54 protein-coding genes, 3 rRNA genes and 1 other annotated feature (1 of these 58 cut by a window edge) are annotated in these 57,671 nt (G+C 39.1%); of the genes, 55 read left to right on the top strand and 2 right to left on the bottom strand.

Annotated features, from left to right (window positions below):
* From G6Q10_RS05595 to G6Q10_RS05535, 13 genes are all read left to right on the top strand, one after another.
* Positions 1 to 726, top strand: partial view of a YicC/YloC family endoribonuclease gene (locus G6Q10_RS05595; RefSeq protein ID WP_163653932.1) — the 3' portion only. It extends 153 nt beyond the left edge of the window; the window shows 726 of its 879 coding nt (coding positions 154–879); its start codon lies off the left edge, out of view; it ends in the stop codon at positions 724 to 726.
* A 19-nt stretch (positions 727 to 745) separates the two neighbouring features.
* Positions 746 to 1,363 (top strand): guanylate kinase, encoded by a 618-nt coding sequence (gene gmk, locus G6Q10_RS05590; RefSeq protein WP_163653929.1) that lies wholly within the window; start codon positions 746 to 748, stop codon positions 1,361 to 1,363.
* Positions 1,363 to 1,566, top strand: coding sequence for a DNA-directed RNA polymerase subunit omega (rpoZ, locus tag G6Q10_RS05585; RefSeq protein ID WP_163653926.1), 204 nt, complete (start codon positions 1,363 to 1,365; stop codon positions 1,564 to 1,566). The genes gmk and rpoZ overlap by 1 nt, the downstream gene beginning before the upstream one ends.
* Before the next feature lie 232 nt (positions 1,567 to 1,798).
* The gene (gene coaBC / locus G6Q10_RS05580; RefSeq protein ID WP_163653924.1) at positions 1,799 to 3,001 is read left to right on the top strand and encodes a bifunctional phosphopantothenoylcysteine decarboxylase/phosphopantothenate--cysteine ligase CoaBC; all 1,203 of its coding nucleotides are present in this window, start codon (positions 1,799 to 1,801) and stop codon (positions 2,999 to 3,001) included.
* Entirely contained in the window at positions 3,002 to 5,401 is a 2,400-nt protein-coding gene (gene priA, locus G6Q10_RS05575; protein ID WP_163653921.1) for a primosomal protein N', read from the top strand.
* Between the two features lie 11 nt (positions 5,402 to 5,412).
* Positions 5,413 to 6,354 (top strand): methionyl-tRNA formyltransferase, encoded by a 942-nt coding sequence (fmt, locus tag G6Q10_RS05570; protein ID WP_163653918.1) that lies wholly within the window; start codon positions 5,413 to 5,415, stop codon positions 6,352 to 6,354.
* Positions 6,355 to 7,677: a 16S rRNA (cytosine(967)-C(5))-methyltransferase RsmB gene (gene rsmB, locus G6Q10_RS05565; RefSeq protein WP_163653916.1), complete on the top strand. Its 1,323-nt coding sequence runs from the start codon at positions 6,355 to 6,357 to the stop codon at positions 7,675 to 7,677.
* 23 nt (positions 7,678 to 7,700) lie between these two features.
* The gene (locus tag G6Q10_RS05560; RefSeq protein WP_163653914.1) at positions 7,701 to 8,459 is read left to right on the top strand and encodes a Stp1/IreP family PP2C-type Ser/Thr phosphatase; all 759 of its coding nucleotides are present in this window, start codon (positions 7,701 to 7,703) and stop codon (positions 8,457 to 8,459) included.
* Positions 8,456 to 10,408: a Stk1 family PASTA domain-containing Ser/Thr kinase gene (pknB, locus tag G6Q10_RS05555; RefSeq protein WP_163653912.1), complete on the top strand. Its 1,953-nt coding sequence runs from the start codon at positions 8,456 to 8,458 to the stop codon at positions 10,406 to 10,408. Before G6Q10_RS05560 ends, pknB begins: the two co-directional genes overlap by 4 nt.
* A gap of 12 nt (positions 10,409 to 10,420) precedes the next feature.
* Entirely contained in the window at positions 10,421 to 11,293 is an 873-nt protein-coding gene (gene rsgA, locus G6Q10_RS05550; protein WP_163655769.1) for a ribosome small subunit-dependent GTPase A, read from the top strand.
* 2 nt (positions 11,294 to 11,295) lie between these two features.
* The gene (gene rpe, locus G6Q10_RS05545; RefSeq protein ID WP_163653910.1) at positions 11,296 to 11,952 is read left to right on the top strand and encodes a ribulose-phosphate 3-epimerase; all 657 of its coding nucleotides are present in this window, start codon (positions 11,296 to 11,298) and stop codon (positions 11,950 to 11,952) included.
* Positions 11,953 to 11,954: 2 nt separating this feature from the next.
* A complete protein-coding gene (locus tag G6Q10_RS05540; RefSeq protein WP_163653909.1) occupies positions 11,955 to 12,602 on the top strand; it encodes a thiamine diphosphokinase in 648 nt (215 codons plus the stop codon).
* Positions 12,603 to 12,617: 15 nt separating this feature from the next.
* Positions 12,618 to 12,944 carry a hypothetical protein gene (locus G6Q10_RS05535; protein ID WP_163653907.1) on the top strand — a complete coding sequence of 109 codons (327 nt, stop codon included), beginning with the start codon at positions 12,618 to 12,620 and terminating at the stop codon, positions 12,942 to 12,944.
* A gap of 154 nt (positions 12,945 to 13,098) precedes the next feature.
* Here the strand turns inward: G6Q10_RS05535 and rpmB are convergent, their stop codons facing one another.
* Entirely contained in the window at positions 13,099 to 13,287 is a 189-nt protein-coding gene (gene rpmB, locus G6Q10_RS05530) for a 50S ribosomal protein L28 (protein ID WP_163653905.1), read from the bottom strand.
* Positions 13,288 to 13,554: 267 nt separating this feature from the next.
* Here rpmB and G6Q10_RS05525 point away from each other — a divergent pair, with 267 nt between their 5' ends.
* The 33 genes from G6Q10_RS05525 to rrf all read left to right on the top strand — a co-directional run bounded on the left by G6Q10_RS05525 (position 13,555) and on the right by rrf (position 44,471).
* A complete protein-coding gene (locus tag G6Q10_RS05525; protein WP_163653902.1) occupies positions 13,555 to 13,920 on the top strand; it encodes an Asp23/Gls24 family envelope stress response protein in 366 nt (121 codons plus the stop codon).
* Between the two features lie 15 nt (positions 13,921 to 13,935).
* The gene (locus G6Q10_RS05520; RefSeq protein ID WP_163653899.1) at positions 13,936 to 15,588 is read left to right on the top strand and encodes a DAK2 domain-containing protein; all 1,653 of its coding nucleotides are present in this window, start codon (positions 13,936 to 13,938) and stop codon (positions 15,586 to 15,588) included.
* A 27-nt stretch (positions 15,589 to 15,615) separates the two neighbouring features.
* Positions 15,616 to 16,278, top strand: a complete 663-nt coding sequence (gene sdaAB / locus G6Q10_RS05515; protein WP_163653896.1) for an L-serine ammonia-lyase, iron-sulfur-dependent subunit beta — start codon at positions 15,616 to 15,618, stop codon at positions 16,276 to 16,278.
* Between the two features lie 22 nt (positions 16,279 to 16,300).
* Entirely contained in the window at positions 16,301 to 17,191 is an 891-nt protein-coding gene (gene sdaAA / locus G6Q10_RS05510; protein ID WP_163653893.1) for an L-serine ammonia-lyase, iron-sulfur-dependent, subunit alpha, read from the top strand.
* Positions 17,184 to 19,232 (top strand): ATP-dependent DNA helicase RecG, encoded by a 2,049-nt coding sequence (gene recG, locus G6Q10_RS05505; RefSeq protein ID WP_232057792.1) that lies wholly within the window; start codon positions 17,184 to 17,186, stop codon positions 19,230 to 19,232. The genes sdaAA and recG overlap by 8 nt, the downstream gene beginning before the upstream one ends.
* A gap of 171 nt (positions 19,233 to 19,403) precedes the next feature.
* Positions 19,404 to 19,976, top strand: a complete 573-nt coding sequence (gene fapR, locus G6Q10_RS05500; RefSeq protein WP_163653890.1) for a transcription factor FapR — start codon at positions 19,404 to 19,406, stop codon at positions 19,974 to 19,976.
* 15 nt (positions 19,977 to 19,991) lie between these two features.
* Positions 19,992 to 21,005, top strand: coding sequence for a phosphate acyltransferase PlsX (plsX, locus tag G6Q10_RS05495; RefSeq protein WP_163653887.1), 1,014 nt, complete (start codon positions 19,992 to 19,994; stop codon positions 21,003 to 21,005).
* Positions 20,998 to 21,942 (top strand): ACP S-malonyltransferase, encoded by a 945-nt coding sequence (fabD, locus tag G6Q10_RS05490; RefSeq protein ID WP_163653884.1) that lies wholly within the window; start codon positions 20,998 to 21,000, stop codon positions 21,940 to 21,942. The genes plsX and fabD overlap by 8 nt, the downstream gene beginning before the upstream one ends.
* A complete protein-coding gene (fabG, locus tag G6Q10_RS05485) occupies positions 21,943 to 22,689 on the top strand; it encodes a 3-oxoacyl-[acyl-carrier-protein] reductase (RefSeq protein ID WP_163653881.1) in 747 nt (248 codons plus the stop codon). It begins immediately after the preceding gene.
* A 69-nt stretch (positions 22,690 to 22,758) separates the two neighbouring features.
* Positions 22,759 to 22,992, top strand: a complete 234-nt coding sequence (acpP, locus tag G6Q10_RS05480) for an acyl carrier protein (protein WP_163653878.1) — start codon at positions 22,759 to 22,761, stop codon at positions 22,990 to 22,992.
* 403 nt (positions 22,993 to 23,395) lie between these two features.
* Positions 23,396 to 24,082 carry a ribonuclease III gene (gene rnc / locus G6Q10_RS05475; protein ID WP_163653875.1) on the top strand — a complete coding sequence of 229 codons (687 nt, stop codon included), beginning with the start codon at positions 23,396 to 23,398 and terminating at the stop codon, positions 24,080 to 24,082.
* A gap of 27 nt (positions 24,083 to 24,109) precedes the next feature.
* A complete protein-coding gene (gene smc / locus G6Q10_RS05470) occupies positions 24,110 to 27,667 on the top strand; it encodes a chromosome segregation protein SMC (protein WP_163653872.1) in 3,558 nt (1,185 codons plus the stop codon).
* Between the two features lie 16 nt (positions 27,668 to 27,683).
* Entirely contained in the window at positions 27,684 to 28,682 is a 999-nt protein-coding gene (ftsY, locus tag G6Q10_RS05465) for a signal recognition particle-docking protein FtsY (protein ID WP_163653869.1), read from the top strand.
* A gap of 109 nt (positions 28,683 to 28,791) precedes the next feature.
* The gene (locus G6Q10_RS05460) at positions 28,792 to 29,124 is read left to right on the top strand and encodes a putative DNA-binding protein (RefSeq protein ID WP_197914082.1); all 333 of its coding nucleotides are present in this window, start codon (positions 28,792 to 28,794) and stop codon (positions 29,122 to 29,124) included.
* An 11-nt stretch (positions 29,125 to 29,135) separates the two neighbouring features.
* A complete protein-coding gene (gene ffh, locus G6Q10_RS05455) occupies positions 29,136 to 30,494 on the top strand; it encodes a signal recognition particle protein (protein WP_163653866.1) in 1,359 nt (452 codons plus the stop codon).
* 317 nt (positions 30,495 to 30,811) lie between these two features.
* The gene (locus tag G6Q10_RS05450) at positions 30,812 to 31,282 is read left to right on the top strand and encodes a hypothetical protein (RefSeq protein ID WP_163653863.1); all 471 of its coding nucleotides are present in this window, start codon (positions 30,812 to 30,814) and stop codon (positions 31,280 to 31,282) included.
* Positions 31,275 to 31,514: a hypothetical protein gene (locus G6Q10_RS05445; RefSeq protein WP_163653860.1), complete on the top strand. Its 240-nt coding sequence runs from the start codon at positions 31,275 to 31,277 to the stop codon at positions 31,512 to 31,514. Before G6Q10_RS05450 ends, G6Q10_RS05445 begins: the two co-directional genes overlap by 8 nt.
* 129 nt (positions 31,515 to 31,643) lie before the next feature.
* Positions 31,644 to 31,916 (top strand): 30S ribosomal protein S16, encoded by a 273-nt coding sequence (gene rpsP / locus G6Q10_RS05440; protein WP_163653857.1) that lies wholly within the window; start codon positions 31,644 to 31,646, stop codon positions 31,914 to 31,916.
* A 13-nt stretch (positions 31,917 to 31,929) separates the two neighbouring features.
* Positions 31,930 to 32,160 carry a KH domain-containing protein gene (locus tag G6Q10_RS05435; protein ID WP_163653854.1) on the top strand — a complete coding sequence of 77 codons (231 nt, stop codon included), beginning with the start codon at positions 31,930 to 31,932 and terminating at the stop codon, positions 32,158 to 32,160.
* Positions 32,161 to 32,268: 108 nt separating this feature from the next.
* Positions 32,269 to 33,003 (top strand): gamma-glutamyl-gamma-aminobutyrate hydrolase family protein, encoded by a 735-nt coding sequence (locus tag G6Q10_RS05430; RefSeq protein WP_163653851.1) that lies wholly within the window; start codon positions 32,269 to 32,271, stop codon positions 33,001 to 33,003.
* 90 nt (positions 33,004 to 33,093) lie between these two features.
* A complete protein-coding gene (locus G6Q10_RS05425; protein WP_163653848.1) occupies positions 33,094 to 33,663 on the top strand; it encodes a YdcF family protein in 570 nt (189 codons plus the stop codon).
* A 77-nt stretch (positions 33,664 to 33,740) separates the two neighbouring features.
* On the top strand, positions 33,741 to 34,127 hold the full coding sequence (locus G6Q10_RS05420) for a YlqD family protein (RefSeq protein WP_163653846.1): 387 nt from the start codon (positions 33,741 to 33,743) through the stop codon (positions 34,125 to 34,127).
* Positions 34,128 to 34,136: 9 nt separating this feature from the next.
* Complete coding sequence (gene rimM, locus G6Q10_RS05415) at positions 34,137 to 34,655, top strand: ribosome maturation factor RimM (RefSeq protein WP_163653844.1); 519 nt, start codon at positions 34,137 to 34,139, stop codon at positions 34,653 to 34,655.
* Complete coding sequence (trmD, locus tag G6Q10_RS05410; protein WP_163653841.1) at positions 34,655 to 35,389, top strand: tRNA (guanosine(37)-N1)-methyltransferase TrmD; 735 nt, start codon at positions 34,655 to 34,657, stop codon at positions 35,387 to 35,389. Before rimM ends, trmD begins: the two co-directional genes overlap by 1 nt.
* Before the next feature lie 132 nt (positions 35,390 to 35,521).
* Entirely contained in the window at positions 35,522 to 35,866 is a 345-nt protein-coding gene (gene rplS / locus G6Q10_RS05405; RefSeq protein ID WP_163653838.1) for a 50S ribosomal protein L19, read from the top strand.
* A 95-nt stretch (positions 35,867 to 35,961) separates the two neighbouring features.
* Positions 35,962 to 36,101: a sequence feature (ribosomal protein L20 leader region), on the top strand.
* A 67-nt stretch (positions 36,102 to 36,168) separates the two neighbouring features.
* The gene (infC, locus tag G6Q10_RS05400) at positions 36,169 to 36,684 is read left to right on the top strand and encodes a translation initiation factor IF-3 (protein WP_163655763.1); all 516 of its coding nucleotides are present in this window, start codon (positions 36,169 to 36,171) and stop codon (positions 36,682 to 36,684) included.
* Between the two features lie 21 nt (positions 36,685 to 36,705).
* Positions 36,706 to 36,906, top strand: a complete 201-nt coding sequence (gene rpmI, locus G6Q10_RS05395) for a 50S ribosomal protein L35 (protein ID WP_163653835.1) — start codon at positions 36,706 to 36,708, stop codon at positions 36,904 to 36,906.
* A gap of 34 nt (positions 36,907 to 36,940) precedes the next feature.
* Positions 36,941 to 37,300: a 50S ribosomal protein L20 gene (rplT, locus tag G6Q10_RS05390; RefSeq protein WP_163653832.1), complete on the top strand. Its 360-nt coding sequence runs from the start codon at positions 36,941 to 36,943 to the stop codon at positions 37,298 to 37,300.
* Positions 37,301 to 37,362: 62 nt separating this feature from the next.
* Positions 37,363 to 37,881: a DUF1697 domain-containing protein gene (locus G6Q10_RS05385; RefSeq protein WP_163653829.1), complete on the top strand. Its 519-nt coding sequence runs from the start codon at positions 37,363 to 37,365 to the stop codon at positions 37,879 to 37,881.
* Positions 37,882 to 37,928: 47 nt separating this feature from the next.
* Positions 37,929 to 39,161 (top strand): peptidase T, encoded by a 1,233-nt coding sequence (gene pepT / locus G6Q10_RS05380; RefSeq protein WP_163653826.1) that lies wholly within the window; start codon positions 37,929 to 37,931, stop codon positions 39,159 to 39,161.
* Between the two features lie 406 nt (positions 39,162 to 39,567).
* Positions 39,568 to 41,120 (top strand): 16S ribosomal RNA (locus G6Q10_RS05375).
* Between the two features lie 226 nt (positions 41,121 to 41,346).
* Positions 41,347 to 44,280 (top strand): 23S ribosomal RNA (locus tag G6Q10_RS05370).
* A gap of 75 nt (positions 44,281 to 44,355) precedes the next feature.
* Positions 44,356 to 44,471, top strand: a 5S ribosomal RNA gene (gene rrf, locus G6Q10_RS05365).
* Together the 16S, 23S and 5S rRNA genes form the textbook arrangement of a ribosomal RNA operon.
* Before the next feature lie 163 nt (positions 44,472 to 44,634).
* On the opposite strand, the gene G6Q10_RS05360 is transcribed toward rrf, so the two are convergent.
* The gene (locus tag G6Q10_RS05360) at positions 44,635 to 45,276 is read right to left on the bottom strand and encodes a helix-turn-helix transcriptional regulator (protein ID WP_163653825.1); all 642 of its coding nucleotides are present in this window, start codon (positions 45,274 to 45,276) and stop codon (positions 44,635 to 44,637) included.
* Positions 45,277 to 45,514: 238 nt separating this feature from the next.
* Here G6Q10_RS05360 and ssnA point away from each other — a divergent pair, with 238 nt between their 5' ends.
* From ssnA to G6Q10_RS05315, 9 genes are all read left to right on the top strand, one after another.
* A complete protein-coding gene (gene ssnA / locus G6Q10_RS05355) occupies positions 45,515 to 46,849 on the top strand; it encodes a putative aminohydrolase SsnA (protein ID WP_163653822.1) in 1,335 nt (444 codons plus the stop codon).
* 16 nt (positions 46,850 to 46,865) lie between these two features.
* A complete protein-coding gene (ygfK, locus tag G6Q10_RS05350) occupies positions 46,866 to 49,865 on the top strand; it encodes a putative selenate reductase subunit YgfK (RefSeq protein ID WP_163653819.1) in 3,000 nt (999 codons plus the stop codon).
* 32 nt (positions 49,866 to 49,897) lie between these two features.
* Positions 49,898 to 51,286, top strand: coding sequence for a dihydropyrimidinase (gene hydA / locus G6Q10_RS05345; protein ID WP_163653817.1), 1,389 nt, complete (start codon positions 49,898 to 49,900; stop codon positions 51,284 to 51,286).
* A 3-nt stretch (positions 51,287 to 51,289) separates the two neighbouring features.
* A complete protein-coding gene (gene dpaL / locus G6Q10_RS05340; protein WP_163653814.1) occupies positions 51,290 to 52,471 on the top strand; it encodes a diaminopropionate ammonia-lyase in 1,182 nt (393 codons plus the stop codon).
* A gap of 4 nt (positions 52,472 to 52,475) precedes the next feature.
* The gene (locus G6Q10_RS05335; RefSeq protein WP_163653811.1) at positions 52,476 to 53,789 is read left to right on the top strand and encodes a YgeY family selenium metabolism-linked hydrolase; all 1,314 of its coding nucleotides are present in this window, start codon (positions 52,476 to 52,478) and stop codon (positions 53,787 to 53,789) included.
* 16 nt (positions 53,790 to 53,805) lie between these two features.
* Positions 53,806 to 54,996, top strand: a complete 1,191-nt coding sequence (gene ygeW, locus G6Q10_RS05330; protein ID WP_163653808.1) for a knotted carbamoyltransferase YgeW — start codon at positions 53,806 to 53,808, stop codon at positions 54,994 to 54,996.
* Positions 54,997 to 55,117: 121 nt separating this feature from the next.
* On the top strand, positions 55,118 to 56,062 hold the full coding sequence (arcC, locus tag G6Q10_RS05325) for a carbamate kinase (RefSeq protein WP_197914102.1): 945 nt from the start codon (positions 55,118 to 55,120) through the stop codon (positions 56,060 to 56,062).
* Positions 56,062 to 56,439 (top strand): RidA family protein, encoded by a 378-nt coding sequence (locus tag G6Q10_RS05320; RefSeq protein ID WP_163653801.1) that lies wholly within the window; start codon positions 56,062 to 56,064, stop codon positions 56,437 to 56,439. The genes arcC and G6Q10_RS05320 overlap by 1 nt, the downstream gene beginning before the upstream one ends.
* 166 nt (positions 56,440 to 56,605) lie before the next feature.
* Positions 56,606 to 57,646 carry an XdhC family protein gene (locus tag G6Q10_RS05315; RefSeq protein ID WP_163653798.1) on the top strand — a complete coding sequence of 347 codons (1,041 nt, stop codon included), beginning with the start codon at positions 56,606 to 56,608 and terminating at the stop codon, positions 57,644 to 57,646.
* The last annotated feature ends 25 nt before the right edge of the window (positions 57,647 to 57,671 follow it).

Below are 57,671 nucleotides of genomic sequence, written 5' to 3'. Positions count from 1 at the left end.
ACGATCAACCAAAAACTAAGACGCGGTCGCATCGAATGCTTTTTTGTGGTGGAAGGCGGCACTTTTATTGAGCAAGGGCTTGTTGTAGATTGGGAGCTAGCTGATCATTATTACCGCTTTTTAAAACAGGCGGGGAATCATTATCAGTTGGATGAACAAATCACACTTCGTCACTTGCTTGCTGGTCAGACTCATTTTTTAGAAGTAAAAGAAGGCACTGGTGTTCATCCAGAACTTGAGGCACTTCTTTTAGAGGCTTTTAACAAAGCGATCGATCGACTTGATGAAATGAGGAGTATGGAAGGAAATGAACTTTCGCTTCATTTTAAAAATCGGTTAGAGAACCTTATGGGAAGTTTAAAAGAAATTGAAGAAGCGATCCCAGAGGTCGAAAAAAACTATCAAGAGAAGTTAACGGCACGCCTCGAACAATTTGTTGGGGAAGAATTTGATCAAAATACGGTTTTAACTGAGCTAGCACTATTTCTTGAAAAAGCAGATATTCGTGAAGAGATCGAACGACTTCATAGCCATGTAAAGCAATTTTTCCAGATTTTACAAGAAGACGGGGCAATTGGTAGAAAACTAGATTTTTTAATCCAGGAAATGAATCGTGAAGTCAATACAATTGGTTCAAAAGCAGGATCACTTAAAGTAACTGAAAACGTTGTTGAAATGAAAACAACGCTTGAACAAATCCGTGAACAAGTACAAAATGTTGAATGAGAAGGCAGGAGGAAAATGAATGGCTGACCGTGGTTTATTAATCGTTTTATCTGGACCATCTGGCGTTGGAAAAGGTACTGTTCGTGAGGCGATTTTTAAAGATCCAGAAACGCGTTTTGAATATTCGATTTCAATGACGACAAGACGCCCGCGTGATGGTGAAAAAGATGGCATCGATTATTATTTTCGTTCGCGCGCTGAGTTTGAAGAGGCAATCCGTGAAGGAAAAATGCTTGAGTACGCTGAGTACGTAGGGAATTATTACGGAACCCCCCTTGAATATGTAGAAGAAAAACTAGCAAGTGGGATTGATATTTTTTTAGAAATTGAAGTACAAGGCGCTTTACAAGTAAAAGAAAAGATGCCAGAAGGTGTATTTGTCTTTTTAACGCCACCTGATTTAGCTGAACTTAAAAATCGCATTATTGGAAGAGGGACTGAATCCCTTGATATTGTGGATGAGCGAATGGAAACAGCACGCAAAGAAATCGAACTTATGAGCTCTTATGATTATGCTGTTGTCAACGATCTAGTTCCTGAAGCTGTTCGCAAAATTAAAGCCATCATTGAAACTGAACACTTAAAAACCAAGCGAGTCATTCATCACTATAAAAAAATGTTAGAGGGGTTAAAATAATGTTAAATCCATCAATTGATAATTTATTGTTAAAAATCAACTCAAAGTATTCGCTAGTTACTATTTCAGCAAAACGTGCACGTGAGCTTCAAGCAACCGGTAAAAAAGGCGTGCTTCCAAGCTATGAATCGCATAAATTCGTTGGAAAAGCACTAGAAGAAATCCATGCCGGCAAGCTTGTTCTTGTTGATCAAGAAGATTAATTAAATGAAGAAAAACTCTGGGTCCAAGAGTTTAGGACATAAATTGGTTTAGCCATAAAATACACATGAAAAAGTATGGCAGAGGATAAACCAAGCGAATCACTTGTCACCGATTGATTTCGTTTATGTCCTAGGCTTTAGACTACAGAGTTTTTTTGTCTTTCTAATGAAGTAAAGTCTTCATTATTGTATAATAGAGAAGACGAAATAATAATTTGATGAGGTGAAAAACATGCAAGGAAAAAATATTTTACTTGCCGTATCAGGTGGGATTGCTGTTTATAAAGCCGTTTCTTTAACAAGCAAGTTAACACAAGCAGGCGCAAATGTAAAAGTGATGATGACGCCTCATTCAACTGAATTCGTACCTCCGTTATCATTTCAAGTATTATCACGAAATGATGTTTATACTGATACATTTGTTGAAAAAAATGCAAGTGTTGTAGCGCATATCGATTTAGCGGATTGGGCAGATCTTGTGATTGTAGCCCCTGCAACTGCTAATCTTATAGCAAAGATGGCAAATGGAATAGCGGATGATATGGTTTCAACAACACTCCTTGCTACGGAAGCTCCAATTTGGCTTGCTCCAGCGATGAATGTACACATGATTAACCATCCTGCCGTTAAACGCAATTTAGATCAGCTTTATAAAGATGGTGTTCGCTTTATTGAGCCAGAAGAAGGTTATCTTGCTTGTGGTTACATTGGTCGAGGCCGTTTAGAAGAACCTGAAAAAATTATAGCGCGTATTCGTGAGCATTTTGAACAAGAAAGTAGTCGCTTGCTTGGGAAAAAGGTTTTAGTTACAGCTGGCGGCACGCGTGAAAATCTTGATCCTGTACGCTACTTGACTAATCGCTCAAGTGGTAAAATGGGTTCTCGTATAGCAGAAGAAGCGATGTTAAGAGGCGCTCTTGTTACCCTTGTTACAACGATACGTGAACTTCCTGTCAATGAAAAAATTGACGTTCGTTATGTTGATTCAGCAGACGAAATGTATCAAGTTGTGATCGCTGAACAAAAGAAACAAGATGCATTTATCATGGCTGCTGCTGTTGCCGACTATACGCCTATTGAAGTATCCGAGCATAAAATCAAAAAACAAGGCGACGAATTTGTTGTTAAAATGAAACGCACGAAAGACATTTTAGCTGAAGTTGGTCAAACAAAAACAAATGAACAAGTTGTTATCGGTTTTGCCGCAGAAACAAGAGACGTTGAAGCAGGAGCAAAACAAAAATTAGCTACAAAAAAAGCGGACTTGATTGTAGCAAATAATGTTTTAACAGAAGGAGCTGGCTTTGGGACAGATACCAATGTTGTTACCTTTTATTTCGCCAATGGAAAGCAAATGGAGCTTCCTCTCCAAGATAAACGCGATGTGGCAAAAAAATTAATCGATGAAATTGAAACGCTTTTGGGGTTAAATTAAATGGCAAAAATTGCTAAAGTTATTGTCGATGTACCAGCTATGCAAGTAGACCGTCCGTTTGATTATATCGTCAAAGAATCTTTACAGGACCTTATTCAAGTAGGCATGCGTGTGTCTGTTCCATTTGGACCGCGGAAGGTGCAAGGCTTTGTCGTTCAATTAATAGAGGGAGAAGCAAGTGGCTTAAAAGAGGTTCAAGAAGTGATGGATTTAATGCCTGTTCTGAATAAAGAATTGCTGGAGTTAGGTGATTTTATTGCATCTGAAACCCTTGCTTTTCGTATTTCCGTTTATCAAGCTATGCTTCCAGCAATACTTCGAGCGAAATACGAAAAATATTTTATTCGTCTAGATGAAACAGATGACAGGCTAGCGCAACTATTTGAAGGGCATGAAACATTGGATTGGAAAATAGCTGAAGAAAGAAAGCTACTACCTAGCCTAAAGAAATTTGTTGAAGCAGGAACACTTCAAGTTGAGTATCAAGTAAAAAGTAAGATTACGCAAAAGCAGGCCCGCTTCGTTCGGACAGAACTCACATTCAATGAACTCAGCGATCGTTTGGCAGAGCTTCCTAAAAATGCCAAAGCGCAACAAAAAGTATTATCTTTTTTCCAAATGAATGACATCAAAGAAATCCAAGCAAGTACGCTAACAAAAGAATTAGCCATTACAGATGCTGCGTTAAAAAAATTAAGCGAACAAGGTTCGATCGAGATAGTCACAAAAGCGATTCATCGGGATCCCTATCAAAACCATATTTTTGAAAAAAGCTTTCCTCATGCCCTATCAGACGGACAAAAAACAGCTGCAGAACAAATCATTCAAGCAACGAACGAAAACCGGGCCGAAACATTTTTGCTCCATGGGGTCACAGGTAGTGGTAAAACGGAGATTTATCTACAAACGATTGAAGCGGTTCTTGCTAAAGGAAAAGAAGCCATTGTTCTTGTCCCAGAAATTTCGCTCACACCGCAAATGGTCGAGCGTTTTAAAAGTAGATTTGGCAGTAATGTTGCTGTCCTTCATAGTGCCCTTTCCGCTGGCGAAAAATATGATGAGTGGCGGCGTATAGAAAAACATGAAGCCCATGTTGTAGTTGGTGCTCGTTCTGCTATTTTTGCACCATTTGAAAATATTGGCATGATTATCATGGATGAAGAACATGAAGCAAGTTACAAGCAGGAAGATAATCCCAAATATCATGCTCGTGATGTGGCTATTTGGCGAGCGGCTTTTTACAAGTGTCCAGTTGTGCTAGGGAGTGCTACCCCCTCGCTTGAATCTTATGCACGGGCAACTAAAAATGTCTACACATTGCTTGAGCTTCCAGAACGCATTAACAAGCAAGACATGCCTGAGGTTGAAGTGGTTGATATGCGCGAAGAATTACGTCAAGGTAATCGAACGGAATTTTCCATGGCTCTTCTTGAAAAAATAAAAGATCGTTTAAACAAAGGAGAACAAACCGTACTACTTTTAAATAAGCGCGGTTATGCTTCATTTGTGATGTGTCGCGACTGTGGTTATGTTGCGGAATGCCCTAACTGCGATATTTCATTAACGTATCATCAAGTGTCTCAGCAATTAAAATGCCATTATTGTAATCACATAGAACAGATGCCAATGCATTGCCCAAATTGCGAAAGTGAGCATATTCGCTACTTTGGAACGGGTACACAAAGAATCGAAGAAAGCCTAAATAAATTGATTCCAGAAGCACGCGTTATCCGCATGGATGTCGATACAACGAGAACCAAAGGAGCGCATGAAAAACTATTAACCCGTTTTCGCCATCATGAAGCAGATATTTTACTTGGCACACAAATGATTGCTAAAGGGCTAGATTTTCCAGATATTACATTGGTAGGCGTTTTAAATGCTGATACAATGTTATTTTTACCAGATTTTCGAGCTTCTGAGCGCACATTCCAATTATTAACACAAGTAAGTGGCCGAGCGGGGCGTCATGTTGCAAAAGGAGAAGTTGTCGTTCAAAGTTATGCCCCTGAACATTACAGCATTCAATTTGCGAAACAACATGATTATCTAGGCTTTTATGAATATGAAATGAAGATTCGGCATCAAGCAGCTTATCCGCCGTATTATTTCTTAGTCATGATTAATGTAAGCCATGAAAATGAAATGAAAACGATTAAAACAATGCAAAATATGGTTCACTATTTAAAGTCAACATTAAGCAATCAAGCACAGATTCTTGGTCCTGCACCAAGTGTGATTAGTCGCATCAAGAATAAGTTTCGCTATCAATGTATTATTAAATATAAAAAAGAACCAACACTTTATCTAGAGCTAAAACAGCTTTTAGAAAGTTATCAAAAAGAACAGGCCAAAGGATTAACGATCACAATTGATACAAGACCATATGTCTTGATGTAAAGGAGCAGACAATGAAAAAAATTATTTTTATGGGGACGCCAGAATTTGCTGTCCCTGTCTTAGAACAAATCGCAGCTGAATATGAAGTCATAGCGGTCGTCACGCAACCCGATCGACCTGTAGGAAGAAAACGCATCTTAACACCACCACCTGTAAAAGAAGCAGCTGAAAAATTAGGATTTCCTGTTTATCAACCAGAAAAATTACGGACATCTACTGAACTTACGGAACTCATTCAACTAGATAGTGATTTATTAATTACTGCAGCTTACGGACAAATTTTACCAAAAAGCTTACTTGAAGCGCCTCGTTTTGGGGCGATTAATGTCCATGCTTCTCTTCTTCCAGAATATCGCGGCGGAGCTCCTGTTCATTATGCAGTGATGGACGGAAAAAAAGAGACGGGTGTTACCATTATGTATATGGTAGAAAAGCTAGACGCAGGAGATATGATTGCTAAGGAAAGCCTTCCTATCACAGATCAAGATGATACCGGAACAATGTTTACTAAACTGAGTCTTCTTGGAGCAGAACTACTGATGTCAACACTGCCTAAATTTTTTAATGATGAAATTACGGCTGAAAAACAAGATCCCGAAAAAGTGACCTTTGCAAGAAATATTTCACGCGAACAAGAAAAAATTAATTGGCAAAAAGATGCTCGTGAAATCTTTAATCAAATTCGCGGTTTATCACCTTGGCCTGTTGCGTATACAACACTTGATGCAAAACCATTTAAAATTTGGCAAGCAAAACTTACAGAAGAAACCAAAGAAGGGGAGCCAGGCACCTTTGTTTCACTTGGAAAAAATCGGTTCGGTGTTTTAACAGGTGACAATAAAATCATCGAATTACTTGTTATTCAACCTGCTGGGAAACCAAAAATGGAAGCAGCAAGCTATATGCAAGGCGCTGGACGAGCACTAAATGAAACGATAAGGCTTGGTGATTAAATGAAACCAACGATTCGAGGATTAGCCTTAGACACCATTTTAAAAATAGAAAAAAGCGGCTCATATAGCCATTTATTAATTAACGACGCGCTAAAAAATAAACAATTAAAGCAGGTCGATAAGGCTCTTTTTACAGAGCTTGTTTATGGAACCATTCAACGAAAAATCACATTAGATTACTACTTACAACCTTTTTTAAAAAAGCAACCTGAAGATTGGGTCATCGATTTGTTGCGAATGTCTGTTTACCAACTCGTCTTTTTAGACAAAATACCAGAACATGCGATTCTCCATGAAGCAGGCGAAATTGCTAAAAAACGAGGTCATCAAGGAGTTACAAAATTTGTCAATGGTGTGCTTAGAAACCTTATCAGAACAGGCGTACAAGATACTACTTTAATAAGCGATGACTCAGCGCGCTTATCAGTAGAAAAAAGCCTACCATTATGGCTAACTAAACGTATCATTTTACAATATGGTTTTCAAAAAGCAAGTGAGATAGGTCAAGCTTTTCTAAAGCCTCCTAAACAAACCGTTCGCGTGAACATGACAGAAACCAATCCGAAATCGCTTGTTAAAGAATTTAGTGATCAAGGAATTGAAAGTAGCGTTTCAGAAGTGATCCCAGAAGCTGTTGAAATCACAAAAGGAACCATTACAAATACAGCTGCTTTTCGTACCGGAAAATGCACTGTGCAAGACTTAAGCTCAATGGTCGCTACCTATGCTTTACAATTAAAGGAAAACCTGAATGTCCTTGATGCCTGCGCAGCACCCGGTGGAAAAACAACGCACATTGCTGAAAAAATGAGCGGAACAGGGTCCGTAACTGCTCTTGATATTCATGACCATAAAATTAAACTAATCAAAGAGTCAGCTAATCGTTTAAATTTACTGAACATCCGCGCATTTAAACTAGATGCCAGAAAAGCAGCGATGCAGTTTGAAAAGCAGAGTTTTGACCGAATTCTTGTTGATGCTCCTTGTAGTGGCTTGGGCGTTTTACGTCATAAACCAGATATTAAATACAATAAAACACTAGCGGATATTAAAAAGCTTTCTAGCATTCAACAAGATATATTAAATGAAGTTAGCCAATTAGTGAAAGAAAATGGTATATTAGTTTATAGTACGTGTACCATTGACCAAGAAGAAAATCAACAAGTTGTAGCAAGCTTTTTAATGAACCATCCAGAATTTGAACTTATTCCGGTTCATGTGCCGCTATCTTTGGCAAATTTAGAACAGGATAACGGGTTACAGCTTTTACCAACTGATGTAGGAAGTGACGGTTTTTTTGTCGCTAGTTTCAGAAGACTTTAAGTAAGACAGGAGAGATCAAACAAGTGCGAGCAGAGTTTAGAACAGACCGCGGGAGAATTAGGAATCATAATGAAGACAGTGGTGGCGTTTTTACGAATAAAACCAATAATCCGATTGTCATAGTAGCTGACGGCATGGGAGGACACCGTGCTGGTGATGTAGCCTCTCAAATGGCTGTTAAGTTATTAAGTGATGCTTGGTGCAAGACAGAAGAATTTTTGCACGCCGTTGAAGTCGAAAAGTGGCTACAAACAGCGATTCAACAAGTCAATACCGAAATCGTTCGGTATGCCGCCGAAAAGCCAGATTTAAAAGGTATGGGAACAACACTTGTGACTGCGGTTTTTACGCGCAGTCAAGTGATTGTAGCGAATGTTGGGGATAGTAGAGGCTATTTATTATCACAAGGCACACTCTCACAAGTAACAGAAGATCATTCACTTGTTAATGAACTGCTTCGAAAAGGTGAAATTTCAAAAGAAGATGCTAAGAACCATCCACGGAAAAATATTTTATTACGTGCACTTGGTGTAGAAGGCAAAGTAAGTAGCGATACTTTTACGCTCCCTTTTCAAACGGGCGATTTACTTCTTCTTTGCTCAGATGGCTTGACCAATATGGTGCCAGAAGAAGAAATGAAAAATATCCTTGTGAGTAACCGCACGCTTTCTGAAAAAGCCGATATATTCATTACAAAAGCTAATGCTTATGGGGGCGAAGATAACATCACTGTGTTGTTATTAGAGCGCGACCACAAGCAAAAGGGAGGCGAAGAAGTATGATGATTGGCAAGCGAATAAACGATCGCTATAAAATTATTAGCCCAATTGGTGGGGGAGGAATGGCCAATGTCTTCTTAGCCCATGATATTATTTTAGATCGTGATGTTGCTGTGAAAATTTTGCGTATTGATTTAGCTGATGAAAGCAATTTAATTCGCCGTTTTCAGCGTGAGGCACAATCAGCTACGAGTCTCGTTCATCCAAATATTGTCAGCGTCTATGATGTTGGTGAAGAAAATGATTTACATTATATCGTGATGGAGTACGTAGAAGGCATGGATTTAAAACAATACATTCATGAACATCACCCCATTTCTTTTGAAAAAGCCGTCGATATTATGAAACAAATTGTTTCTGCCGTTTCCGCGGCGCATAGCTATCACATTATTCATCGCGATTTAAAGCCACAAAATATTTTGATCAACCCACAAGGTGTGGTGAAAATTACTGATTTCGGTATCGCAATGGCACTTTCAGAAACGTCCATTACGCAGACCAATTCACTTCTTGGCTCGGTGCATTATCTTTCACCAGAGCAAGCGCGTGGTGGCATGGCAACGCAAAAATCAGATATTTATTCACTAGGAATCGTTTTTTATGAGCTTTTAACTGGGAATGTCCCTTATGACGGAGAGTCTGCTGTTTCAATTGCTATCAAACACCTTCAAGCAAATGTGCCTTCAGTCCGTGAACAAAACCCAGGCATACCACAGAGCTTAGAAAATATTATCACCCGTGCTACGGCAAAAGATCCGTTTAAACGTTATCAGTCAGCAAGTGAAATGGAGCGCGATTTAGATACCTGTTTGCAGCGTGATCGTTTGAATGAAGAAAAATATATGATTGATGGGGACGATGGTGATACAAAAACGATCCCTGTACTTCCAACAAAAAACGCCATGCGTGATCTTGAGTCAAATCCGCAGCCTGAAGCCATAAAAAAAGAGGAACCACCAAAAGAAAAAAACAAGAAAAAGAAAAAAAGCAAAAAGAAAAAGGTTTTTTGGATTGTATTTTCCGTTATTTTACTAGCTGCAGCTATTATTTTAGCGCTCTGGTTCCTCGGCAAACCGCCAAAAGAAATTGAAATTCCTGATGTCGCTTTAAAATCAGAAGAAAAAGCGGTTAGCACACTCCAAAAAGAAGGATTTAACATTGGTAAAACGATTAAAACAAACAGTGATAAAGTAGACGAAGGCAAAGTTATTAAAACGGATCCAGAAGCCGGTGAAATGGCAGAAAAAGGCACTTCTATTAATATTTACGTGAGCATCGGTTCGAAAAAGATATCAGTGGAAGATTTTTCCGGAAGAAGTTATGATGAAACGAAAAAGCTATTAAAAGAGCAGGGCTTTAAATCGATAAGTAAAAAAGAAGAATACAACGATTCGATTGATAAAGGTATGATTATCAGTCAAGAGCCTTCACCTGGATCAGAAGTAGTTGCAAAAGATACCGATGTTGTTTTTGTTGTAAGTAAAGGGGTTGCCCCGTTTAAGTTAAACGATTTAACCGGTTATAGCAAACGTGGATTAGATGATTACGCTGCTTCTAATGGGATTACGATTAAAACAACAGAAGAAAATGCAAATGCCGCAAAAGGTCAAGTGATCAAACAAACACCTGCAGCTGGAACAGAGATAAATAAAGGCTCTACAGTAAATGTCGTTATTTCTGCTGGTCCTAAAGAAAAAGAAGTAAAAACAGTTAAAAAAAGTTTCAACATCAAATACGATCCTGAAGCTCAAGATGGTGAAAAATCTAACCGGGTTCAAATCTATATCGAGGATAACGATCACGGCATGACAAATGCTTATAAGGAAATGAATATTACAAAAGATACAACCGTTACCATTCCTTTTGAAATTGAAGAAGGAAAACAAGCAGGATATAAAATTACACGTGATAATACTGTCATAGATGAAGGAACCGTCGATTATCCAAGGTAAGGAGGAAGTAATCTGGAAGGTCAAATTGTCAAAGCACTTAGTGGATTTTACTATTGTTTTCATAAGGGGAATGTATATCAGTGCAGAGCACGTGGGAATTTTCGCAAACGAAAGATGACACCACTTGTAGGGGATGAAGTCATTTTTCAAGCTGAGAATCAAACAGACGGCTACATTCTTGAAATATTACCAAGAAAAAATGAACTTGTACGTCCTCCCATTGCTAATGTTGATATTGCAATTCTAGTATTTTCAGCAGTAGAACCTGATTTTTCAACAAACTTAGCGGATCGTTTCCTTGTCGCGATTGAAGAAGCTGATGTAACACCTATCCTTTGTATTAGTAAACTTGACTTGGTAGAAAAAAATCAGCAAGAAACATTTTTAGCCTATCAAGAAATCTATCAAAAAATTGGCTATCAAGTCTATCTTACAAATGATGCCTTCGATAAAACACAACTGATAACGATTCTTAAAGATAAAACAGCTGTTATCGCTGGCCAATCCGGTGTCGGAAAATCAACGCTACTCAATCAACTCAATCCCAATTTAACCCTTAAAACAGCCGGGATTTCAGAGGCACTAGGTCGTGGTAGACACACCACAAGACATGTAGAACTGCTTCAAATTGGGGAGGGACTTATTGCAGACACACCTGGCTTTAGCTCGATTGAATGGTCCATGATTACACCAGAAAACTTGCAATTTTGCTTCCCGGAGATTGCAAGTTATCGATCCGCTTGTAAATTCCGCGGGTGTTTACATGAAACCGAGCCAGGTTGTGCTGTAAAAGATGCGGTTACGGAGAGGGATATTCAGCTATTTCGTTATGAACATTATTTGCAAATTTTAACAGAAATAAAAAATAGAAAGCCGAGGTATTGATTATGGGAAAAATTGCGCCATCAATTTTAAGTGCGGATTTTGCAAATTTAGCTAAAGAGATTGCAGAAGTAGAAGAACTTGGAGCCGATTATTTGCATGTAGATGTGATGGATGGCCATTTTGTTCCAAACATTACATTTGGACCAGATGTTGTCAAAGCAATTCGTCCAAATACGAAGCTGCCAGTTGATGTCCATTTAATGATTGAAAATCCAGACTTGTTTATTGAGCAATTTGCTAAAGCAGGAGCCGATTATATCTCTGTACATGTTGAAACTTGTCCTCACTTACACCGAACGTTGACCCATATTCGCTCATTTGATGTAAAAGCAGGAGCCGTTTTAAATCCAGCAACACCAATTAACGCGATCAAGCATGTTTTGCATGAATTAGACATAGTGCTTTTTATGACAGTTAACCCTGGTTTTGGCGGTCAGGCTTTTATTCCTGAAGTGTTGGAAAAAATTGCTACTTTCCGTGATTTGATCCAAGAAAAAGGTTTAGAAATTGAAATTGAAGTGGACGGAGGAATTAACCCGGAAACAGCGCAACAATGTTTCGATGTCGGAGCCGATGTATTTGTTGCTGGAAGTTATATTTATGGGAACAAACAAAGGCAGCTAGCAATGGATAAGCTCCGTACGATAGTAGGTGAATGAAGATGACAAGAATCGTTCATATCATGGTTGGAGGTCCAGCAGCCGAGATTCCTGATTTAGCTCAGTTTAATCATGAGAATATTACTTGGGCCGGTGTTGATTCCGGCTCAAAAAGGTTGCTTCAAATGGGCATCATTCCGGACATCGCGCTTGGGGACTTTGATTCACTTACAAAAGCTGAATTAAATGAAGTGAAAGAAAAGGTAACAGATGTTAGAGAATTTCCAGCTGAAAAAGATGAAACAGACACTGAACTCGGTCTTTCGTGGGCAATGGCTTTAAATCCGTCAATCATCCGTATTTTCGGTGCAACAGGAGGAAGGATTGATCATTTGCTGGCAAACTTAATGATGCTAACAAAACCTGCATTTCGGGCAGCCATTCCTCTTGTGGAGCTGATTGACAAACACAATTATATGCGTATGTATTTGCCAGGAAACTATTTTGTTGTAAAACAACCCGATAAAAAATATGTTGCTTTTACAACAATGGCAGATGTAACAGGACTTACGCTTTCAGGGTTTAAATATCCACTTATCAACGCTGGTTATCCGGTAGGAAGTGCGCTTTCAAGTAATGAATTTTTAGGTGAAAGCGGCGAATTTTCGTTTAAAACAGGTTTGATACTTTATATTGAGAGCAATGATTGAAAGAGAGGTTCTAACATGACTTTTTTTAAAAAACGCTATTCGTGGGCATTAGTAGCAGGAGGATTAGGCTTACTGCTTGGCGTTTATGTCCAAGTTATTACGTTTATTAATTTAAATAGTGGGAGCTATTCTAGTAACTTAAAAACAAGTTTAATTGTGCTAACCATTTTTAGTTTTGTCTTTTTACTCTCTGCAGGAATTGGTTATTTATTTCTTGTGCAAAAGAAAGTTCAATTGGCAGCAACGATTTTATTAGTTAGCGGTCTTGTTTCGCTTTTTTTCGTGAATATTTTGGTAGGTGCTGCCATTTTAATCAGTGGCATTTTGGCGAAATCAATATAAAAATGAGGTGTCGGCGGGTGTATCAGCCTAGTTTGAATTGTGCGCATATCCGCCTAAAAAGCAGGATATTTCCCGAAAAAACAGTTTATTCAAACTATTTTGCACAAGAAAAAATGCACCGAACAAAATTCGCTGCATTACCTCTTTACATTCATTAAACGCGTTCCACTTTACCGGATTTAAGCGCACGAGTTGAAACCCAAACTCGTTTAGGTTTGCCGTCTACTAGAATACGTACTTTTTGTAGGTTAGCTTTCCAAGTACGTTTGCTATAATTCATCGCGTGGGAACGCTTGTTACCAGAGCGAGATTTACGACCAGTAATAAAACATTCTTTTGCCATAGTTTAACCCCTCCTTACAAAGCATTCACAAGATATTTCAGAAATAGATATCTTTTTAAATATCATATACTAGAATAATTTATCATAGTTAAGATAACATTGCAAGCTTTTATGGGAAAATAGTGCAAAGAATTTTTACTTGACAGAAGAAATACAGCGAGATTTAAAGCTTCCCATTGTTTTCTTAATATAGTAAAATAAACTTGAAAGACTTTTCTTGAAAAAGAGAGAAACAGGTAAAAGTAAATGGCACAAAGGAGGACTATTATGTCACTTGAAATAGAAACGAATTTAGGTAAAGTCGATATTACAAGCGATGTGATTGCAGCGATTGCAGGCGGTGTGGCCGAAGAGAATTTTGGCATCGTTGGAATGGCAAGCAGACATCAAATTAGAGACGGATTAACCGATATATTAAGGCGTGAAAATTATACAAAAGGCGTCATTGTAAGGCAAGAAGACTCAGGATTACACATTGATATGTATATTATTGTCAGCTTTGGAACGAAGATATCTGAAGTCGCACATAACGTACAAGAACGCGTCAAATACACACTTGAACAAACACTTGGCTTAGTCATTGAATCAGTTAACATCTATGTTCAAGGCGTGAAAGTGATGAAGGAATTGTAAGGAGGAATCTTTGACTTGGATATTTACCAGTTAAATGGAAAAAAATGGGCTGAAATGATAGCCCTTGGAGCGGAAAACCTAGCCAAAAACGCTGATTTTGTAGATTCGCTAAATGTTTTTCCTGTACCAGATGGAGATACTGGGACAAATATGAATTTATCAATGGCAAGTGGAGCAAAAGAAGTTTCTCAAAATGAATCAGAATCCATGTCGAATGTTAGTGCTGATTTTGCGAAAGGTTTGCTTATGGGAGCAAGAGGGAATTCGGGGGTTATTTTATCACAGCTTTTCCGTGGTTTCTCTAAAGCTGTCGAAGCAAAAGAAATCCTTACACCAGAAGAATTTGCTAAAGCTTTTGCAAAAGGCGTTGAAACGGCCTATCAAGCAGTCATGAAACCAGTTGAGGGAACGATTTTAACCGTGGCAAGAGAAGCTGCAAAAGCAGGAATGAACGAGGCTCTTGTTGATGGAAGCATTGAAGAAGTCATGAAGGCTATCGTAAAACACGGGAATATTGCACTTAAAAACACACCCGAACAATTACCGATCTTAAAAGAAGTAGGCGTTGTTGATAGTGGTGGTCAAGGGCTGATCCTGATCTATGAAGGCTTTTACGGGGCGCTAACTGGACAACTTGAACTTAAAGATTATATGAAATCAATGAATGAGATGATCAATGCTGAGCATCATCGCCACGTTCAAGACTTTATGTCAACAGATGAGATTATATTTGGTTACTGTACAGAAATCATGGTCCAAATTAAGAAAAATAAAGCAGATCAAAAGCCATTTGATGAAGAAAAATTCCGCCAAGATTTAAACAAAATGGGCGATTCCTTGCTTGTTGTGGCTGATGATGAAGTGGCTAAAGTTCACATTCACACAGAGCGCCCAGGTGATGTTTTTAATTACGGACAACAGTACGGGAGCCTGATTAAAATGAAAGTAGAGAACATGCGCGAACAGCACGAGGCCATCATCCATGAAAAAGAAAAGCCTAAAGGGAAAACACCCTATGGCATCGTTACCGTTTCTGCTGGTACAGGAATAAAGAAATTGTTTACAAGTTTAGGCGCAAATGTTGTTCTTTCTGGCGGGCAAACGATGAATCCAAGTACCGAAGATATTGTCCAAGCGATTGAAGCAGCGAATGCTGAACAAGTTTTTATTTTACCAAACAATAAAAATATTGTAATGGCTGCTAAACAAGCCGCAGCGATTGCACGTGTTGAAAATATCCAAGTGATTCCAACTGAGACGATTCCAGAGGGGCTTGCTGCACTCGCTTCTTTTCGAAAAGAAGAAAGCTTTGCAAACAATCAACGGGAAATGGAACAAGCGCTGAAACAAATCGTTAGTGGACAAGTAACAACAGCTGTTCGTGATACAAGTGTAGAAGGTTTAGAGGTCAAGAAAGAGGATTACATTGGCATCATTGAAGGCAAAATTCAAATAAGCTTATCTGATCTAAACGCTACGATGCTAGCCACCCTTGAAAAAATGATAGATGAAGATAGTGAAATTGTGATGCTTTTATACGGAGAAAGTGTAACAAAAGACGAGGCTGAAGATTTAGTAAGCCAACTTGAAGTGAAATTTCCCGATATTGAATTTGAAGTACATGCTGGAAATCAACCAGTATACCCTTATATTTTTTCTGTTGAATAGACATATTTTAGAAAGGGGCATAAAAAGATGAAATTTAACAGCGTCTTTGATATCATTGGTCCAGTGATGATTGGTCCATCCAGTTCGCATACAGCTGGAGCAAGTACGATAGGCAAAATCGCTCGTGATGTTTTTAGAGAAACGCCAACACAAGTAGATATCCATTTGTATGGCTCATTCGCTAAAACGTATAAAGGTCATGGTACGGATGTCGCTTTGATTGGTGGTTTACTTGGTTTTGAGCCAGATGATCCACGGATGAAAGATTCCCCTGCATTAGCCAAAAAATGGGGGATACATATTCAATTTATTGAAGAACTAGAAGAAGCGCCTCACCCAAATACCGTAAAATTAGTTTTAAAAAATGGAATGAAGCAAACCACCCTTGTTGGAGCCTCTATTGGTGGTGGAAAAGTCGAGATTGTTCGGTTAAATGATTTTGAACTCGACTTTACGGGAACATTGCCTGCGATTTTAATTTTACATCAGGACCGATATGGCATTATCGCTTCTGTATCCGCTTTGATCGCGCGCCATGAGATCAACATCGGGCAGATGAAAGTTTCACGTAAAACAAAAGGGAACGAAGCATTAATGGTCATTGAAGTGGATCAAGTTGTGGATCAATCATTGTTAGATCAAATTAGCGAAATTCAAGGTGTTTATCAAGTAGCTAGCATTGTCATTTAAGAAGAAAGTGAGTGGAAGATAAATGTTTCGTACAGTTGCTGAATTAATTGATATTGCTCAGCATGAAAAAAAGCCGATTTCAAAAGTGATGATCGAACGTGAAATGAACGTTTCAGGATTATCACATGATGAAATTTTTGCAGCGATGACTCGTAATCTAGATGTGATGGAAGAGGCGATTAAAAAAGGAGAAAATGGCGTTAACTCTACAACAGGATTAACTGGTGGCGATGCGGTTTTAATGAAAAAATACATTGAAAAAGGAAATACTCTATCGGGAGAACTTGTCCTTGAATCTGTTCAAAAAGCAATTGCAACCAACGAAGTCAACGCAGCAATGGGTGTCATTTGTGCAACACCAACAGCTGGAAGTGCTGGCGTTGTTCCAGGTGTTCTTTTTGCTGTAAAAGATAAACTTGAATTAACGCGTGAACAAATGGTGGATTTTTTATTTACTGCTGGCGCCTTTGGTTTTGTTGTTGCGAACCAAGCGTTTATTAGCGGGGCAGCAGGAGGGTGTCAAGCAGAAGTGGGATCGGCATCAGCTATGGCTTCAGCTGCAATTGTTGAAGCAGCAGGAGGAACACCTGAACAAGCTTCACATGCCATGGCGATGACGCTTAAAAACATGCTGGGTCTAGTCTGTGATCCTGTTGCTGGTCTCGTTGAAGTCCCATGTGTGAAACGAAATGCACTAGGATCTTCGCAAGCCATTATTTCTGCTGATATGGCACTTGCTGGAATTAAGAGTCAAATCCCATGTGATGAAGTGATTGAAGCGATGTATCGTGTTGGGTTGCAGATGCCAAGTAGTTTAAGAGAAACTGCTGAAGGAGGGCTGGCGGCTACACCAACAGGAAGAGCCATTCAAGCAAAAATCTTTGGTCTATCGCCAGAAAATCCAAGTGAATAACTTAAAAAAAATAAGCGTTACTGGAATTAAAGGAATTGGCGAAGAAACGGCAAAAACATTAAAAGAATTAGGCATTTCAACGGTGCAGGACTTGCTTTGGAATGTTCCATATCGCTATGAAGATTATCGCTTGCGGAATTTAGAACAAGTGGGCGATGCGGAGCGAATAACAGTTTGTGGCGAAGTGCTTACTGAACCTTCGCTTGCTTTTTATGGAAAGAAAAAATCAAAATTGTCTTTTCGTCTTTCAGTAGAAGGACAAGTCATTCGCATCGATTTTTTTAATCAACCCTATTTAAAAGCGAAAATTGCAACGGGTGAAACAGTGACAATTTCTGGAAAATGGGATAAAAATCGAGCCCAAATTACAGCAAGCAAATTCAAATTAGGCATGCAAACACAAGACGAAGCGTTAGAAGGGATCTATCGCTTAAAAGGCAGCCTACGTACTAAGACCATGCAAAAATATGTGCAAGCTGCTTTTACGATGTATCATAAAGAGATTGAAGAAATTATTCCTCAAGTTTACCTTGATAAATATAAACTAATTGCACGAGACGAAGCGATTCGCATCTTACATTTTCCAAAAGACAGCAGTGAATTAAAGCAGGCTAGGCGCAGAATGGTGTACGAAGAGCTATTACTGTTTCAACTTAGAATGCAGTTTTTTCGAAAAATTGAACGGGAAAAAGCAGGCGGAATTGCGATTGACTATGATGTTGCTGAATTAAGAACCTATATTGATGCTTTACCTTTTCCACTTACTAACGCACAAAAACGCGTCGTTAATGAAATTTGTGGGGATATGAAATCACATTTTCATATGAATCGATTGCTCCAAGGAGATGTAGGTTCTGGAAAAACAGTCGTTGCCTCCATTGCGATCTTTGCAGCTGCAAAGAGTGGATTTCAAAGCGCACTCATGGTACCAACGGAGATCTTAGCTGAGCAACATGCCAATTCTTTAGTCGAGTTACTTGCACCATTTGATGTAACAGTTGGCTTACTTACAAGTTCAGTGAAAGGGAAACGGAGAAAAGAACTCCTTCTTTTACTTGAAGAAGGTAACATTGATGTCCTCGTAGGAACGCATGCTTTAATTCAAGAAGAGGTTATTTACCACCGCTTAGGACTAGTTATTACAGATGAACAGCACCGTTTTGGTGTTGGTCAACGGCGAATTTTACGCGAAAAAGGAGAATATCCGGATGTTCTGTTTATGACAGCTACACCTATTCCAAGAACGCTTGCCATTACGACTTTTGGTGAAATGGATGTTTCTGTGATTGATGAGCTCCCTGCTGGCCGAAAACAAATTGAGACATTCTGGGTAAAACACGAGATGTTGGATCGCGTCATTCAATTTGTCGAAAAAGAAATCATAAAAGGACACCAAGTGTATGTTATTTGTCCATTAATTGAGGAATCAGACAAGCTTGAAGTACAAAATGCTGTAGATTTTTATCATTTACTACTTGCTAAATGGAAAAAGCGGCATACAGTTGGTTTAATGCATGGGAAACTTTTACCAGCCGAAAAAGAAGGGCTAATGCGCGCGTTTAGTAGCCAAAAGATCGATTGCCTTGTTTCTACGACAGTTGTTGAAGTAGGCGTTAATGTACCGAATGCAACAATGATGGTGATTTATGATGCTGACCGCTTTGGACTTTCCCAGCTGCACCAATTGCGAGGAAGGGTTGGTAGGGGTTCTGATCAATCTTACTGCATCTTACTAGCTGATCCTAAAACTGAAGTTGGAAAAGAGCGAATGACCATTATGACTGAAACAAACGATGGTTTTGCTCTAAGCGAACGTGATTTAGAGCTACGAGGCCCAGGCGACTTCTTTGGTACAAAACAAAGTGGACTTCCTGAGTTTAACATAGCTGATATCGTCCATGATTACCGTGTGCTAGAAATCGCACGCGAAGACGCCGCCAAGTTGATCTTTGATGAAAATTTAGCTGAAAATCCCGAATACGCTCGTTTATATGAGTCCCTTTTAGCAAGTGGTGTTTTTACGGAGGAAAAGCTAGACTAATTACGAATAAAGAAAAATACTTGCAAGTGCGCTTTATTTTCTATAACATTAAGCTGTATGAGTTTAAAATAGCCATCCTACTTTAAAGAGGCGGATTGTCTCTTTTTTTAGACTTACCTTTTAGGATCTGGTATTAGTAGCACTTGAAAATAGGAAAGATGGGGAAAGTATATGAAAAAACACCCAAAAAAAGAAAGGCAAAAAAGATTACAAGAAGCCATTGATGAAAATCCTTTTATCACGGATGAACAGCTTGCTGACCTTTTTCATGTTAGTGTGCAGACAGTTAGGCTTGATCGTGTGGCACTTTCCATACCAGAGCTTCGCGTCAGAATAGAGCAGGTCGCAAGCGTTAATTATGCTGATGCCGTGAAAAGTTTACCTATAGATGAAGTTATCGGTGAAATTATTGATATCAATCCAGGGAAAAGTGCGATATCACTTTTTGATGTCGGTCCAGAACACGTCTTTAAGCGGAATAAAATTGCACGTGGACATCATTTGTTCGCTCAAGCAAACTCACTTGCTACAGCAGTTATTCCAAATGAACTAGCACTCACAACGCAATCTGCTGTTCGTTTTGTTCGCTCCGTAAAAGAAGGGGAACGAGTCATTGCGAAAGCGAAAGTAAGAGAAAAAACAGATCAACGTGCGATCACAATAGTTGATATTAAAAGTTACGTGGGCGACGAGATTGTGCTAAAAGGCAAATTCGAAATGTATCATGCCACCGAAAAAAAGTAAAAAGGACTGACGAAAATGAAAATAGCAATTGATGCAATGGGCGGTGACCATGCACCTAAAGAAATTGTTGAAGGTGTAATGACTGCTGCAGCAAAATTTAAAGATGTTGAATTTATCCTTTTTGGAAAAGAATCGGCTATTCTTGAATATCTAACCGATCAAACAAGAGTAAGTATTGTGCATACAGATGAAAAAATCGAAAGCGAAGATGAACCAGTCCGCGCGGTTAAACGCAAAAAAAAGGCGTCAATGGTACTTGCCGCTCAAGCAGTAAAAGATGGTATAGCAGATGCCTGTATTTCAGCAGGAAACACTGGGGCACTGATGTCTACCGGACTTTTTGTTGTTGGAAGAATCAAAGGAATCGATCGACCAGCACTGGCTCCAATTTTGCCAACCATTAGTGGAAAAGGTTTTATCATGCTTGACCTTGGCGCTAATTCAGAGGCTAAACCAGAACATTTACTCCAATTTGGTTTAATGGGGTCGATTTATGCTGAACAAGTCCGCAAAATCGATAAGCCACGCGTAGGCTTGTTAAATATTGGGACAGAAGAAACAAAAGGGAACGAATTAACGAAAAAAGCCTATTCATTAATGAAAGAACAAGACGCCTATCATTTTATTGGCAATGTTGAATCGCGGGATCTTCTTATGGATGTGGCTGACGTTGTTGTAACCGATGGCTTTACTGGAAATATGGTACTTAAAAGTTTAGAAGGAACAGGAGCTGCTTTCTTTTCAATGTTAAGAATGAGTTTGCTCAGCAACCTAAAAAATAAAATTGCAGCAGGATTCTTGAGAAAAGATCTGTTAGAATTACGTGCAAAAATGGATTACAGTGAATATGGGGGAGCTTGCTTTTTCGGCGTACAGGCACCGGTCATTAAAGCTCACGGTTCATCCAATGCCAATGCGATTTTTACGACGATTAGACAAGCGCGTGAAATGATTGAACGACGTGTTGTGGAGACGATTAAACGCGAAGTTGATAATGGGAAATTAGGAGGGAACTTAGCTCATGAATAAAGTCGCATTTGTTTTTCCAGGACAAGGATCACAACAAATAGATATGGGACAAGATGTAGCAGCGAAATATCCCGAAGCGAAATCGATTTATAACATAGCAGATCAACGCCTTGGTTTTTCGTTAACCCAGTTAATTACAGAAGGACCTATTGAAGAACTTACTAAATCAGAAAACGCTCAGCCTGCGCTTGTTAGCACAAGTATAGCGATTTTAAAAGCACTTGAATCTTATGGAGTAAAGGCGGATTATGTTGCAGGGCATAGTTTAGGTGAGTACAGTGCATTGGTGGCAGCTGGGGTTTTAACATTTAGTGATGCCGTTTATTTAGTGCATCGACGCGGTGAGTTGATGGAAGAAGCAGTTCCAAATGGCACAGGAGAAATGGCTGCTGTTCTTGGCATGGAAGCTGATGCGATTGAAGCGGTGACAAGTGAAGTAAGCGCCGGTGGAGATACTGTTCAAATTGCTAATTATAATTCTCCTGGGCAAATCGTTATTTCTGGTACAGCCTCAGGAATTGCTAAAGGCACAGAAAAATTAAAAGAAAAAGGTGCAAAACGCGTCATCCCACTTGCTGTTAGTGGCCCTTTTCATTCTAAACTAATGAAGCCTGCTGCAGAAGCTTTTGTAAGTGTCTTAGAAGAAGTTACTTTAAAAGACGGGGCAGTGCCTATTGTAAGTAATGTTGATGTTTCTTTTACAACAGATCCATCGAACGTTCGAGAAAAACTAATTAGACAAATTTATTCACCTGTTAAGTGGGAACAAACGATTACAGCTTTAGTCGATGCAGGTGTCGATACATTTGTTGAAATTGGGGCTGGTAAAGTACTTTCTGGACTTATAAAAAAAATAAATCGAGATGTAACGATTCTATCGGCAAATGACGTGGAATCAATCAAACAAGTGGCTGAACAACTAAAGGAGGGAAAATAAATGTCTTTGAAAGGTAAAATAGCTGTTATTACTGGGGGATCGCGTGGCATAGGACGCGAAATTGCCTTGAAATTAGCAAAAGAAGGTGCTGATATTTTCTTCAATTACGGTGGTCGCGCAGATGCAGCCAAAGAAACATTAGATCTATTAACTGAAATAGGTGTCAATGCAGAAGCAATGAAAGCAGACGTTTCAAAAGAAGAAGACGTCAAAGCATTCTTTAAAGAAGTGATCGAGCGTTTTGGACGTGTAGACATTTTAGTAAACAATGCTGGCATTACGCGAGATAACCTTTTAATGCGCATGAAAGAATCAGATTGGGATGATGTAATAAACATCAATTTAAAAGGGACCTTTTTGATGACAAAAGAAGTGTCACGTATCATGATGAAACAGCGTTCTGGTAAAATTATTAATATGGCTTCCGTTGTAGGCATAACAGGAAATGCTGGTCAAGCAAATTATGTTGCTAGTAAAGCAGGTATGATTGGCCTAACAAAAACAACCGCGCGCGAACTTGCTGCGCGAGGGATTCATGTGAACGCTGTCGCCCCTGGATTTATCGAAACAGAGATGACAGATCATTTAGATGAACGGGCAAAAGAGGCGATGTTAAGCCAGATTCCACTTGGATATTATGGTAAAACAGCAGATGTTGCGAATGCAGTTTATTTCTTAGCTAGTGACTTATCTCATTATATTACTGGACAAACATTATCCGTTGACGGTGGGATGAGTATGCAGTAATTAAAATGGTAATTTCTGTTTACTCCTGTAGAGAAATCCTTTATAATACGTGGAGGGAGGTGAAGTGAAATGGCAGAAGTGTTAGAAAAAGTTGCAGATATTATTGTTGATCGTCTTGGTGTCGATAAAGAAAAGGTAACTTTACAAGCTTCCTTTGCAGAAGATCTAGGTGCAGATTCTTTAGATGTTGTAGAATTAATTATGGAACTTGAAGATGAATTTGGAATTGAAATCTCTGATGAAGAAGCTGAGAAGATGTCTACAGTTGGCGATGCAGTGAAATATATAGAAGAACATTCTTAATTCAAGTGATAAGAATGCATGGATAGCCTCGTTGCTTTTAATCTAAAGAGGCGATTAGAGCTTATAAGCTTGGGACATAAACGAAATAAATCGGCGACAAGCTTTTCGCTTTGCTTGTTTTGACAGATTTCTGATAACTAGTCACATGGCCGGGTAAAGTTACCTTTCCCTGTTTTTTTAGTCATCATGTGTAGTCGTACTATTCGTACGACTTCTGCCAAAACCTGCAAATCGGGACGCTTTCGTTCGATTTGTCGTACCCAAAACAAGCATATGATCTCAGGGGGACCTCTATTTTAAGCAGTATAGGCAACTTTTTTAATCCAGTTCATTTTCTAAGCAGCTTTTTTTATCAGGCTGTTTAGAAAATGGACTGAAAGGTACTTGAAAGGAGTTAATCATTATGAATCAATGGGAAGAACTACAAGAAAGTACTGGTTTTGACTTTGTTGATGTAGGCTTATTAAAAGCGGCCTTCACACATTCCTCTTATGTAAACGAACATCGTCGGGAAAAAATTCATGATAATGAACGCTTAGAATTTTTAGGAGATGCAGTACTTGAGCTAACAATATCGGAATATCTTTTTAAAAAGTATCCAGATATGGAAGAAGGACAAATGACGAAAATGCGAGCGGCTATTGTCTGTGAACCTTCACTTGTTGAATTTGCAGAAGCCATTCATTTTTCTAAATATATCAGACTTGGTAAAGGTGAGGAGAAGGCAGGAGGAAGAGCACGCCCAGCGCTTTTAGCAGATGTATTTGAATCTTTTATTGGCGCACTTTATTTAGAACACGGATTAAAACAAGTAGTTTCCTTTTTAGAAAGAATTATTTTTCCAAAAATTGATTCAGGCGCATTTTTGGATATCGTTGACTTTAAAACACAATTACAAGAAATTGTTCAGCGTGATCGAGACGTATTAATCCAATATGATATCCTTGGGGAAACAGGCCCTGCCCATAACAAAGCTTTTGAAGCGCAAGTTGTGATTAATGGCCAAATACTTGGTCGCGGGACAGGTAGAACAAAAAAACAAGCCGAACAAAATGCAGCTAGACACGCGATTAAACACTTATCCCGTTAATGACTGAACGAAAAAGGAGGTGCAGTGTTGCTACTCAAACGACTAGAAATGAACGGTTTTAAATCGTTTGCTGATAAAGTGGCGATTGACTTTGTACCAGGAATGACAGCGGTTGTTGGCCCAAATGGAAGTGGAAAAAGCAATATTACTGAAGCGATACGTTGGGTGTTAGGCGAGCAGTCAGCCAAGAGCTTGCGCGGCGGCAGAATGGGCGATGTTATTTTTGCTGGAAGCGATACGAGAAAACAGGTCAATTTTGCTGAGGTGTCACTTATCCTTGAGAATGAAGACCGCTTTTTACCTGTTGATTATAGCGAGGTATCTGTTGCACGACGTATTTATCGTAATGGTGATAGTGAGTTTTTGATTAATAAACAAAGTTGTCGCTTGAAAGATATTGTCGATTTATTTATGGAGACAGGAGTAGGACGCGAAGCTTTTTCCATTATTTCACAAGGGAAGATTGACGAAATCTTAAATAGTAAGCCAGAAGAACGTCGTACGATTTTTGAAGAGGCAGCTGGCGTTTTAAAATATAAAGGACGTAAAAAACAAGCTGAGAATAAACTGTTTGAAACAGAAGAGAATTTAAACCGTGTAAGTGATATTTTACATGAGTTAGAAGCACAACACGAACCTCTTGAAATGCAAGCATCTATTGCTAAAGATTACCTTTATCAGCAAAAAGAACTTGAGAAGTATGAAGTGACATTAATTGTGCGCGAAATGGAGCAGTTCACTCAAGAATTAAATCAGAAACAACAAGTTTTTGACGAGAATCAAACAGCTCTGCTTCAAATGCGCGAACAAATGCATGCCGAAGAAAACAAAATTTCCCAGAAAAAACACCTGTTATCAGAAACTGACTATACATTAGAAGAGCTACAAGCGACGTTACTTAAGCTAACTGAAAATCTCGAACAACTAGAAGGTGAACGAAACCTTGTTTTAGAGCGCAAAAAACATGGCAATGAAAATGAGCAAGCTTTGACTGAAGCCTTGGCAATGTTAACAACAAAAATAGCAGCATTCGAAGCGCAGAAAAAAGAACTTGAAGCAGTAAGAATGGAAAAAGAGATCAAGCTCGAAGTGTCAAAAAAAGCACAAATTGAGCTTGAAAAAAAATTAGCCCGCTATGATGCCCTTTCAGAAGAAGCGATCGAAAATAAAAAAAGTGATTATATTGAGATTAGACACGAACAAACTACTGTCCATAATGATATAGGCTACATTGAGCGTGAGTTGATACAGATGAATGATCGAGCTGAGAAAATGCAGCTCGAAAATCGCGAACTCATCGCTGAACGAAACGAAACGAAAGAAACGGCTTTGGCAACAAAAAAACATTTAGAAGTGCTTCAGCAAGAGCTACAAGAACAAATCGAGATTTTTTCTGAAGTAAAAGCTGTTTTAGAAAAAAAGAATGATGCTTTTGAACAAGAAGAAAGGGCATTATATCGTCATTATGAGAAAGTACAACAATTAAAATCGCGCAAAGAAACATTGGCTGAATTAGCGGATGATTATGCTGGTTTTTTTCAAGGTGTACGTGAAGTTTTGAAAGCGAAAGACCATTTGAAAGGTGTTTTAGGCGCTTTTATTGAACTAATCAATATTCCAGAAAACTACCAAACGGCTATCGAAATCACTCTTGGTGCCAGTGCCCAAAATATCGTGACAAATGATGCAGAATCGGCACGCAGCGCTATTTCCTTTTTAAAAGAGAAACGTGCTGGACGCGCTACATTTTTACCTCTTTCAACCATTCAATCACGTGAACTACCCGCAAACATTCGTCAGGCGCTCGAAAACGAGCCAGCTTTTATTGCTGTTGCAAGTGATGTGATTTCTTTTGAAGCAAAAATCACCCCGATTGTGACAAGTATTCTTGGGACAACGATTTTAGCAAAAGATTTAAAAGGCGCAGGGGCCCTAGCTAAACTCGTTAATTATCGTTATCGTGTTGTAACACTTGAAGGCGACGTTGTCAATGCTTTTGGTTCGATGACAGGAGGGGCTACAAAGCAAGGCAAGTCCTCTATCATATCACGTAAAAATGAGCTAGAACAACTCACACAAACATTAAGCGCCTTAGAACAAAAAACGCTTCCTCTAGAAAGAGGTTTGCAAAAAGCAAAAGAAAGCTTACACTTAAAGCGCGCCGAGTTAGAAGAAACTCGAGCAGTGGGCGAAAATTTACGCGTCAAAGAACAAGAGCTAGTCGGAAAAGAAACACGTGAAAAAGAAACGCTCGAACGGCTGAATAAACAACTTGAATTATACGACTTTGAAAAAGCCAATGAAGAAAATGAGCGTAGCCAGTTGGAGAAACAAAAAGCAGAATTAGAAGAAAAGAAACAAGCCCTCTCAAAAGCTCTTGAACAAACCGATAAAGAAATTACAGAGATGGTATCAGAAAGTAAAGCACTTGAAAGTAAATTAGATCGCGATCAAACCGCGCTTTCAGAACTAAAAGCAGTGATTGCTGTACAAAAAGAACAGCTTCAAACCGCAAAACAAGACGTCCTTCGAGTAGAAGAATCTTTAATGGAACAAGATGAACAAAAAGAAGCAAATGAAAAAAGATATTCCGATTTAAAACAACAATTAACCAATACAGATGTTAATGAAAATGAGACCAAAATAGCCATCGAAAAGATCCGTCTTGCTAAAGAACAAGCACAAGAACAACTTGAATTAACGCGAAATAAACGCAGCGATTTAAAGCAAGAACTTCAGCAATTAGAAGATGCTTTAACACAAAAGAGTAACCAAGCGAGCTTTTATCTTGAGCAAAAAAACCAAGCAGAAATTAAAATCGGTAAAATTGAAGTGGATCTAAAAAATCGGACAGAACGTTTAGCTGATTACTCGCTAACACGTAAAGAAGCATCTGAAAAGTGTGTGCCCGAACTTACCATCGCCGAATCTTTGAGTAAAGTTCGTTTATTAAAGCGCTCAATTGAAGAATTAGGCGCTGTAAACCTTGGTGCAATTGAAGAATTTGAGCGTGTGGATGAGCGTTTCAGATTCTTAACCAACCAACAAACGGACTTACTTGAAGCCAAAGAAAATCTTTTTAAAGTGATGGAAGAAATGGATGAAGAAATGAAAAAACGTTTTGCGCTCACTTTTTCCGCAATTAAAGAACAATTTGCGCTCGTATTTCCTGAACTATTTGGCGGCGGTAAAGCTGAACTCGTTTTGCTTGAGCCAGAGAATTTGCTTACAACAGGGATTGATATCATTGTGCAACCACCAGGGAAAAAATTGCAAAACCTTTCGCTGCGTTCAGGTGGAGAACGTGCATTAACAGCGATTGCTTTACTGTTTGCGATCATTCGTGTTAGACCCGTTCCATTTTGTATTCTCGATGAAGTTGAAGCAGCTCTTGATGAAGCAAATGTTATCCGCTTTAGCCGTTATCTCAAACAATTTGAATCTAAAACACAATTTATTGTGATTACACACCGCAAAGGAACAATGGAAGAAGCCGATGTACTATACGGCGTAACGATGCAAGAATCTGGTGTATCGAAGCTTGTTTCTGTTCGCTTAGAAGAAACAGCCAAGCTAATTAAGTAAAGGAGCGTGAAGTCAATTGACCTTTTTCAAAAAGATGAAAGATAAATTAACGAAACAAACAGATACTGTTACGGAAAAATTCAAAAGTGGCTTATCAAAAACAAGAAATAATTTTTCAGGCAGAATGAATGAAATTATGGCGCGTTACAGAAAAGTTGACGAAGACTTTTTTGAAGAAATAGAAGAAGTATTAATCGGTGCTGACGTTGGTTTTGATACTGCAATCGAAGTTGTCAGCGAGTTGAAACAAGAGGTGAAACTCCGTAATATCAGCGATCCAAAAGATGTCGAAGCAGTGATTGTTGAAAAACTTGCACGAATTTATCAAGGCGAGGAAGAAACCGAACCAACCATCAATCTGCAAAAAGAAGGCTTAACCGTTATTTTATTTGTCGGCGTAAACGGCGTCGGCAAAACAACAACCATTGGTAAAATGGCCCATTTATATAAAACACAAGGGAAAAAAGTCGTTCTTGCTGCTGGTGATACTTTCCGTGCTGGTGCGATTGATCAACTAGAAGTTTGGGGCGAGCGTGTTGGTGCTGATGTTATCAAGCACGGAGAAGGTGGCGATCCTGCCGCAGTTATTTTTGATGCAGTTCAGTCTGCCAAAGCTAAAGGCGCAGACATTTTGCTTTGTGATACAGCAGGTCGCTTGCAAAACAAAGTTAATTTAATGAACGAACTTGAAAAAGTTAAGCGCGTTATCGCACGTGAAATTCCAAATGCCCCACATGAAGTATTACTTGTACTTGACGCTACAACAGGTCAAAATGCTTTTGTCCAAGCAAAACAATTTAAAGAAGTAACAGATGTGTCGGGTATTGTTTTAACTAAATTAGATGGCACAGCAAAAGGCGGAATCGTGATAGCGATTAGAAATGAATTAAAGATTCCCGTTAAGTTTATCGGCTTAGGTGAAAAAATGGATGACTTACAACCATTCAACGCCCCCGAGTATGTTTATGGTTTATTCGCTGATTTTATTGACAATAATAAGGACGCAGCTGATTAAATCATTGCGATCTAGAAGTTAGGAAAACTCGTTAAATACGAACATTTTTTCGTTTCATTGACAAACGAACATTTTAAACGTAATCTAAATAGAGGAAGAGGTGGTCCTCTTGTTTGAAAAAACAACACGAATCAATTTGTTATTTGATTTTTATCAAGAGCTTTTAACCGAAAAACAAAAAGCCTATATTTCACACTACTATCTTGATGATTTTTCATTAGGCGAAATTGCTGAGGAATTTGAAGTCAGTCGTCAAGCCGTATATGATAATATCAAAAGAACCGAAGAAACACTTGAAAATTACGAAAAAAAGCTGGGAATGCTTGCAAAATATCTAGCACGTGAAACATTACTTCAACAACTAACCCGTCAGCTTGAAGATAAAAAGGCGCTTACAGGTGAAGTAACCATACTCCTAGATAAGCTGAAAAATATGGATTAGGAGGAATCGATATGGCATTTGAAGGATTAGCTGGAAGGCTCCAAGAAACGATGGATAAAATTCGCGGGAAAGGTAAAGTTACCGAAGCTGATGTAAAAGAAATGATGCGTGAAGTTCGTTTAGCTTTACTTGAAGCTGATGTCAACTTTAAAGTCGTTAAAACATTTATTAAAACTGTAAGTGAACGCGCAGTTGGCTCTGATGTAATGAAAAGTTTAACCCCAGGCCAACAAGTGATCAAAATCGTTCAAGAAGAATTGACCAATTTAATGGGTGGAGAAGAAAGTAAAATTGCTGTTTCTGATCGCCCACCGACCGTTATTATGATGGTCGGCTTGCAAGGTGCTGGTAAAACAACGACGACAGGAAAACTAGCCAATTTATTACGCAAAAAATATAATCGTAAACCGCTTCTTGTTGCTGCCGATATTTATCGTCCAGCCGCAATTAAACAGCTTGAAACATTAGGAAAGCAACTCAATATGCCTGTTTTCTCGCTAGGCGATCAAGTAAGCCCTGTTGAAATCGCAAAGCAAGCGATTGAAAAAGCAAAAGAAGAACACCTTGATTATGTGATCATTGACACAGCTGGACGTTTGCATATTGATGAAGCACTGATGGGTGAACTGAAAGAAGTAAAAGAACTTAGCCAGCCAGCTGAAATTTTTCTAGTGGTGGATGCGATGACAGGTCAAGATGCCGTTAATGTTGCCGAAAGCTTTAATGAACAATTAGGCGTGACCGGCGTCATTTTAACAAAGCTTGATGGTGATACGCGTGGTGGTGCAGCTTTATCTATTCGTGCTGTTACCGGAAAGCCAATTAAATTCGTTGGTCAAGGTGAAAAAATGGAAGCCCTCGAAGCTTTCCATCCAGATCGTATGGCATCAAGAATTCTTGGGATGGGTGATGTGCTCTCCTTAATTGAAAAAGCGCAAGTCGATATTGATCAAGAAAAAATGCGCGAGATGGAAAAGAAAATCAAAGAAAATTCAATGACGTTAGATGATTTTCTCGATCAACTACAACAAGTCAAACAAATGGGTCCGCTTGATGAACTTATGAAGATGATTCCAGGAGCAAACAAAATGAAAGGCCTTGACAACATGCAAGTCGATGAGAAGCAACTTGGGCACATCGAAGCAATTATCAAGTCCATGACTAAAAATGAAAAAGAAAATCCAGATATTATTAACGCCGGAAGAAGAAAACGAATCGCCCGTGGAAGCGGTCGTCCCATTCAAGAAGTAAACCGCTTGTTAAAACAATTTAACGAAATGAAAAAAATGATGAAACAAATGAGCGGCGGCATGGGTGGCAAAGGAAAAAAAGGAAAAGGATTATTTAATGGCTTTAAAATGCCGTTTTAATTCTAAATGAATATGAAAAAATACGAAGATTAGTGGACTAATTCAAACGTTATCCGCTAGTCTTCGTATTTAGGTTATATCTTGCAAAGTGATGAGCGCCGTATAAGCCCAGACTTGTCTGTAGCCTATCAAGCTAGTAAAGGGAGATATACCCACTAACTAAGAAATAATTGCTAATAATGTAATTTAACAGGAGTTTTTATGTACTTCCGTTTGTTCATTTGTGGTATTTTTCGTTTTTGTATCCGGTTTCATGTTATGATGAAAAGGAAAGGAATAACAAAAAAGGAACTAATTAATTCAGAGAGGATACATTTATGAAAAAAATCATGCTAAGTATATTCATATTGGTTATTGGTATTGTTGTCATTATCGAAGGTTACTATTATGGAAATCTATTTTATCAAAAAGCGAAAGCGAAAAAACCAATTGAAGAAGCGATACAAGCAACTCACATGCCACAAAAAGAAATTTACGTTATCCAAAATAATCAATATGGTTCTGATAATGCCGGCGATTGGGTGGATAAGGTCATAACGACTAAAAAAGACTATGAAAACTGGAAAAAAACTGTACTACAACGAAATCGTTATTTTAATAATAAGAAGTTAATAAATAAAAATGAGGTAAATAAAGTTGAAAATTGTGAAATAACTTATGATTTTACTTATAATCCTAAATCAAAGTCAATCAAGATAGACTATGTTTTAGCAGGTAATTCGGCAGGTTCAAAGGAGATCCAAGAATATTTTAACTATGCTAAACGGGGGAAGGATAACTATGAATAAAAACGAGCAAGATTTAAACATGAATTACGCTCAACGCATCTGTTTTCTAATTTTAGCTTTTATTCTCCCTGTTTTTGGCATCATTTTTTCAGTGCTTATCATTAGAAATAGTACTAAGGCACACTGGATAAAAGTTGTAGCAATCGTTGCCCTCATTTTACAAAGTTTAGGACTCATTTTATCCTTATTAGGCTACCTTACTTTTTATTTTGGAACACCAGAGCTGTCATAATTCAGTTTAAAATCCATAAAATAGCTACCATTTAATAAAATTCATTCTGTAAAGAAAAAACACTTTACAAACAAATGCTTTACTGGTAATATAAATGAATGTAAGACTTTATGGAGGTGTAATTAAAACATGGCAGTTAAAATTCGTTTAAAACGTATGGGTTCTAATAAAAAACCTTTTTATCGTATCGTTGTAGCTGATTCTCGTTTCCCACGTGACGGCCGTTCAATCGAAACTGTAGGAACTTATAATCCACTTCTTAATCCAGCAGAAGTTAAAATTGATGAAGAAGCTGTATTAAAATGGATGAGTAACGGTGCAAAACCTTCTGACACAGTTCGTAATCTGTTATCTAAAGAAGGCATTATGAAAAAATTCCATGATCAAAAGTTAGGAAAATAAGGAGGTTTGACGCATGGAAGATTTGATTCTCGCCATCGTAAAACCACTCGTTGATCACCCGGAAGATGTTTTCCTCAGAATTGATGAAACAGATTCAAATTTAGTTTATAAGTTATCCGTCAATAAAAATGATATGGGACGCATTATTGGTAAGCAAGGGCGTATTGCGAAAGCCATTCGGACATTAGTTTACGCCGCTGCGATCAAAAATGATAAAAAAGTCCGTCTTGAAATTGTTGAATAACTACTTAAAACTCGTCGTTTAGGCGAGTTTTTTTGCTGTAAAAAGCAAACATAAAGCTTTTTAGCTCGTTCTATTGTAAAATAAAAAAAAGAACGGGGGAGCAAATGGATGAAGCCTATTATCGGAATTACTGGAAATCAACTTGTCAAAGGAATAAATGCTTTTTATGGACATCGTGTCGCTTATACACAACAGCGTTATATTGATGTGATCCAAAAAGTAGGCGGTTTACCAATTATCCTTCCAATTGGTGATACGTCTGCGGCAACCGCAGCGGTAGATCTGTTGGATGGATTGTTAATGACAGGTGGACAAGATATTTCACCATACTTTTATGATGAAGAGCCTCTTCCAGAAATGGGCGTTTATTATCCACCACGTGATGCATTCGAGCTAAGTTTAGTTGACGCAGCTTTAAAGCGAAACAAACCTATTTTAGCTATTTGCCGCGGCATGCAACTGGTAAATGTAGCCTTTGGAGGTTCTCTTTATCAAGACGGTTCAAAAGTAGCTGCACCGCTCGTTCAACACCAACAACACGCTGATGAGCAGCTTGGTTCACATAAAATAACCATTAAAAAAGACAGCTTACTTGAAACAATTCATCATCCTGGAAAATTTGTTAACAGTCTGCATCATCAATTTATAAATCGCTTAGGAAAAAACTTACAAGTCGTTGCAAGAACAGCTGATCAAATGATTGAAGCGATTGAATTTAAGCATCGTAAAAATTTCTTTCTGGGTGTCCAGTGGCATCCAGAACTTATGTATAAGATGGATCCTGAAAGTGAAGCCCTTTTTCAGTTATTCATTGATCATGCCAAAAAAAATAAGTTAAAATAAAATCATACATACAAATATCCGTCTGTTTTTCCTTTAAGCATTCATTGTTAAACGAAACAAGATCAATTTTAGGAAGTTGAGCGAAAAGAGATGAAAAAATTGTCATTCGTTATTGTCATTGCTTTGTTTGCCATTATTTATTGTTGTTTTATTATTTGGAAGATGTATCAAGGAAGAAAAGCAAAACCAGACGCTAACGTGAAAAATGTACTTGTTTTAGGTGCAAAAGTAAATGGAAAAAAAGCGAGGCCAAGTAAAATTTTAGCTGAACGTCTTGATGGAGCGATTAACTATTACCATGAACATCGAGACATAACGATTATCGTAAGCGGTGGCAAAGGCCCTAATGAAAGTAAAGCTGAAGCAAAAGTAATGGGAAATTACCTAGAAACAAGAGGGATCCCGCGGAAACAAATCCAAATCGAAGCGAAGTCCAAAAGAACAAAAGAAAACATTATCAATGCTAAAGAACGTTTTAATTTAAAAAGTGTTGTGATCGTTACGAGTGATTATCACATGTACCGGGCTTTAATGCTCGCCAAACAAAAGGGCTTAAAAGCAAGCGGATTCCCCATTAAAACGAAAACATCTAGGCGCTTAAAAGATTATTGCCGAGAGTTTTTAGCCATTACCTACGCTTGGCTAATGGACAGGAAATAAAGAAAACCTTTGGCTATCCCTCTTTTACCTGCTAAAATAGAGTATAAGATATAAATTTGCTTAGCTGGAGGAAAGTTATGAAAATTATTCAAAAAATAACAGTTAAACAAGTTTTAACAAAGCAAAGTAAAGCAAAGCTCCTTACTTACTACAACGAACAAAAGCGTATGCTGCAACAAGAAAGCGATCAACTCCATTTTGAACGAAAAAAAGTAGAACGAAAAAACAAGTACAACCTAGAAAATATCACTGAATACTTTGAACGTGAATTAAATTTACGCCATGAAAAAATGAAGCTAGTCGATTTTCAAATGGATCAACTTGAAGTATTACCGCTTGGAAGTGAGGTTCGTGAACGTGAAATCGAAGCGCTCATTGAAGTAAATGTAGGAGATGTATGGAACGATACGCTTTTTGATAAAACCATTGTTGTAACTGATGAAGTTGTAACAGAAATACGCTAGAGGTGGAAAATGGAAAAAATATATAATGTCGGAAAGATTGTCAACACACATGGGTTGATGGGAGAAGTTCGTGTGATTTCGCGTACTGATTTTAAAGAAGAAAGGTATAAGCCTGGAAACAAGCTATTACTTTATGCTAAAAATAAAAAAGAACCCGAAGAATTAATCGTTAAATCTCATCGCGTACACAAAAACTTTGATTTATTAACCTTTGAAGGATACAACAATATTAATCAAGTGGAACGTATGAAAGAGGGAATTTTAAAAGTAAGCGCTGACCAACTTTTAGAACTAGAAGAAAATGCTTTTTATTTCCATGAAATTATCGGCTCAAAAGTCAAGTTAGTTAGTGGCGAAGAACTTGGCGAAGTTACTGAGATTTTAACACCAGGCGCCAATGACGTCTGGGTGATCAAACAAAAAAATGGTAAAGACGTTCTCATTCCTTATATTGAAGACGTTGTAAAATCAATTGATACAAAGCAAAAAGAAATTATTATTGAAGCCATTCCAGGATTGTTAGACTAATGGAAATCAATATCCTTTCTCTTTTCCCTGAAATGTTTCACGGAGTTATTAATCAATCGATCATAAAAAAAGCGATTGAAAAAGAACTAGTGGAAGTTAACGTGACGAATTTTCGTGATTTTGCAGAAGGTAAGCACCAAGTCGTTGATGACTATCCTTATGGCGGTGGAGCAGGCATGCTGCTTAAGGCTCAACCTGTTTTTGATGCTGTTTACGCAGTGCGAAAAAATGAAAAGAAACCGCGGATTATCTTAATGGATCCAGCGGGTCAGCCATTTAACCAAAAGATGGCCGAGGAATTTTCACAAGAAGAGCAATTGATTTTTATTTGTGGACACTATGAAGGCTATGATGAGCGCATTCGTGAAGAGCTTGTTACAGATGAAGTTTCACTTGGAGATTATATTTTAACTGGCGGTGAAATTGGCGCAATGGCGATGATGGACAGTGTGATTAGGCTTCTTCCAGGTGCTCTCGGGAACAAAACCTCTGCTGTCACTGATTCATTCTCAACAGGTCTACTTGAACACCCTCATTATACAAGACCAAGTAATTTTCGTGGCTTAAAAGTACCGGATACCTTACTAAGTGGAAATCATGGATTAATTGAAAAATGGCGTCATAAAGAATCATTAAGACGGACTTTTTTACGTCGTCCTGATCTATTAGCAAATTATTCACTTAGTAAAGAGGAAGAAAAGTGGCTTGCTGAAATCGAACAAGAACAAAGCTAAGCAAGAAAAAAACTTTACAGTAAAACGCGATTATGGTAATCTATACTAGTGACTGGAAGTTTCCAGTATATAACGATATTCCGCTGCGCAATTTGATATGTGTATGAGTGTTTGTTGGAAGGAGAAAATAAGATGAACAAGTTAATTGAAGAAATTACCAAAGATCAATTAAAATCTGATATCCCTAGTTTCCGACCAGGTGATACAGTACGTGTACATGCGAAAGTAGTCGAAGGTACTCGTGAACGTATCCAAATCTTTGAAGGCGTTGTTATTAAACGTCGTGGAGCAGGAATCAGTGAAACTTTCACTGTTCGTAAAATTTCTTATGGCGTTGGTGTGGAACGTACTTTCCCAGTACACACTCCACGTATCGCGAAGTTAGAAGTTATCCGTCGCGGTAAAGTTCGTCGTGCGAAACTTTACTACTTGCGTAATCTTCGTGGTAAAGCAGCTCGTATTAAAGAAATTCGCTAATTTAATAGCGATTGAAGCTCTTGTAATCAAGAGCTTTTCTTTATGTTGTGTTTGACAAGAAAAACGTTCTATGTTATGCTACATAAGGTTATTAAACAGGAAAGAAGAAGCAACCCGCTTCTCGCCTCGTCAACTGTTGTTTTCAGGCAAAGAATTCAAATGGTTCGTTGCATCTTTTATGATGTAACTTTGAATGTGCGGGTCGCAAAATTGCAGCCCGCATTTTTTATTGTTTACTTGTAAAACAGATAGAGATGCTATTTCTGACTTGTTATACCAAAAGAACATGGAGGTGGCTCAAAATTAGCAAAGACATGTTGGTAAACGATGGAATTCGTGCACGCGAAGTAAGATTAATTGATCAAAATGGTGAACAATTAGGTGTGAAAAGCAAATTTGATGCACTTGGTATTGCTGAGAAAGCCAATCTTGACCTTGTACTTGTTGCTCCAAATGCAAAACCACCAGTAGCTCGAATTATGGACTACGGAAAATTCCGTTTTGAACAACAGAAAAAAGATAAAGAAGCTCGCAAAAATCAAAAAGTCATCGTTATGAAAGAAGTACGCTTAAGTCCAACCATTGATGAACATGATTTTAACACAAAGCTACGTAATGCGCGCAAATTCCTTGAAAAAGGCGATAAAGTAAAATGTTCGATTCGCTTCAAAGGTCGTGCGATTACCCATAAAGATATCGGTCAAAAGGTACTTGACCGTTTTGCTGAAGCTTGTAACGATGTTAGCAAAATTGAGCAAAGACCAAAAATGGACGGACGTTCAATGTTCTTAGTCCTTGTACCAGATAAGGAAAAGTAAAGTTTTGAGGAGGAAGCATTCATGCCAAAAATGAAAACCCACCGAGGTTCCGCTAAACGTTTCAAAAGAACAGGATCTGGAAAATTAAAACGCAATCATGGCTATACTAGTCACTTATTTGCTAACAAATCCCAAAAACAAAAACGTAAACTACGTAAATCTGGAATGGTATCGGCCGGCGATTTCAAACGTATCCGCCAAATGGTCGCTAAGATGAAATAATAAAACTTTTGTAAAAAATTAGGAGGTTGACATTATGCCACGTGTAAAAGGCGGAACAGTAACTCGCAAACGTCGTAAAAAAGTCATTAAATTAGCCAAAGGATATTATGGCTCGAAACATACATTATTTAAAGTAGCTAACCAAGCAGTAATGAAATCTTATCAATATGCTTACAGAGATCGTCGTCAGAAAAAACGTGATTTCCGTAAATTGTGGATTGCTCGTATTAATGCAGCAGCACGTTTAAATGATCTTTCTTATAGCAAATTAATGCATGGTCTAAAACTTGCTGGAATTGATATTAACCGTAAAATGCTTGCTGATCTTGCAGTCAATGATGCACAAGCATTTACTACCCTTGCTGAAACAGCAAAACAAGAACTAACTAAATAATTTTGAAACTGCAATTTCGCTTTTGTGAATTGCAGTTTTTTATGTTATGAGGAGGAAAAAAGATGGAATTTGTTGTTTTACTTCGCGCGGTTAATGTTGGTGGCAAAAATAAAATCAGTATGAAAGCATTGAAAGAAACCCTAACAAAATCAGGATTTCAAAATGTTGAAAGTTACATTCAAAGCGGTAATCTCGTTCTTGAAAGCGACGATACAACTGAAAAAGCTGTTGCGCAATCTATTCAAACGATTATTCAACAAAATTTCCAATTATCTATCCATGTTATCGCTATTACATCCGCTCGCTTTTACACAATTATGACAAGCTGCCCATTTATGGAAAACGAAGATGAGCGCGTCCTTATTTATTTTAGCAATGCGAGCTTGAAGAATCATAGCCAAATTGAACAAGATGCTCAGTATCTCGTTAGTCAAAATACTATTTTTGTGCAAACGAATCACGCTGAATTAAATAAAATCAAATCTGAAAAAGTGATCAAACAATTAACCAATCAACCGGTCACTTCGAGAAATTTAAAAACAAGCTTAAAGCTTCTTTCGATGTTAAAGGAAAAACAATAGAATTTTTTTAAAAAGATGACTATAATAAATGAAAAGGAGTGTTAAAAATGAAAGATGAACTAATTAAACGTTTTATTACATACGCTAAAGTAGATACACAATCTAACGAAGAAAGTACGACTTGCCCAACAACCAGTGGTCAACTCAAATTGGGCCAAATTTTAGTAACAGAATTAGAAGCAATCGGAATGGAAGAAGTTGCCATGGATGAAAATGGTTATGTTATGGCAACATTGCCTGCTAACACCAACAAAAACGTTCCTGTTATTGGCTTTTTAGCGCATCTTGATACGGCAACAGACTTCACTGGTAAAGACGTGAAACCACAAATCCATGAAGAATATGATGGCAAAGACATCGTATTAAATAAAGAACAAGGAATCACATTATCAGTGGAAAAATATCCAGAACTAGCTGGTTATAAAGGGCAAACATTAATCACAACAGACGGAACAACCCTCCTTGGTGCTGATGATAAAGCCGGCATTACAGAAATTATGACAGCTATGAATTATTTAATCCAACATCCAGAAATTAAACATGGCAAAATTCGCGTTGCTTTTACACCAGATGAAGAAATCGGACGTGGTCCAGCGCGTTTTAACGTTGCTAAATTTGCTGCCGATTATGCTTACACAATGGATGGAGGTCCCCAAGGAGAGCTGCAATATGAAAGCTTTAATGCAGCTTCTGCAAAAATCGTCTTTAAAGGGAATAACATTCATCCCGGGACAGCGAAAAACAAAATGGTGAATGCTAGCAAACTAGCGATCGCTTTTAACCAAGCCTTACCAAAAGAAGAAGCACCTGAGGACACAGAGGAATATGAAGGTTTTTACCATTTAATTTCACTAGAAGGTGATGTAGAGCAAGCAAAGGCTAATTATATCATCCGTGATTTCGATCATTTAAATTTTATTAAAAGAAAAACCAAAGTAGCCGACATTGTAAAAAACATGCAGGAAGAGTATGGCGAGGAAAACATTATCCTTGAATTAAATGATCAATATTACAATATGCGTGAAAAAATTGAGCTAGTAAAAGAAATTGTTGATATCGCACATGATGCAATGAAAAAACTTAATATTGAGCCAATCATCAAGCCAATACGAGGCGGCACAGATGGTTCACAACTGTCATTTAAAGGTTTGCCAACGCCGAATATTTTTGCGGGTGGCGAAAATATGCATGGTAAATTTGAATATGTTTCAGTCGAAAGTCTTGAAAATGCAACGAAAGTTATTATTGAAGTGGCCAAGCTGTTTGAAGACCGCGCATGAATGGCTATCTTTAAGTATTGCAGAGCAAAAAGCAAAGGAATCATTTTTTATGAGACGTATTGCTTTTTGCTTAGGTGAAATCTTATCTTGAGGGTGAACAAATGAGATAGATGAGAAAAGGAAAAGTATGTTTTTTCTAATTTAAAATATTAACCAATTTTATGTGATAACTATTGACATTATCGAATGTACATGATATATTAATATACGTTGTCTAAAGTAAGATATTGCCCTTTGAAAACTGAACAAAAAAGAAGAAAAAGCGATGAAACGAAATGTTTCACCCAAAATTCCTAGGATAGGAAACGAAAAGTCGTTTCCATCAAAAACGTTAGTAAAAATTTGCTAGCACCGTTTAACGAGTAAGGAAGCTTATTCATGTTTATGAATAAGTATTCAACATCATTTTAATGAGAGTTTGATCCTGGCTCAGGACGAACGCTGGCGGCGTGCCTAATACATGCAAGTCGAACGAACAACACGCATGAGCTTGCTCATATGTGTTCGTGAGTGGCGGACGGGTGAGTAACACGTGGGCAACCTGCCTATCAGCGGGGGATAACACTTGGAAACAGGTGCTAATACCGCATAGATCTTCGGTTCGCATGAACCGATGAAGAAAGACGCTTCGGTGTCACTGATAGATGGGCCCGCGGTACATTAGCTAGTTGGTGGGGTCAAGGCCTACCAAGGCGACGATGTATAGCCGACCTGAGAGGGTGATCGGCCACACTGGGACTGAGACACGGCCCAGACTCCTACGGGAGGCAGCAGTAGGGAATCTTCCGCAATGGACGAAAGTCTGACGGAGCAACGCCGCGTGTGTGAAGAAGGTTTTCGGATCGTAAAGCACTGTTGTTAGAGAAGAAACAGGATAAGAGTTACTGCTTATCCCTTGACGGTATCTAACCAGAAAGCCACGGCTAACTACGTGCCAGCAGCCGCGGTAATACGTAGGTGGCAAGCGTTGTCCGGAATTATTGGGCGTAAAGCGCGCGCAGGCGGTTTCTTAAGTTGGGTGTGAAAGCCCTCGGCTCAACCGAGGAGGGTCACTCAAAACTGGGAGACTGGAGTGCAGAAGAGGAGAGTGGAATTCCATGTGTAGCGGTGAAATGCGTAGATATATGGAGGAACACCAGTGGCGAAGGCGGCTCTCTGGTCTGTAACTGACGCTGAGGCGCGAAAGCGTGGGGAGCAAACAGGATTAGATACCCTGGTAGTCCACGCCGTAAACGATGAGTGCTAAGTGTTAGGGGGTTTCCGCCCCTTAGTGCTGCAGCAAACGCATTAAGCACTCCGCCTGGGGAGTACGACCGCAAGGTTGAAACTCAAAGGAATTGACGGGGGCCCGCACAAGCGGTGGAGCATGTGGTTTAATTCGAAGCAACGCGAAGAACCTTACCAGGTCTTGACATCCTTTGACCACTCTGGAGACAGAGCTTACCCTTCGGGGACAAAGTGACAGGTGGTGCATGGTTGTCGTCAGCTCGTGTCGTGAGATGTTGGGTTAAGTCCCGCAACGAGCGCAACCCTTGATTTTAGTTGCCAGCATTTAGTTGGGCACTCTAAAGTGACTGCCGGTGCAAGCCGGAGGAAGGTGGGGATGACGTCAAATCATCATGCCCCTTATGACCTGGGCTACACACGTGCTACAATGGATGGTACAAAGGGCAGCGAAGCCGCGAGGTGAAGCCAATCCCATAAAACCATTCTCAGTTCGGATTGCAGGCTGCAACTCGCCTGCATGAAGCCGGAATCGCTAGTAATCGCGGATCAGCATGCCGCGGTGAATACGTTCCCGGGCCTTGTACACACCGCCCGTCACACCACGAGAGTTTGTAACACCCGAAGTCGGTAGGGTAACCTTTTTGGAGCCCGCCGCCGAAGGTGGGACAGATAATTGGGGTGAAGTCGTAACAAGGTAGCCGTATCGGAAGGTGCGGCTGGATCACCTCCTTTCTAAGGAATAGGAAGCCTAGGATGCTTTCTTCTTCTTTTGTTCAGTTTTGAGAGGGCAACTTCTCAAAAAGATTGTTCTTTGAAAACTAGATAAAAAGTAAAGTGAAAACCACACAAACCATTGGTTTGTGTAAACCAAGACACCGAGTCAAAATAAAGCATGAACCTTCTTTGATCATCGCAGATCAAAGAACATGCCTTTCCTTATTTATAAGGAAAGAAATAAGGTTAAGTTAGAAAGGGCGCACGGTGGATGCCTTGGCACTAGGAGCCGAAGAAGGACGGGACTAACGCCGATATGCTTTGGGGAGCTGTACGTAAGCATTGATCCAGAGATTTCCGAATGGGGGAACCCCCTATCTTTTGTCAGATAGGATTCTTTTGTGAATACATAGCAAAAGAAAGGCAGACCCAGGGAACTGAAACATCTAAGTACCTGGAGGAAGAGAAAGAAAAATCGATTTCCTGAGTAGCGGCGAGCGAAACGGAAAGAGCCCAAACCAAGAAGCTTGCTTCTTGGGGTTGTAGGACACTCAAATACGGAGTAAGAAAAGAAGGAGATAGACGAAGCGGTCTGGAAAGGCCCGCCAGAGACGGTAACAGCCCGGTAGTTGAAATGTGCTTCTCTCTAGAGTGGATCCTGAGTACGGCGGAACACGTGAAATTCCGTCGGAATCTGGGAGGACCATCTCCCAAGGCTAAATACTCCCTAGTGACCGATAGTGAACCAGTACCGTGAGGGAAAGGTGAAAAGCACCCCGGAAGGGGAGTGAAAGAGTACCTGAAACCGTGTGCCTACAAGTAGTTAGAGCCCGTTAATGGGTGATAGCGTGCCTTTTGTAGAATGAACCGGCGAGTTACGATTTGTTGCAAGGTTAAGTGGAAAAAGCGGAGCCGTAGCGAAAGCGAGTCTGAATAGGGCGAAAGAGTAACAGGTCGTAGACCCGAAACCAGGTGATCTACCCATGTCCAGGATGAAGGTAAGGTAATACTTACTGGAGGTCCGAACCCACGCACGTTGAAAAGTGCGGGGATGAGGTGTGGGTAGCGGAGAAATTCCAATCGAACTTGGAGATAGCTGGTTCTCTCCGAAATAGCTTTAGGGCTAGCCTCGAAGTAGAGAGTCATGGAGGTAGAGCACTGTTTGGACTAGGGGCCCCTCTCGGGTTACCGAATTCAGATAAACTCCGAATGCCATTGACTTATCTTCGGGAGTCAGACTGCGAGTGATAAGATCCGTAGTCGAAAGGGAAACAGCCCAGACCACCAGTTAAGGTCCCCAAATATACGTTAAGTGGAAAAGGATGTGGGGTTGCTTAGACAACCAGGATGTTGGCTTAGAAGCAGCCACCATTGAAAGAGTGCGTAATAGCTCACTGGTCGAGTGACCCCGCGCCGAAAATGTACCGGGGCTAAACGTATTACCGAAACTGTGGATGAACATCGTAAGATGTTCGTGGTAGGAGAGCGTTCTAAGGGCAGAGAAGCCAGACCGAAAGGACTGGTGGAGCGCTTAGAAGTGAGAATGCCGGTATGAGTAGCGAAAGAAGGGTGAGAATCCCTTCCACCGAATATCTAAGGTTTCCTGAGGAAGGCTCGTCCGCTCAGGGTTAGTCGGGACCTAAGCCGAGGCCGATAGGCGTAGGCGATGGACAACAGGTGGAGATTCCTGTACCCGCGCTATTTGTTTGACCGAAGGGGTGACACAGAAGGATAAGGAAGCGCACAGATGGAAAGGTGCGTCCAAGCAGTGAGTGTAAGAAGTAGGCAAATCCGCTTCTTACGAAGCATGAGCTGTGATGGGGAAGGAAATTAAAGTACGGAAGTTCCTGATTTCACGCTGTCAAGAAAAGCCTCTAGGAAGAGTAGAGCGGCCCGTACCGCAAACCGACACAGGTAGATGAGGAGAGAATCCTAAGGTGAGCGAGAGAACTCTCGTTAAGGAACTCGGCAAAATGACCCCGTAACTTCGGGAGAAGGGGTGCTCTGATAGGGTGAAAGCCCGAGAGAGCCGCAGTGAATAGGCCCAGGCGACTGTTTAGCAAAAACACAGGTCTCTGCAAAACCGTAAGGTGACGTATAGGGGCTGACGCCTGCCCGGTGCTGGAAGGTTAAGAGGAGCGCTTAGCGTAAGCGAAGGTGCGAATTGAAGCCCCAGTAAACGGCGGCCGTAACTATAACGGTCCTAAGGTAGCGAAATTCCTTGTCGGGTAAGTTCCGACCCGCACGAAAGGCGCAATGATCTGGGCACTGTCTCAACGAGAGACTCGGTGAAATTATAGTACCTGTGAAGATGCAGGTTACCCGCGACAGGACGGAAAGACCCCGTGGAGCTTTACTGCAACCTGATATGGAATGTTTGTACAGCTTGTACAGGATAGGTAGGAGCCGAAGAGCCGCGCGCGCCAGCGTGCGAGGAGGCAATGGTGGGATACTACCCCTGCTGTATGACCATTCTAACCCGCCACACTTAGCGTGTGGGGAGACAGTGTCAGGTGGGCAGTTTGACTGGGGCGGTCGCCTCCTAAAGAGTAACGGAGGCGCCCAAAGGTTCCCTCAGAATGGATGGAAATCATTCGCAGAGTGTAAAGGCACAAGGGAGCTTGACTGCGAGACTGACAAGTCGAGCAGGGACGAAAGTCGGGCTTAGTGATCCGGTGGTACCGCATGGAAGGGCCATCGCTCAACGGATAAAAGCTACCCCGGGGATAACAGGCTTATCTCCCCCAAGAGTCCACATCGACGGGGAGGTTTGGCACCTCGATGTCGGCTCGTCGCATCCTGGGGCTGTAGTCGGTCCCAAGGGTTGGGCTGTTCGCCCATTAAAGCGGCACGCGAGCTGGGTTCAGAACGTCGTGAGACAGTTCGGTCCCTATCCGTCGCGGGCGCAGGAAATTTGAGAGGAGCTGTCCTTAGTACGAGAGGACCGGGATGGACGCACCGCTGGTGTACCAGTTGTTCCGCCAGGAGCATCGCTGGGTAGCTATGTGCGGACGGGATAAACGCTGAAAGCATCTAAGCGTGAAGCCCCCCTCGAGATGAGATTTCCCATTTCGAAAGAAAGTAAGATCCCTGAAAGAAGATCAGGTAGATAGGTTTGGAGTGGAAGTATGGCGACATATGGAGCGGACAAATACTAATCGATCGAGGACTTATCCTTAAAAAAAGACTCTTGGAGTCAGGTTAAGTCACCCTTTTTATCTAGTTTTGAAAGAATCATCTTTCAATGAATAAGTCTGGTAGCAATGGCGAGAAGGTCACACCCGTTCCCATCCCGAACACGGTAGTTAAGCTTCTCTGCGCCGATGGTAGTGGGGGGATTCCCCCTGTGAGAGTAGGTCGTTGCCGGGCAAAAAAAAGACGATGGATAAATTTTTATCCATCGTCTTTTTTTTATTAAATAAATCTGTGAAAAACAATAAAGAATAGATATGCAGATCAACTAATAAATCAAGGCGCTTTTGCTTCATTTGTGTCGAAAAAACCGAAACGCCTTTAAGTATGCAAAATCTGCTTATTTTGCATCGATGTAGCTGTATAGCGTATACTTAGAGATATTAAAAAACTTAGCTACTTTGTCGCCAGATTTTGTGACAAGAAAGGCTCCTTTGTTATTTAAAAACTGGATAGCTTTTATCTTATCATCCTTTGTCATAAGAGCAACAGGCTTTCCAACAAGTTCAACCGATTTTTCAATGAGATCTTCTAATAGCTCATTGATGTCTTGTGGAATGTACTCTGGCTCTTTATCGGCTTCTTTCTTGTCTACTTTTGTTAAAGATTGGATCGTTGTTTCTGCAGCGATGAGCGTAGTAATATCAAAATTGATCGAAAAAATACCATCGAGAGTACCACTTTCATCTTTTAAGTAAATGGTGCTTGACTTTAAAATTCGACCATCATGTGTGCGCGTTAAATAATTTGTATGGTCTTCTAGTTTAGCGGGTTTTTTTTTAACAGCCTCTAAAACCGCATGTGAAGGGCCATCACCTAAACGACGGGAAGTAACGTGACCATTTTCGATGGAGACGATCATACTCGCAACTTCTTGATCTTTTAAGATTTGATGGATAACGACTTCACAATTATGTCCGAATTGTTCTGCTATTCCTTTAGCAATCTGTGTTAAAAAATTTAGCTTCACATCTGTGAGCATAATATTGATACTCCTTTTTGGCAACTTAATTACTTAAAATAATCATATCATGTATAAAAATTGCATTCAAGTTAAACATAAAAACATAAAAATTTTTTTTAGCTTGCATTGTTTTTTTTTAGCTTTGATGTTATACTTTAAATGAATTAAGTTAGATTCTATCGATCATAAATCTTTTGTTTTTATTTTAATTCCTTGTAAGCGGTTTCTGCTCTAAAAAAATGATAGGAGGATGGACATGTTATTAATTGGGAACGGCAAACTTATTACTAGAAATGGAAAAAATGATTTTTATGAAGATGGTTGTGTAGCCATTTCTGAAACATTCATTACCGAAGTAGGAAATACACATGATTTGACCAAGAAGTATCCCCAGGCAGAATTTATTGATGCAAGAGGCGGAATAATTATGCCAGGATTAATCAATATGCACAATCATATCTATAGTGCTTTTGCCCGTGGACTTAGCATAAAAGGAAATCATCCCCAAAACTTCATGGATATTTTGAAAGACCAATGGTGGAAGATTGATCAAACATTGAACTTAAAAGATTGTTATCACAGTGCAATGACTTCTTATTTAGACGCCATTAAAAATGGAGTAACCACTGTATTTGACCATCATGCAAGTTACGGGGAAACGGAGGGGAGTTTAGTTGAATTATCACGAGCTGCTAAAAAGCTCGGTGTTCGTACCTGTTTGTGTTATGAAGTATCAGATCGTCATGGTAAAGAAGCAATGAAAAAGGCTGTACAAGAAAATGTTGCATTTAGCAGGCAAGTTTCAAAAGAGCGCCATGATATGCAAAAAGCAATGTTTGGTCTACATGCTGCATTTACTTTATCTAATGAATCATTAGAATACTGCGCAAGCAATAAGCCAGCGGATATTGGGTATCATATTCATGTTGCAGAAGGGATGACAGATGTCTTTCATTCTAAAAAAGAACATCATAAAGCTGTTGTAAATCGCTTATATGATTTTGATATCTTGGGTGAAAAGACAATGGCTGCGCATTGTATTCACATTAATCCATATGAAATGGAATTATTACGTGATACCAATACAATGGTTGTTACAAATCCTGAGTCGAACATGGGGAATGCAGTTGGATGTCCACCAGCGATTCAACTATTGAACAAATATCAATTATTGATTGGGCTTGGCACAGATGGCTATACGCAAGATATGACCGAATCTTATAAAGTTGCTAATCTCATTCATAAACATCATTTAGGAGACCCAAACGTGGGTTGGATAGAAATTCCTGAGATGTTATTTAACAATAATGCGAGAATGGCAAACCGTTATTTTGAGAAAAAATTAGGCATGCTAGAGAAAAATGCAGCAGCTGATGTGATTGTCCTTGATTATAAATCGCCAACGCCAATAACGAAAGAAAACCTAAACGGACACATTTTGTTTGGAGTGAACGGACGTCAAGTGACGGACACGATTATCAATGGGGAAGTTAAAATGAAAAATCGCGAAATAATTGGATTAGATGAAGAAAAGATTTGGTATGATGCAAAAGAACAATCTCAAGCATTTTTTGAGCGAATAAATAAATAAAAAGAAGGTGAACGAGATGAGCGATGTTATGCATCCAATTTCAGTAAAAGCCCTATTAAACTGGATTTTTTCAGAATATCAGCGAAGTCATTCCATTTTTGGGATTCGCAAATTTTATCAGGCGGATTCAGCGAAAACAATTGACTTATTTGGAGAAAAAATGGAGGTACCATGTGGACCTGCAGCTGGTCCACATACGCAATTAGCACAAAATATTATTGCAGCTTATTTAACAGGATCACGCTTTTTTGAATTAAAAACAGTACAAATTATTGACGGGGAAGATTTACCTGTTGCTAAACCATGTATTAATGCCGAAGATGAATGTTATAACGTGGAATGGTCTACTGAATTACGCGTTCCAAAAGCATTAGATGAGTATGTAAAAGCATGGTTTATTTTAAAGCTACTCAGTAAAGAATTCAAATTAGGCGCACCGGATGGTTTCATTTTTAATATGAGTGTTGGCTATGATCTTGCTGGAATTAAATCGGAAAAAATTGATCGCTATATTATGGACATGCAAAATGCTGAAAATACAGCGATTTGGAAAGAATGTATTGCTGCTTCAAAAGCGTATTTGCATCATTTTAAGCATGTGACAGAAAAAGATATTGAACAAGTATCTTCGCGCATTTGTCGTTCAATTACACTGTCAACATTACATGGATGTCCTTCAGATGAAATTGAAAAAATTGCTACTTACTTGTTAGAAGAAAAAGGGTTACATACTTTCATCAAGTGCAATCCAACGATGCTCGGCTACGATTTTACACGAAAACGGCTAGATAAACTGGGTTTTGATTATATGGTATTTGATGAACATCACTTTGATGAGGATTTACAATTTAGTGAAGCTATACCAATGCTTACACGTTTACAAAAGTTAGCCAATGATAAAAAACTCAATTTTGGTGTCAAAATTACTAATACATTTCCTGTACAAATTAAACAGCAAGAGCTTCCTGGTGAAGAAATGTATATGTCTGGTAGATCGCTTTTTCCACTCAGTATTGCGCTTGCTGATAAGCTTTCACAAGCATTTAATGGGAAATTACAGATTTCTTACTCTGGTGGGGCAGATATTTTTAATATTCGTAAGATCTTTGAAGCAGGTATTTGGCCAATCACCGTGGCCACTACATTGCTAAAACCAGGCGGCTATAAGCGTTTGAATCAAATTGCCAATTTATTAAGTGAAGTTCCTTACCCGCAAAAAGTTGAAGTCCATTTAAAGCGATTAGCTGAACTTGTTACAGAAAGCGAAAAGGGAACACATTATCAAAAATCAATGAAAATACCCGAATCGCCAAAATTAAATAAAGCGGTGCCACTACTTGATTGCTATACGGCTCCGTGTCGCGGTGGATGCCCAATTTCTCAAGATATTCCTGCTTATCTGCGTTTTGTCAGCGAAGGAAAATATTTAGAGGCGCTTCAAGTGATTGTGGATAAAAATCCATTGCCTTTTATTACTGGAACAATTTGTGCTCATCCGTGTATGACAAAGTGTACGCGCCAATTTTATGAAGAGTCGGTGCATATTCGCCAGGCAAAATTAAAAGCAGCAGAAAAGGCCTATGACGCACTACTAAAAACGCTCAAAAAACCAATGCCAAAATTAGGTGCTGCAAAAACGGCGATTGTTGGTGGAGGCCCAGCTGGAATATCTGCAGGCTATCTATTAGCACGTGAAGGTATGCCAGTTACCGTATTTGAAAAAGCTGAGCGTCCAGGCGGTGTATGCAGTCAAGTTGTCCCTGAATTCCGCATTTCTGAAGCTTCTGTTGACCGCGATGTCGATTTAGCAAAATTTATGGGAGTGAAATTTATTACAGGAAAACCAGCACCTAGTATAGCTGAACTTAAAAGTGCAGGGTATGAACATATTATTTATGCTATTGGTGCTTGGAAACATGGCAAGTTAAAGCTTGAACAAGGGGAAGCCATAAATTCACTAGACTTTTTAATAGCTAGTCGTAAAGATCCATCAGCTAACCCTTATGGCAAAGAGATCGTCGTTGTTGGTGGTGGAAATACAGCAATGGACTGTGCGCGAGCTGCTAAACGGATCGCAGGTGTTACAAATGTACGTTTAGTCTATCGCCGTGATAAGCGTAATATGCCGGCAGATGAAGAAGAGCTTTACTTAGCGCTAGAAGATGGTGTCGAGTTCTGTGAATTATTATCACCTATTTCCTTAGAAAATAAAGAGCTAACTTGTGAAAAAATGAAATTAGGTCAAGCAGATCATTCTGGACGAAAAAAGCCAGTTGGCACAGGCGAATATCTAAAAGTTACTGCAGATGTTGTCATTGCAGCTGTAGGTGAAAAAGTGGATACAGCATTTTATCGCTCGCTTGGCATGCAAATAGATAGCACAGGAAAAGTCATTGTTGATCAAAAAACATTAGAAACAAGCCTGCCAAATGTTCACGTTATTGGTGATGCTAATCTTGGGCCAGCAACGATTGTTGAAGCTATTGCAGATGCAACAAAAGCAGCGAATCACATTTGTCATATTCATAATGAGCATTATGAACAAACAAATATCAATCAAGATGCTAGTATCGTTCGAGCTAAACGCGGTGATTTGCTTCTTTGTTCTTCAGAATTTGGCAAAGCATCTGGCTGTTTGGAGTGTTCGACAATTTGTGAATCTTGTGCTGATGTTTGTCCAAACCGAGCAAACATTGTTGTGATGTTAGGTGATGACCCACAAATTCTCCATGTAGATCGCATGTGTAATGAATGTGGCAACTGTGAAACTTTCTGCCCGTATTCAAGCGCACCATATAAAGATAAATTTACTATTTTTACTAATGAAAATGATTTTCACGCGAGTACGAATGCTGGATTTTGTTTATTAGGCGAAAAAGAAGACAGCTGTTTACTTAGATTAGATGGGAAAGAGCAACAATTTTCTCTCACAGCAGAACAAATTAAAGCACCAGCAGAGCTTGTCTCCTTGATCAAAACGGTGAAAAAGGATTATCACTATACTTTAGACGCGTAAGTAAATAGACTGCTTGAAAGGAGGCGAGAAAATTGTCGCTATTATTAAAAGGTGGCGTTGTTGTTTCGGCAAATGAAAGACGTGCTTTAGATGTTCGAATAGAAGGTGAAAAAGTTGTTGAAATGGGCGCTCATTTACCGCAGCAAGATTCCGAAGTAGAAAATGTCAGTGGCCTCTTTTTACTTCCAGGATTTATTGACGCTCATACACATTTAGAATTAAATAATGGCGTAACGACCACTGCGGATAATTTTGAAACAGGAAGTAAGGCAGCCATTGCAAAAGGAACAACGACTGTCATTGATTTTGCCACACCTGAAAAAGGTGGAACGCTATTGGAATGCTTAAATACATGGAATCATATGGCTAAAAATATTAGTTCATGTGATTATAGCTATCATATGTCAATTATTGAGTGGCACAGCGCCTTGCCAGATGAAATCAGTCAGATGATAGATAAAGGGATTACATCTTTTAAAATGTATATGGCTTATGATCACTTACGCACATCAGATGCTGAAATTTATGCTGCTATGAAAGAAATTAGAAAGCACCACGGGATGTTAGGAATGCATTGTGAGAACGGTGATTTAATTGATTCACTGATCTCACAATTTATTAAAAAAGGGGATAGGTCCCCTCATTTTCATCCGCTCTCAAGACCAGAGCTTGCTGAGGCTGAAGCAGTAAATCGATACTTAACACTTGCTAAATTTGCAGATTTACCTGTAAATATTGTTCATTTGAGTTCTGCTCTTTCACTTGAAGTCGTTAGGAAATTTCGTGCTACTGGCCAAAAGGTTTATGTTGAAACTTGCCCACACTATCTACTGCTTGATGATACACTTTATGATTTACCAGATTTTGCAAGTAGCAAATACGTCTGTTCCCCGCCGCTTAGAAAAAAAGCGAATCAAGTCATGTTATGGCGAGGCATTCAAATGCGAGAAATTGATACGATTTCAACAGATCATTGCAGTTTTCATTTCCAAAGTCAAAAAACATTAGGGTTAAGTGATTTTAGCAAAATTCCAAATGGCTTACCTGGAGTTGAAACAAGGCCAGAGCTGCTTTATACAACAGGTGTTATAACAGGAAAAATCACACTTGAAAGAATGGTTGAATTGCTTTCTGAAAAAATTGCCCGTCAATTTGGCATGTTTCCTCAAAAAGGCATAATCCAGCCGCAAAGTGATGCAGATATTGTTGTGTGGGACCCAGAAAAAACAGGCGTTATTGCAGCTAAAACACAGCTACAAAATGTCGATTATTCGCCTTATGAAGGTTTTGAAACAAAAGGCGCTGCCAAAGCTGTTTATTTGCGCGGAAAAAAAGTAGCTGAAGACGGCAAAATAATCCAAACAAAAGGCGGGAAATTCATTAAACGTGGCGCAAGTGACTATTCATTTTTGGAGGAATGAGAATTGGAAAAAATTAAATGGACAAAAAATCAAATGCCAGAATCAAGAGACGAACATACAAAACAAATGGCAGCGAATATCATCCAAAAAGCAGAAACTTTCCATAAAAGCTTTCCGCAATACGATGTAACGCCACTTGTTGAACTGAAGAAAATGGCAGGATACTTAGGTTTAAAATCATTTTTTGTTAAAGATGAATCTTACCGATTTGGCTTAAATGCCTTTAAAGTGCTTGGCGGTTCATTTGCTATAGCAAGCTTTATAGCTGAAAAATTAGAACAAGATGTTTCTGAATTAGATTACACAACACTTCTGTCTGATGACGTAAAGGAAAAGTTGGGACAGGCCACCTTTTTCACTGCAACAGATGGCAATCATGGTCGCGGGGTTGCTTGGGCAGCTAATAAATTGGGGCAAAAAGCAGTGGTCTTAATGCCAAAAGGATCTAGTAAAACGCGTTTTGAAAACATTCAAAAAGAAGGCGCGGATGTAACGATTGAAGAAGTCAACTATGATGAATGCGTAAGAAAAGCGAATGATCTAGCAGAAAAAACACCAAATGGCGTGATGGTTCAAGACACAGCTTGGGAAGGTTATGAGCGCATTCCAACATGGATTATGCAAGGTTACGGGACAATGGCGGCAGAAGCTTATAAACAACTCCCTGATCGCCCTACTCATATCTTTGTCCAAGCAGGCGTTGGCAGTCTAGCCGGAGCTGTGATTGGTTATTTTGCGAATGTTTGTCGTGATCATCCACCAATAATGGTCGTTGTTGAAGCAGAGGCAGCGGATTGCTTATATCAATCAGCTTTACAAAAAGATGGGTCAATAAAATTTGTCAGTGGGGATTTAAAAACGATCATGGCAGGGCTTGCTTGTGGTGAACCCAATACGATTTCTTTTGAGATACTTAAAAATCATGCCAGCTATTTTGTTTCTTGCCCGGATTGGGTTGCTGAAAAAGGCATGCGCATGCTTGGTGCTCCGATTAAAGGTGATCCACAAGTCACATCAGGTGAATCTGGCGCTGTCGGTATGGGGCTTGTTGCTACGATTATGAAAGATAGAGAATATAAGGACCTTAAAGAAGCTTTACAATTAAATGACACGTCAAGTATCTTAATGTTTTCAACAGAAGGAGACACGGATCCAAAAAACTATAAAAAAATTGTATGGAGGTAAAAAAATGGATTTTAATAGCATTCGAAAAACAGCAGAGAATTATCAAAAAGATATGACTCAATTTTTACGTGAATTAGTACGCATACCAGGTGAAAGTGCAGAAGAAAAAAATAAAATTGAACGAGCAAAGCAAGAGATGGAAAAATTAGGGTTCAACAAAATTGAAATAGATCCAATGGGGAATCTTCTTGGCTATATGGGAGAAGGAGAAAGATTAATTGCTTTTGATGGACACATTGATACAGTAGGCATTGGTGAAATTGAAAACTGGGAATTTGACCCATATGAAGGGTATGAAACAGATGAAGAAATCGGCGGTCGTGGAACCTCTGACCAAGAAGGGGGTATCGTTTCCGCTATATACGGAGCAAAAATTATGAAAGATCTAGCTTTACTTAATGATAAATATACAGTACTTGTCACAGTAACCGTTCAAGAAGAAGATTGTGATGGTTTATGTTGGCAATATATTATTAAAGAAGGAAATGTTCGTCCAGAATTTGTTGTTTCAACCGAACCAACAGACGGAGGGATTTACCGCGGACAACGTGGACGCATGGAAATTCGTGTCGATGTAAAAGGCATTTCTTGCCACGGATCTGCACCTGAACGTGGAGATAATGCAATTTATAAAATGGCCGATATTTTACAAGATGTGCGTAAGTTGAACAATAATGGGGCTGATGAAAGTACTTCGATCCGAGGTTTAGTCAAAATGTTAGCTAAAAAATACAACCCAGAATGGAAAGAAGCTCGTTTCTTAGGAAAAGGAACCATCACGGCTTCTCAAATTTTCTACTCTTCACCAAGCCGTTGCGCTGTTGCAGATGGTTGCTCTGTATCTTTAGATCGTCGCATGACTGCAGGTGAAACGTGGGAAAGCTGTTTAGAAGAAATTCGCCAATTACCAAGTGTCCAAAAATACGGAGAGGATGTCACGGTATCAATGTATGAATATGATCGTCCATCTTATACAGATCTAGTTTATCCAATTGAATGTTACTTCCCAACTTGGGTTATCCCAGAAGAACACCAAGTAACCACCTCTTTAATGCAGGCACATAAAGAACTATATGGGGAAGAACGAAAAGGCTCAAAAGGTACAATTGAACTACGTAAATCCCGTCCGCTACTTGATAAATGGACGTTTTCAACAAACGGTGTAACCATTATGGGACGAAATGGAATTCCGTGTATTGGCTTTGGACCAGGCGCTGAAGCTCAAGCACATGCACCAAATGAAAAAACTTGGAAAGAAGATTTAGTTCGGTGCGCGGCTGTATATGCAGCATTACCGACCATTTATTGCCAAAAATAATGAGGAGTTGAACTGAATGAGTATTGATACATTCACAAATAAATTAGACCAATTACAAATTGAAAACATGTTTAATCATGATTTTTTTCTCACTTGGGAAAAATCACGTGATGAATTAGAAGCTGTATTCACAGTAGCTGACGCGCTTCGTCAATTAAGAGAAAATAATGTAGACACGACTATTTTTAAAAGCGGATTAGGGGTTTCCTTATTTCGCGATAACTCTACACGTACACGTTTCAGTTTTGCATCTGCATGCAATCTTTTAGGGCTTGAAGTCCAAGATTTAGATGAAGGTAAAAGCCAAATTTCTCATGGGGAAACGGTTCGGGAAACAGCCAATATGATTTCCTTTATGGCAGATGTTATTGGTATTCGTGATGATATGTATATTGGTAAAGGCAATGCTTATATGCGTGAAGTATCTCAAGCTGTACAAGATGGACATAAAGAAGGCGTATTAGAGCAACGGCCAACTTTAGTCAATCTACAATGTGATATCGACCATCCAACGCAGTCCATGGCGGATGCACTGCATTTAATTCACCAATTTGGTGGGATTGAAAACTTAAAGGGTAAAAAAATCGCTATGACATGGGCTTATTCTCCTTCTTATGGCAAACCCCTTTCTGTACCACAAGGAATTATTGGTTTAATGTCACGTCTTGGCATGGATGTGATATTAGCACATCCAGAAGGTTATGAAGTAATGCCTGAAGTGGAAGAAGTAGTAAAGAAAAATGCTAATCTTTCTGGTGGTAAATTTATAAAAATAAACAATATGGCAGAAGCCTTTAAAGATGCAGATATTGTTTATCCAAAAAGCTGGGCACCATTTGCAGCCATGGAAAAAAGAACGCAGCTCTACGGAGTGGGAGATCAAGCCGGAATTGATCAGCTTGAAAAAGAGCTCTTACAGCAAAACGCAAAACATAAAGATTGGCAATGTACAGAAGAGCTTATGAAGACAACAAAAAATGGAAAAGCATTGTATATGCATTGTTTACCAGCAGATATTACTGGCATAAGTTGCAAAGAAGGTGAAGTAGAAGCTTCAGTTTTTGATCGTTATCGCACTGAATTATACAAAGAAGCTAGTTACAAACCTTACGTTATTGCGGCTATGATGTTCTTAAGCAAAGTTCAAGATCCGCAAAAAACATTAAAAGCACTAGAAAGTAAAAATAGTGTACGTAAATTTAGTTAATCACTAAATTTAAGTAAATTGAGCCCCTTAAGGATATAAGTTTTTTCTATGAGTAATTTTTGACCATTTTATTCAACCATTTAAGGGGTTCTATTCATTTTCAGGAGGGAGAAAAATGGCAATAAAAAGAATTGTGGTAGCTCTAGGTGGAAACGCACTTGGGACCAATTTAGCAGAGCAGATGTATGCCATTAAGGAAACAGCAAAAGCCATTGCAGATTTGATTGAAGCTGGTTATGAGGTGATTGTTTCTCATGGAAATGGCCCACAAGTTGGGATGATTAAACAAGCAATGGATGAACTCACACGAACAAACCCAGATAAGTATCCCAATATACCGTTATCTGTTTGTGTAGCAATGAGTCAAAGCTATATAGGCTATGATCTGCAAAATGCTTTACATGAAGAATTACTTAATCGTGGAATAGCTAGGTCAGTTTCCACAGTCATTACACAAGTTGAAGTCGACCCAAAAGATGAAGCCTTTAAACACCCAGTCAAACCAATTGGTCGCTTTATGACAAAAGAAGAAGCTAAAAGTATCGCCGCTTTAAGGGGGATTCAAATCGTAGAAGACTCAGGTAGAGGATACCGGCAAGTTGTTGCTTCACCCAAACCAAAAGCGATTTTAGAAGTAGATGCCATTAAAGCGTTACTTACGGCTAAACAAACAGTGATCGCATGTGGCGGCGGTGGAATCCCAGTCATTGCAGAAAAAAATCATCGACGCGGCGTTAGTGCGGTCATTGATAAAGATTTTTGTAGCGCCTTGCTTGCAGAAGAGCTAGATGCAGATGCTCTTATTATCCTTACTGCTGTTGAGAAAGTTTACTTGAATTTTGGAAAAGAAAATCAAACCGCTTTAGATGAAGTTTCTGTAAATGAACTGAAGAAGCTTGTTACAAAAGGGCATTTTGCATCGGGCTCAATGTTACCAAAAGTAGAGGCAGCCCTGCAATTTGCGGACTCTAAAGATGGACGGATTGCACTAATTACATTACTAGAAAAAGCAAAAGATGGTCTGGCTTTTAAAACAGGAACTAGAATTCAAAAGGAGTGTAAGTGATGAATAAAAAAACAATCATTTCAAAAAAGGCACCAGCCGCTATTGGGCCCTATTCACATGCGGTTTTAGCTGGCGAAACGCTCTATGTTTCCGGTCAACTTGGACTTGATCCCACAAGTGGAGAGCTGCTTGCAACATTAAATAAGCAAGTTGAACAAGCAATGGCCAATTTAAACGTCATTTTAAAGGAAGCAGGTATGGATTTTACAAATGTCGTGAAAACAACAGTGTTTTTAGTAGATATGAAGGATTTTCCAACAGTAAATGAACTTTACGGTCATTATTTTTCTGAAAACTCACCAGCAAGATCTTGTTTTCAAGTTGCTAAATTACCGAAAGATGGCTTGTTTGAAATCGAAGTGGTTGCAGTGAAATAAACATATTCAGATTGCAGGTTTTGACATAAAGGGCGCTATTTTATCTTTTGTTAAAGCTTGCAATTAGAACGATCCCCTTTTAAAATAGATCACGAGGTTCGCGAGGGAAAATCAATCAAAGCGCGCGGCAAGCATTGTATGAAATTTTACTGAGGAGCAAAAAATCATGAAGACTCTATTTGCAAAGATCAATAAATGTATTGAAAAAAAGCGAGCGTTTGCGTTGGTTAGTATTGCTAAAAGTTATGGTTCGACACCAAGAAGAGAAGGTGCGCATATGCTGATTACAGATGAAGGGCCAGTACTTGGCACCATTGGAGGAGGCGCAGTTGAATATCAAGCCATTTTGCTAGCACAAGAAGTTTTAAAAACAAAAACAGGAATGATAAAACAATTTAGATTAGCGCCAAATCAAGAAAATGATATTGGTATGATTTGTGGTGGAGATATTGACTTATTGATCCAGTATTTTGCACTGGAAGAAAACCCAGCAATCGGTGAAGTCGTAGCGGCAGCGCTTCATAGCATTATGCACCACGAAACTTCTTACCTATTATTTCAGATGACAAAAGTAGCGACTTCTAAGCTCTTTTTTTATAGTGAAGAAACAGGTGTAGTTGGCGGTGATTTAGCGCTTACAAGGAAAACACTTAGGCCTGGAATACTTGAATTAAGCGGGGAAATGTTTTACTTAGAAAAACTTGTTTCTGCTGAGAGAGTGATTATTTTTGGGGCGGGACATGTTTCTCAAGCACTTGTCCCTGTTTTAGCTTCGGTTGGCTTTTATTGCATTGTCTTTGATGATCGAGCAGAATTTTTAACAAAAGAGGTCTTTCCAGATGCGGATGAAATGATCCAAGGAGATTTTAATCATATTGATCATTATTTAGAAATACAGGCCATTGATTACTGTTGTGTGACTACAAAAGGGCATAAAACAGACCTTGTTGTTGAAAAGCAATTATTAGATACGAATTCACATTATATTGGTGTTATGGGAAGTAAAAGAAAAATTACGACACATCAAAAAATCTTAAAAGAAAGTGGCATTCCAAAAGAACAAATTGATCGACTCATTGCTCCGATCGGTATTGAAATTCATGCAGAAACACCAAATGAAATCGCGATTAGTATCGCTGCTGAACTAATCAATCGACGCAGTGAAATGGCCAAAAAAGCGGTTTTAGAAGTAAAAGAAATAACATAATTATTTTGTGCTAAAAAAGATTTTT

The organism is Listeria sp. PSOL-1 (genome assembly GCF_902806445.1).
Lineage (GTDB): Bacteria > Bacillota > Bacilli > Lactobacillales > Listeriaceae > Listeria.
Note: the sequence above shows the minus strand (reverse complement) of the source record. Positions and strands in the feature narration are given on the sequence as shown.

Excerpts from the sequence above, each read along its gene's own strand:
- gmk (WP_163653929.1), top strand. The coding sequence starts at position 746 with ATGGCTGACCGTGGTTTATTAATCGTTTTATCTGGACCATCTGGCGTT.
- rpoZ (WP_163653926.1), top strand. The coding sequence starts at position 1,363 with ATGTTAAATCCATCAATTGATAATTTATTGTTAAAAATCAACTCAAAG.
- coaBC (WP_163653924.1), top strand. The coding sequence starts at position 1,799 with ATGCAAGGAAAAAATATTTTACTTGCCGTATCAGGTGGGATTGCTGTT.
- priA (WP_163653921.1), top strand. The coding sequence starts at position 3,002 with ATGGCAAAAATTGCTAAAGTTATTGTCGATGTACCAGCTATGCAAGTA.
- fmt (WP_163653918.1), top strand. The coding sequence starts at position 5,413 with ATGAAAAAAATTATTTTTATGGGGACGCCAGAATTTGCTGTCCCTGTC.
- rsmB (WP_163653916.1), top strand. The coding sequence starts at position 6,355 with ATGAAACCAACGATTCGAGGATTAGCCTTAGACACCATTTTAAAAATA.
- pknB (WP_163653912.1), top strand. The coding sequence starts at position 8,456 with ATGATGATTGGCAAGCGAATAAACGATCGCTATAAAATTATTAGCCCA.
- rpe (WP_163653910.1), top strand. The coding sequence starts at position 11,296 with ATGGGAAAAATTGCGCCATCAATTTTAAGTGCGGATTTTGCAAATTTA.
- G6Q10_RS05540 (WP_163653909.1), top strand. The coding sequence starts at position 11,955 with ATGACAAGAATCGTTCATATCATGGTTGGAGGTCCAGCAGCCGAGATT.
- G6Q10_RS05535 (WP_163653907.1), top strand. The coding sequence starts at position 12,618 with ATGACTTTTTTTAAAAAACGCTATTCGTGGGCATTAGTAGCAGGAGGA.
- rpmB (WP_163653905.1), bottom strand. The coding sequence starts at position 13,287 with ATGGCAAAAGAATGTTTTATTACTGGTCGTAAATCTCGCTCTGGTAAC.
- G6Q10_RS05525 (WP_163653902.1), top strand. The coding sequence starts at position 13,555 with ATGTCACTTGAAATAGAAACGAATTTAGGTAAAGTCGATATTACAAGC.
- sdaAB (WP_163653896.1), top strand. The coding sequence starts at position 15,616 with ATGAAATTTAACAGCGTCTTTGATATCATTGGTCCAGTGATGATTGGT.
- sdaAA (WP_163653893.1), top strand. The coding sequence starts at position 16,301 with ATGTTTCGTACAGTTGCTGAATTAATTGATATTGCTCAGCATGAAAAA.
- fapR (WP_163653890.1), top strand. The coding sequence starts at position 19,404 with ATGAAAAAACACCCAAAAAAAGAAAGGCAAAAAAGATTACAAGAAGCC.
- plsX (WP_163653887.1), top strand. The coding sequence starts at position 19,992 with ATGAAAATAGCAATTGATGCAATGGGCGGTGACCATGCACCTAAAGAA.
- fabD (WP_163653884.1), top strand. The coding sequence starts at position 20,998 with ATGAATAAAGTCGCATTTGTTTTTCCAGGACAAGGATCACAACAAATA.
- fabG (WP_163653881.1), top strand. The coding sequence starts at position 21,943 with ATGTCTTTGAAAGGTAAAATAGCTGTTATTACTGGGGGATCGCGTGGC.
- acpP (WP_163653878.1), top strand. The coding sequence starts at position 22,759 with ATGGCAGAAGTGTTAGAAAAAGTTGCAGATATTATTGTTGATCGTCTT.
- rnc (WP_163653875.1), top strand. The coding sequence starts at position 23,396 with ATGAATCAATGGGAAGAACTACAAGAAAGTACTGGTTTTGACTTTGTT.
- ffh (WP_163653866.1), top strand. The coding sequence starts at position 29,136 with ATGGCATTTGAAGGATTAGCTGGAAGGCTCCAAGAAACGATGGATAAA.
- G6Q10_RS05450 (WP_163653863.1), top strand. The coding sequence starts at position 30,812 with ATGAAAAAAATCATGCTAAGTATATTCATATTGGTTATTGGTATTGTT.
- G6Q10_RS05445 (WP_163653860.1), top strand. The coding sequence starts at position 31,275 with ATGAATAAAAACGAGCAAGATTTAAACATGAATTACGCTCAACGCATC.
- rpsP (WP_163653857.1), top strand. The coding sequence starts at position 31,644 with ATGGCAGTTAAAATTCGTTTAAAACGTATGGGTTCTAATAAAAAACCT.
- G6Q10_RS05435 (WP_163653854.1), top strand. The coding sequence starts at position 31,930 with ATGGAAGATTTGATTCTCGCCATCGTAAAACCACTCGTTGATCACCCG.
- G6Q10_RS05430 (WP_163653851.1), top strand. The coding sequence starts at position 32,269 with ATGAAGCCTATTATCGGAATTACTGGAAATCAACTTGTCAAAGGAATA.
- G6Q10_RS05425 (WP_163653848.1), top strand. The coding sequence starts at position 33,094 with ATGAAAAAATTGTCATTCGTTATTGTCATTGCTTTGTTTGCCATTATT.
- G6Q10_RS05420 (WP_163653846.1), top strand. The coding sequence starts at position 33,741 with ATGAAAATTATTCAAAAAATAACAGTTAAACAAGTTTTAACAAAGCAA.
- rimM (WP_163653844.1), top strand. The coding sequence starts at position 34,137 with ATGGAAAAAATATATAATGTCGGAAAGATTGTCAACACACATGGGTTG.
- trmD (WP_163653841.1), top strand. The coding sequence starts at position 34,655 with ATGGAAATCAATATCCTTTCTCTTTTCCCTGAAATGTTTCACGGAGTT.
- rplS (WP_163653838.1), top strand. The coding sequence starts at position 35,522 with ATGAACAAGTTAATTGAAGAAATTACCAAAGATCAATTAAAATCTGAT.
- rpmI (WP_163653835.1), top strand. The coding sequence starts at position 36,706 with ATGCCAAAAATGAAAACCCACCGAGGTTCCGCTAAACGTTTCAAAAGA.
- rplT (WP_163653832.1), top strand. The coding sequence starts at position 36,941 with ATGCCACGTGTAAAAGGCGGAACAGTAACTCGCAAACGTCGTAAAAAA.
- G6Q10_RS05385 (WP_163653829.1), top strand. The coding sequence starts at position 37,363 with ATGGAATTTGTTGTTTTACTTCGCGCGGTTAATGTTGGTGGCAAAAAT.
- pepT (WP_163653826.1), top strand. The coding sequence starts at position 37,929 with ATGAAAGATGAACTAATTAAACGTTTTATTACATACGCTAAAGTAGAT.
- G6Q10_RS05360 (WP_163653825.1), bottom strand. The coding sequence starts at position 45,276 with ATGCTCACAGATGTGAAGCTAAATTTTTTAACACAGATTGCTAAAGGA.
- ssnA (WP_163653822.1), top strand. The coding sequence starts at position 45,515 with ATGTTATTAATTGGGAACGGCAAACTTATTACTAGAAATGGAAAAAAT.
- ygfK (WP_163653819.1), top strand. The coding sequence starts at position 46,866 with ATGAGCGATGTTATGCATCCAATTTCAGTAAAAGCCCTATTAAACTGG.
- G6Q10_RS05335 (WP_163653811.1), top strand. The coding sequence starts at position 52,476 with ATGGATTTTAATAGCATTCGAAAAACAGCAGAGAATTATCAAAAAGAT.
- ygeW (WP_163653808.1), top strand. The coding sequence starts at position 53,806 with ATGAGTATTGATACATTCACAAATAAATTAGACCAATTACAAATTGAA.
- G6Q10_RS05320 (WP_163653801.1), top strand. The coding sequence starts at position 56,062 with ATGAATAAAAAAACAATCATTTCAAAAAAGGCACCAGCCGCTATTGGG.
- G6Q10_RS05315 (WP_163653798.1), top strand. The coding sequence starts at position 56,606 with ATGAAGACTCTATTTGCAAAGATCAATAAATGTATTGAAAAAAAGCGA.